The sequence below is a fragment of the Paenibacillus sp. 598K genome (genome assembly GCF_003851045.1).
GTDB lineage: Bacteria > Bacillota > Bacilli > Paenibacillales > Paenibacillaceae > Paenibacillus_D.
In genome coordinates this window covers 12,057-66,885 of sequence record NZ_BFBX01000108.1, presented here as the reverse complement: position 1 = coordinate 66,885, position 54,829 = coordinate 12,057, and the positions used below count along the sequence as shown (strand labels likewise).

The 54,829-nt window shown below is 55.5% G+C and carries 69 protein-coding genes and 1 other annotated feature (1 of these 70 running past the window's edge); of the genes, 2 read left to right on the top strand and 67 right to left on the bottom strand.

Annotated elements, in window-relative coordinates:
* Window positions 1-1,158, bottom strand: the 5' portion of a protein-coding gene (sat, locus tag PA598K_RS27195) for a sulfate adenylyltransferase (RefSeq protein ID WP_128659950.1). Its footprint begins 9 nt before the window's first position; 1,158 of the gene's 1,167 nt are visible here — the first part of the coding sequence; its start codon is at window positions 1,156-1,158; its stop codon lies beyond the left edge, outside the window.
* Between the two features lie 35 nt (window positions 1,159-1,193).
* A complete protein-coding gene (locus PA598K_RS27190; protein ID WP_128659949.1) occupies window positions 1,194-1,886 on the bottom strand; it encodes a phosphoadenylyl-sulfate reductase in 693 nt (230 codons plus the stop codon).
* 190 nt (window positions 1,887-2,076) lie between these two features.
* On the opposite strand from PA598K_RS27190, the gene PA598K_RS27185 reads away from it, so the two are divergent.
* On the top strand, window positions 2,077-3,474 hold the full coding sequence (locus PA598K_RS27185; protein WP_128659948.1) for an aldehyde dehydrogenase: 1,398 nt from the start codon (window positions 2,077-2,079) through the stop codon (window positions 3,472-3,474).
* Window positions 3,475-3,633: 159 nt separating this feature from the next.
* Here the strand turns inward: PA598K_RS27185 and rpsI are convergent, their stop codons facing one another.
* The 59 genes from rpsI to PA598K_RS26890 form a co-directional block, all read right to left on the bottom strand.
* On the bottom strand, window positions 3,634-4,026 hold the full coding sequence (gene rpsI / locus PA598K_RS27180; protein WP_020620167.1) for a 30S ribosomal protein S9: 393 nt from the start codon (window positions 4,024-4,026) through the stop codon (window positions 3,634-3,636).
* Between the two features lie 19 nt (window positions 4,027-4,045).
* Window positions 4,046-4,483, bottom strand: a complete 438-nt coding sequence (rplM, locus tag PA598K_RS27175; protein WP_128659947.1) for a 50S ribosomal protein L13 — start codon at window positions 4,481-4,483, stop codon at window positions 4,046-4,048.
* A 219-nt stretch (window positions 4,484-4,702) separates the two neighbouring features.
* Window positions 4,703-5,458 carry a tRNA pseudouridine(38-40) synthase TruA gene (truA, locus tag PA598K_RS27170; protein ID WP_128659946.1) on the bottom strand — a complete coding sequence of 252 codons (756 nt, stop codon included), beginning with the start codon at window positions 5,456-5,458 and terminating at the stop codon, window positions 4,703-4,705.
* Window positions 5,459-5,579: 121 nt separating this feature from the next.
* A complete protein-coding gene (rplQ, locus tag PA598K_RS27165) occupies window positions 5,580-5,945 on the bottom strand; it encodes a 50S ribosomal protein L17 (RefSeq protein WP_128659945.1) in 366 nt (121 codons plus the stop codon).
* A gap of 39 nt (window positions 5,946-5,984) precedes the next feature.
* A complete protein-coding gene (locus tag PA598K_RS27160; RefSeq protein WP_128659944.1) occupies window positions 5,985-6,929 on the bottom strand; it encodes a DNA-directed RNA polymerase subunit alpha in 945 nt (314 codons plus the stop codon).
* Window positions 6,930-7,054: 125 nt separating this feature from the next.
* Window positions 7,055-7,450, bottom strand: coding sequence for a 30S ribosomal protein S11 (gene rpsK, locus PA598K_RS27155; protein ID WP_128659943.1), 396 nt, complete (start codon window positions 7,448-7,450; stop codon window positions 7,055-7,057).
* Window positions 7,451-7,465: 15 nt separating this feature from the next.
* Window positions 7,466-7,834, bottom strand: coding sequence for a 30S ribosomal protein S13 (rpsM, locus tag PA598K_RS27150; RefSeq protein ID WP_020620161.1), 369 nt, complete (start codon window positions 7,832-7,834; stop codon window positions 7,466-7,468).
* Between the two features lie 18 nt (window positions 7,835-7,852).
* Window positions 7,853-7,966, bottom strand: a complete 114-nt coding sequence (gene rpmJ / locus PA598K_RS27145) for a 50S ribosomal protein L36 (RefSeq protein WP_003333770.1) — start codon at window positions 7,964-7,966, stop codon at window positions 7,853-7,855.
* 45 nt (window positions 7,967-8,011) lie between these two features.
* Entirely contained in the window at window positions 8,012-8,227 is a 216-nt protein-coding gene (infA, locus tag PA598K_RS27140) for a translation initiation factor IF-1 (protein ID WP_020620160.1), read from the bottom strand.
* Between the two features lie 2 nt (window positions 8,228-8,229).
* Window positions 8,230-8,517, bottom strand: coding sequence for a KOW domain-containing RNA-binding protein (locus PA598K_RS27135; RefSeq protein ID WP_128659942.1), 288 nt, complete (start codon window positions 8,515-8,517; stop codon window positions 8,230-8,232).
* 7 nt (window positions 8,518-8,524) lie between these two features.
* On the bottom strand, window positions 8,525-9,277 hold the full coding sequence (gene map, locus PA598K_RS27130; protein WP_128659941.1) for a type I methionyl aminopeptidase: 753 nt from the start codon (window positions 9,275-9,277) through the stop codon (window positions 8,525-8,527).
* Window positions 9,274-9,924 carry an adenylate kinase gene (locus PA598K_RS27125; RefSeq protein WP_128659940.1) on the bottom strand — a complete coding sequence of 217 codons (651 nt, stop codon included), beginning with the start codon at window positions 9,922-9,924 and terminating at the stop codon, window positions 9,274-9,276. The genes map and PA598K_RS27125 overlap by 4 nt, the downstream gene beginning before the upstream one ends.
* 89 nt (window positions 9,925-10,013) lie before the next feature.
* Window positions 10,014-11,315 carry a preprotein translocase subunit SecY gene (gene secY / locus PA598K_RS27120; RefSeq protein WP_128659939.1) on the bottom strand — a complete coding sequence of 434 codons (1,302 nt, stop codon included), beginning with the start codon at window positions 11,313-11,315 and terminating at the stop codon, window positions 10,014-10,016.
* A 1-nt stretch (window position 11,316) separates the two neighbouring features.
* Window positions 11,317-11,757 carry a 50S ribosomal protein L15 gene (rplO, locus tag PA598K_RS27115; protein WP_128659938.1) on the bottom strand — a complete coding sequence of 147 codons (441 nt, stop codon included), beginning with the start codon at window positions 11,755-11,757 and terminating at the stop codon, window positions 11,317-11,319.
* Window positions 11,758-11,806: 49 nt separating this feature from the next.
* Window positions 11,807-11,992 (bottom strand): 50S ribosomal protein L30, encoded by a 186-nt coding sequence (gene rpmD / locus PA598K_RS27110; protein ID WP_128659937.1) that lies wholly within the window; start codon window positions 11,990-11,992, stop codon window positions 11,807-11,809.
* 13 nt (window positions 11,993-12,005) lie between these two features.
* On the bottom strand, window positions 12,006-12,503 hold the full coding sequence (gene rpsE / locus PA598K_RS27105; RefSeq protein WP_020620153.1) for a 30S ribosomal protein S5: 498 nt from the start codon (window positions 12,501-12,503) through the stop codon (window positions 12,006-12,008).
* Between the two features lie 31 nt (window positions 12,504-12,534).
* Window positions 12,535-12,900, bottom strand: coding sequence for a 50S ribosomal protein L18 (rplR, locus tag PA598K_RS27100; RefSeq protein ID WP_128659936.1), 366 nt, complete (start codon window positions 12,898-12,900; stop codon window positions 12,535-12,537).
* A gap of 64 nt (window positions 12,901-12,964) precedes the next feature.
* Window positions 12,965-13,507 carry a 50S ribosomal protein L6 gene (gene rplF / locus PA598K_RS27095; protein ID WP_128659935.1) on the bottom strand — a complete coding sequence of 181 codons (543 nt, stop codon included), beginning with the start codon at window positions 13,505-13,507 and terminating at the stop codon, window positions 12,965-12,967.
* Window positions 13,508-13,536: 29 nt separating this feature from the next.
* Window positions 13,537-13,935 carry a 30S ribosomal protein S8 gene (gene rpsH, locus PA598K_RS27090; protein ID WP_020620150.1) on the bottom strand — a complete coding sequence of 133 codons (399 nt, stop codon included), beginning with the start codon at window positions 13,933-13,935 and terminating at the stop codon, window positions 13,537-13,539.
* Window positions 13,936-13,967: 32 nt separating this feature from the next.
* Window positions 13,968-14,153: a type Z 30S ribosomal protein S14 gene (locus tag PA598K_RS27085; protein WP_084136923.1), complete on the bottom strand. Its 186-nt coding sequence runs from the start codon at window positions 14,151-14,153 to the stop codon at window positions 13,968-13,970.
* A 26-nt stretch (window positions 14,154-14,179) separates the two neighbouring features.
* Entirely contained in the window at window positions 14,180-14,722 is a 543-nt protein-coding gene (gene rplE / locus PA598K_RS27080; RefSeq protein ID WP_128659934.1) for a 50S ribosomal protein L5, read from the bottom strand.
* Between the two features lie 30 nt (window positions 14,723-14,752).
* Entirely contained in the window at window positions 14,753-15,103 is a 351-nt protein-coding gene (gene rplX / locus PA598K_RS27075) for a 50S ribosomal protein L24 (RefSeq protein ID WP_221414183.1), read from the bottom strand.
* 59 nt (window positions 15,104-15,162) lie between these two features.
* Window positions 15,163-15,531 (bottom strand): 50S ribosomal protein L14, encoded by a 369-nt coding sequence (gene rplN, locus PA598K_RS27070; protein ID WP_128659933.1) that lies wholly within the window; start codon window positions 15,529-15,531, stop codon window positions 15,163-15,165.
* A 56-nt stretch (window positions 15,532-15,587) separates the two neighbouring features.
* Window positions 15,588-15,851, bottom strand: coding sequence for a 30S ribosomal protein S17 (rpsQ, locus tag PA598K_RS27065; RefSeq protein ID WP_128659932.1), 264 nt, complete (start codon window positions 15,849-15,851; stop codon window positions 15,588-15,590).
* Between the two features lie 60 nt (window positions 15,852-15,911).
* Entirely contained in the window at window positions 15,912-16,112 is a 201-nt protein-coding gene (gene rpmC, locus PA598K_RS27060; protein ID WP_020620145.1) for a 50S ribosomal protein L29, read from the bottom strand.
* Window positions 16,102-16,536: a 50S ribosomal protein L16 gene (gene rplP / locus PA598K_RS27055; RefSeq protein WP_128659931.1), complete on the bottom strand. Its 435-nt coding sequence runs from the start codon at window positions 16,534-16,536 to the stop codon at window positions 16,102-16,104. The genes rpmC and rplP overlap by 11 nt, the downstream gene beginning before the upstream one ends.
* Before the next feature lie 3 nt (window positions 16,537-16,539).
* The gene (rpsC, locus tag PA598K_RS27050; protein ID WP_128659930.1) at window positions 16,540-17,211 is read right to left on the bottom strand and encodes a 30S ribosomal protein S3; all 672 of its coding nucleotides are present in this window, start codon (window positions 17,209-17,211) and stop codon (window positions 16,540-16,542) included.
* Window positions 17,212-17,225: 14 nt separating this feature from the next.
* Window positions 17,226-17,564 carry a 50S ribosomal protein L22 gene (rplV, locus tag PA598K_RS27045; protein ID WP_020620142.1) on the bottom strand — a complete coding sequence of 113 codons (339 nt, stop codon included), beginning with the start codon at window positions 17,562-17,564 and terminating at the stop codon, window positions 17,226-17,228.
* A 41-nt stretch (window positions 17,565-17,605) separates the two neighbouring features.
* Entirely contained in the window at window positions 17,606-17,887 is a 282-nt protein-coding gene (gene rpsS, locus PA598K_RS27040) for a 30S ribosomal protein S19 (protein ID WP_128659929.1), read from the bottom strand.
* Between the two features lie 66 nt (window positions 17,888-17,953).
* Window positions 17,954-18,784 carry a 50S ribosomal protein L2 gene (gene rplB, locus PA598K_RS27035; RefSeq protein ID WP_128659928.1) on the bottom strand — a complete coding sequence of 277 codons (831 nt, stop codon included), beginning with the start codon at window positions 18,782-18,784 and terminating at the stop codon, window positions 17,954-17,956.
* Between the two features lie 32 nt (window positions 18,785-18,816).
* Window positions 18,817-19,110 carry a 50S ribosomal protein L23 gene (rplW, locus tag PA598K_RS27030; RefSeq protein ID WP_128659927.1) on the bottom strand — a complete coding sequence of 98 codons (294 nt, stop codon included), beginning with the start codon at window positions 19,108-19,110 and terminating at the stop codon, window positions 18,817-18,819.
* Window positions 19,110-19,733, bottom strand: a complete 624-nt coding sequence (gene rplD / locus PA598K_RS27025; protein WP_128659926.1) for a 50S ribosomal protein L4 — start codon at window positions 19,731-19,733, stop codon at window positions 19,110-19,112. The genes rplW and rplD overlap by 1 nt, the downstream gene beginning before the upstream one ends.
* 27 nt (window positions 19,734-19,760) lie before the next feature.
* Window positions 19,761-20,384 (bottom strand): 50S ribosomal protein L3, encoded by a 624-nt coding sequence (gene rplC, locus PA598K_RS27020; RefSeq protein ID WP_128659925.1) that lies wholly within the window; start codon window positions 20,382-20,384, stop codon window positions 19,761-19,763.
* A 39-nt stretch (window positions 20,385-20,423) separates the two neighbouring features.
* Window positions 20,424-20,732 (bottom strand): 30S ribosomal protein S10, encoded by a 309-nt coding sequence (gene rpsJ, locus PA598K_RS27015; protein ID WP_005544556.1) that lies wholly within the window; start codon window positions 20,730-20,732, stop codon window positions 20,424-20,426.
* A 345-nt stretch (window positions 20,733-21,077) separates the two neighbouring features.
* Window positions 21,078-22,268 (bottom strand): elongation factor Tu, encoded by a 1,191-nt coding sequence (tuf, locus tag PA598K_RS27010; RefSeq protein ID WP_128659924.1) that lies wholly within the window; start codon window positions 22,266-22,268, stop codon window positions 21,078-21,080.
* A 96-nt stretch (window positions 22,269-22,364) separates the two neighbouring features.
* Entirely contained in the window at window positions 22,365-24,440 is a 2,076-nt protein-coding gene (gene fusA, locus PA598K_RS27005; protein ID WP_128659923.1) for an elongation factor G, read from the bottom strand.
* 27 nt (window positions 24,441-24,467) lie between these two features.
* Window positions 24,468-24,938 (bottom strand): 30S ribosomal protein S7, encoded by a 471-nt coding sequence (rpsG, locus tag PA598K_RS27000; protein ID WP_128659922.1) that lies wholly within the window; start codon window positions 24,936-24,938, stop codon window positions 24,468-24,470.
* A gap of 245 nt (window positions 24,939-25,183) precedes the next feature.
* Window positions 25,184-25,603 carry a 30S ribosomal protein S12 gene (rpsL, locus tag PA598K_RS26995; protein WP_020620133.1) on the bottom strand — a complete coding sequence of 140 codons (420 nt, stop codon included), beginning with the start codon at window positions 25,601-25,603 and terminating at the stop codon, window positions 25,184-25,186.
* Window positions 25,604-25,738: 135 nt separating this feature from the next.
* Complete coding sequence (locus tag PA598K_RS26990) at window positions 25,739-25,969, bottom strand: ribosomal L7Ae/L30e/S12e/Gadd45 family protein (protein WP_128659921.1); 231 nt, start codon at window positions 25,967-25,969, stop codon at window positions 25,739-25,741.
* Between the two features lie 182 nt (window positions 25,970-26,151).
* Window positions 26,152-29,772, bottom strand: coding sequence for a DNA-directed RNA polymerase subunit beta' (rpoC, locus tag PA598K_RS26985; protein ID WP_128659920.1), 3,621 nt, complete (start codon window positions 29,770-29,772; stop codon window positions 26,152-26,154).
* Between the two features lie 202 nt (window positions 29,773-29,974).
* Complete coding sequence (rpoB, locus tag PA598K_RS26980) at window positions 29,975-33,538, bottom strand: DNA-directed RNA polymerase subunit beta (RefSeq protein ID WP_185602249.1); 3,564 nt, start codon at window positions 33,536-33,538, stop codon at window positions 29,975-29,977.
* 333 nt (window positions 33,539-33,871) lie between these two features.
* The gene (locus PA598K_RS26975) at window positions 33,872-34,471 is read right to left on the bottom strand and encodes a class I SAM-dependent methyltransferase (protein ID WP_128659958.1); all 600 of its coding nucleotides are present in this window, start codon (window positions 34,469-34,471) and stop codon (window positions 33,872-33,874) included.
* An 82-nt stretch (window positions 34,472-34,553) separates the two neighbouring features.
* Window positions 34,554-34,919 (bottom strand): 50S ribosomal protein L7/L12, encoded by a 366-nt coding sequence (rplL, locus tag PA598K_RS26970; protein WP_128659918.1) that lies wholly within the window; start codon window positions 34,917-34,919, stop codon window positions 34,554-34,556.
* A 97-nt stretch (window positions 34,920-35,016) separates the two neighbouring features.
* Window positions 35,017-35,529: a 50S ribosomal protein L10 gene (rplJ, locus tag PA598K_RS26965; RefSeq protein WP_128659917.1), complete on the bottom strand. Its 513-nt coding sequence runs from the start codon at window positions 35,527-35,529 to the stop codon at window positions 35,017-35,019.
* Window positions 35,530-35,581: 52 nt separating this feature from the next.
* Window positions 35,582-35,753 (bottom strand) — a sequence feature (ribosomal protein L10 leader region).
* Window positions 35,754-35,771: 18 nt separating this feature from the next.
* A complete protein-coding gene (gene rplA, locus PA598K_RS26960) occupies window positions 35,772-36,464 on the bottom strand; it encodes a 50S ribosomal protein L1 (RefSeq protein WP_128659916.1) in 693 nt (230 codons plus the stop codon).
* A 100-nt stretch (window positions 36,465-36,564) separates the two neighbouring features.
* Window positions 36,565-36,990 (bottom strand): 50S ribosomal protein L11, encoded by a 426-nt coding sequence (rplK, locus tag PA598K_RS26955; RefSeq protein WP_128659915.1) that lies wholly within the window; start codon window positions 36,988-36,990, stop codon window positions 36,565-36,567.
* A 99-nt stretch (window positions 36,991-37,089) separates the two neighbouring features.
* Window positions 37,090-37,623 carry a transcription termination/antitermination protein NusG gene (gene nusG, locus PA598K_RS26950; RefSeq protein WP_128659914.1) on the bottom strand — a complete coding sequence of 178 codons (534 nt, stop codon included), beginning with the start codon at window positions 37,621-37,623 and terminating at the stop codon, window positions 37,090-37,092.
* 24 nt (window positions 37,624-37,647) lie between these two features.
* Window positions 37,648-37,857: a preprotein translocase subunit SecE gene (gene secE, locus PA598K_RS26945; protein WP_020620123.1), complete on the bottom strand. Its 210-nt coding sequence runs from the start codon at window positions 37,855-37,857 to the stop codon at window positions 37,648-37,650.
* Window positions 37,858-37,874: 17 nt separating this feature from the next.
* Window positions 37,875-38,024 carry a 50S ribosomal protein L33 gene (gene rpmG, locus PA598K_RS26940; RefSeq protein ID WP_081666981.1) on the bottom strand — a complete coding sequence of 50 codons (150 nt, stop codon included), beginning with the start codon at window positions 38,022-38,024 and terminating at the stop codon, window positions 37,875-37,877.
* Window positions 38,025-38,434: 410 nt separating this feature from the next.
* Complete coding sequence (sigH, locus tag PA598K_RS26935; protein WP_128659913.1) at window positions 38,435-39,085, bottom strand: RNA polymerase sporulation sigma factor SigH; 651 nt, start codon at window positions 39,083-39,085, stop codon at window positions 38,435-38,437.
* A gap of 203 nt (window positions 39,086-39,288) precedes the next feature.
* Window positions 39,289-39,825, bottom strand: coding sequence for an NYN domain-containing protein (locus PA598K_RS26930; protein ID WP_128659912.1), 537 nt, complete (start codon window positions 39,823-39,825; stop codon window positions 39,289-39,291).
* 2 nt (window positions 39,826-39,827) lie between these two features.
* Window positions 39,828-40,595 (bottom strand): 23S rRNA (guanosine(2251)-2'-O)-methyltransferase RlmB, encoded by a 768-nt coding sequence (rlmB, locus tag PA598K_RS26925; protein ID WP_128659911.1) that lies wholly within the window; start codon window positions 40,593-40,595, stop codon window positions 39,828-39,830.
* Complete coding sequence (locus tag PA598K_RS26920; RefSeq protein WP_128659910.1) at window positions 40,585-41,067, bottom strand: Mini-ribonuclease 3; 483 nt, start codon at window positions 41,065-41,067, stop codon at window positions 40,585-40,587. The genes rlmB and PA598K_RS26920 overlap by 11 nt, the downstream gene beginning before the upstream one ends.
* A complete protein-coding gene (gene cysS, locus PA598K_RS26915; protein ID WP_128659909.1) occupies window positions 41,064-42,485 on the bottom strand; it encodes a cysteine--tRNA ligase in 1,422 nt (473 codons plus the stop codon). Before cysS ends, PA598K_RS26920 begins: the two co-directional genes overlap by 4 nt.
* Complete coding sequence (cysE, locus tag PA598K_RS26910) at window positions 42,482-43,204, bottom strand: serine O-acetyltransferase (RefSeq protein WP_260405639.1); 723 nt, start codon at window positions 43,202-43,204, stop codon at window positions 42,482-42,484. Before cysE ends, cysS begins: the two co-directional genes overlap by 4 nt.
* Window positions 43,205-43,684: 480 nt before the next feature.
* Window positions 43,685-45,145 carry a glutamate--tRNA ligase gene (gene gltX / locus PA598K_RS26905; protein WP_128659908.1) on the bottom strand — a complete coding sequence of 487 codons (1,461 nt, stop codon included), beginning with the start codon at window positions 45,143-45,145 and terminating at the stop codon, window positions 43,685-43,687.
* A gap of 71 nt (window positions 45,146-45,216) precedes the next feature.
* Window positions 45,217-45,699, bottom strand: a complete 483-nt coding sequence (gene ispF, locus PA598K_RS26900) for a 2-C-methyl-D-erythritol 2,4-cyclodiphosphate synthase (protein ID WP_128659907.1) — start codon at window positions 45,697-45,699, stop codon at window positions 45,217-45,219.
* A gap of 4 nt (window positions 45,700-45,703) precedes the next feature.
* Window positions 45,704-46,417, bottom strand: coding sequence for a 2-C-methyl-D-erythritol 4-phosphate cytidylyltransferase (ispD, locus tag PA598K_RS26895; RefSeq protein ID WP_128659906.1), 714 nt, complete (start codon window positions 46,415-46,417; stop codon window positions 45,704-45,706).
* A gap of 131 nt (window positions 46,418-46,548) precedes the next feature.
* The gene (locus tag PA598K_RS26890) at window positions 46,549-47,646 is read right to left on the bottom strand and encodes a PIN/TRAM domain-containing protein (protein ID WP_128659905.1); all 1,098 of its coding nucleotides are present in this window, start codon (window positions 47,644-47,646) and stop codon (window positions 46,549-46,551) included.
* A gap of 175 nt (window positions 47,647-47,821) precedes the next feature.
* On the opposite strand from PA598K_RS26890, the gene PA598K_RS26885 reads away from it, so the two are divergent.
* Window positions 47,822-48,217: a DUF1573 domain-containing protein gene (locus PA598K_RS26885; protein WP_128659904.1), complete on the top strand. Its 396-nt coding sequence runs from the start codon at window positions 47,822-47,824 to the stop codon at window positions 48,215-48,217.
* A 346-nt stretch (window positions 48,218-48,563) separates the two neighbouring features.
* Here the strand turns inward: PA598K_RS26885 and PA598K_RS26880 are convergent, their stop codons facing one another.
* The 6 genes from PA598K_RS26880 to PA598K_RS36570 all read right to left on the bottom strand — a co-directional run.
* The gene (locus PA598K_RS26880; RefSeq protein WP_185602248.1) at window positions 48,564-50,099 is read right to left on the bottom strand and encodes a hypothetical protein; all 1,536 of its coding nucleotides are present in this window, start codon (window positions 50,097-50,099) and stop codon (window positions 48,564-48,566) included.
* Window positions 50,100-50,175: 76 nt separating this feature from the next.
* Complete coding sequence (locus tag PA598K_RS26875) at window positions 50,176-50,958, bottom strand: ABC transporter ATP-binding protein (RefSeq protein ID WP_128659902.1); 783 nt, start codon at window positions 50,956-50,958, stop codon at window positions 50,176-50,178.
* A gap of 206 nt (window positions 50,959-51,164) precedes the next feature.
* Entirely contained in the window at window positions 51,165-51,914 is a 750-nt protein-coding gene (gene pssA / locus PA598K_RS26870; protein ID WP_128659901.1) for a CDP-diacylglycerol--serine O-phosphatidyltransferase, read from the bottom strand.
* Between the two features lie 92 nt (window positions 51,915-52,006).
* Window positions 52,007-53,083: a DNA integrity scanning diadenylate cyclase DisA gene (gene disA, locus PA598K_RS26865; RefSeq protein ID WP_128659900.1), complete on the bottom strand. Its 1,077-nt coding sequence runs from the start codon at window positions 53,081-53,083 to the stop codon at window positions 52,007-52,009.
* A gap of 10 nt (window positions 53,084-53,093) precedes the next feature.
* On the bottom strand, window positions 53,094-54,461 hold the full coding sequence (gene radA / locus PA598K_RS26860) for a DNA repair protein RadA (protein ID WP_128659899.1): 1,368 nt from the start codon (window positions 54,459-54,461) through the stop codon (window positions 53,094-53,096).
* A gap of 98 nt (window positions 54,462-54,559) precedes the next feature.
* The coding region (locus PA598K_RS36570; RefSeq protein ID WP_260405638.1) for an ATP-binding protein at window positions 54,560-54,829 on the bottom strand (270 nt) is incomplete at its 5' end.

Sequence of the window (54,829 nt, the reverse complement as noted above, 5' to 3'; positions counted from 1 at the left end):
GTAACTCTCGGTCATGCCTTCGATCAGAATCTTGGCCACTTCCGGACGGGAGAACTCCGGCGGCGGGCAGACCCCATCCCGCAGCAGCGCCCGTACTTTGGTGCCGGAGAGCGTCAGATGCTGCTCCTTGTCATGCGGGCAGGTTTTGCTCGACGCCATATTGCCGCAAGCCTTGCAGAAGAAGCTATGCTCAAAGTACAATGGCGTGATGCCAAGATCCTCAGCCGGGAACGAACGCAGCAAATCCTGCGCTTCATACGTGCCGTAGTAGTCGCCTACCCCGGCGTGATCGCGACCGACGATGAAGTGGGTGCAGCCGTAGTTTTTGCGAACCATTGCATGGAAGATCGCCTCCCGCGGGCCGGCATAGCGCATCGCAGCCGGGAATACCCCGAGGAACACGCGATCCTGTGGATAATAGTTTTCGAGCAGCGCCACATAACTCTTCATGCGGACGCCTGCCGGCACATCATCCGATTTGGTCTCGCCGACGAGCGGATTGAGGAACAGCGCATCGACGATTTCCATCGCGCATTTCTGGATATACTCATGGGCCCGGTGCACCGGATTGCGCGTCTGGAAGCCGACAACGGTGCGCCAGCCCTTCTCTTCAAAGAGGCGGCGCGTCTCGGCTGGGTCAAAATAATACTCGCCAAAGCGGTCGGGCTTCGGACGGTTCAGCACGGTAATGTCGCCGCCCACATAAGTAGCGGAACGCGACAGCAGCTTCTGTACGCCTGGGTGCGCGTCGTCGGTCGTCTTGAATACCTGCTGCGCCTCATGAAGTTGATCGATCTTGTAGATGCTTCCGACCTCGATGACGCCGTACGTGACGCCGTCTTCTCCGATCAGTGCGGCCCGTTCGCCGACAGCCAGCTCCGCTGCCTTGCCCTCGCTCACAGATAATGTAATCGGGATGCTCCATACTGTTCCATCGGCCAGCCGCATCCGCTCGATGACCGAGTTGTAGTCGTCCTCATTCAAAAAACCAGTCAGTGGCGAGAAGGCGCCGACCCCGATCAGATCGAGATCCGAGATTGTCCACGGGTTGATCGTAATCGACGTCAGCCCGACCGCCTCTGCCAACAGTTGGTCGCGTGCCTCGCCTTTGGCTACCCGGTTGACCAGCAAGCCGCCGTGCGGTTGAATCGTGCTCATATGCTCCAAAAACCTCCTGTATGTTGGTTCACAGCTTATTTATGAAGTCCGCATTCTGTCTTCTCATTACCCGACCAGCGGCCAGCGCGCGGGTCCTCGCCTGGCATCACCTGACGGGTGCAATGCTCGCAGCCGATGCTTGGGTAGTGATTGTCATGGAGAGGGTTATAATAGACGTTATTCGCGCGGATATAATTCCAGACGTCTTCGCTGGTCCAATCGGCGATCGGATTGAACTTCACAAGTCCGAACTTGGTGTCATATTCGATTTTTTTCGCATTGGCGCGAGTAGGCGCCTGATCGCGACGGATGCCGGTGATCCAGGCGTCGTATTTGGACAGAATCTCGGTCAGTGGCTCGACCTTGCGGATGTTGCAGCACAGGTTCGGCTCCGATTTCCACAGCTCCTCGCCATGCTTGGCCGCTTGCTCTTCTGGAGTCAGCACCGGTCTGGCTTCGATGAAGTTGATCCCATAGATCTCAGCCAGCTTGTCGCGCGTCTCATACGTTTCCTTGAAGTGAAAATCCGTATCCAGGTAGAAAATATCCGTCCCCGGTTTCACCTTTTGCAGCATATCGACAAGCACGACATCCTCCGCCCCAAAGCTGCAGGCAAACGTAATGTTCGGGAATGTCTCAATCGCATACTTCAGAATAGCCTCTGCCGATGCGCTCTCCAGTTCAACTTCCTTCTGCTGAATCAGCGCTTCCTTCTCAAACAGATTCATTGGAATGACCTCCGTCGTTTGAATTCCTAGTAACTTTATCTGCTTTTAATTATACGTCTTCCAACACGATTGTTCAATATGTTTATTATCTTATGCCCAAGGCTGATCGCACGCGCCTCGATTGCATAGCGAGCAATCAAACTGCTACACTAGGAACAAATCCCAGCTCTTGGGTAAAGGAGGCTCTCTGATGATAGCGGAACCTGTGACGGCTGCGAAGGTCGAAGCGATTCTGAAGCAGCAGCAAGCGTTTTGGGCATCGGGTCGCACACGCGACGTTGACTACCGTCTCGAGCAGCTGAGGCGGCTCAAGGCGGCCATCCAGCGGATGGAGCCGCAGATAATGGAGTCGATGCATCAGGATCTGCGCAAAAGCGAAACCGAAACCTACCTGACCGAAATTCTGATCGTCCTGCGCAGCATCGACTATACGCTCAAGCATCTGCGCAAATGGGCCAAGCCCAAGCGCGTGCGGACCCCGCTGCCCCTGCTGCCCGGCTCCAGCGAAATCCGCAGCGAGCCTTATGGCACCGTGCTGATCATCGGCCCCTTCAACTATCCGTTCCAACTGGTCATCGAGCCGCTCATCGGCGCCTTGTCCGCCGGCAATTGCGCCATCCTCAAGCCAAGCGAGAGCACGCCTCATGTGGCTGCCCTCATCGAACAATTGGTCACCGAGACGTTCGAGCCCGCCTACGTAAGCGTCGTCCAAGGGGAGAAAGAGACGACCTCGGCGCTGATCCACTCGCCGGTCGATTACATCTTCTTCACCGGGAGCACGGCGGTCGGCAAGGTCGTCATGGAGGCTGCAGCGCAGCGACTCGTGCCGGTCACCCTGGAGCTCGGCGGCAAAAGCCCGGTCATTGTCGACGAGACAGCCAAGCTCGACATCGCCGCCAAACGCATCGTCTGGGGCAAGCTGATCAACACGGGCCAGACCTGCATCGCGCCGGACTACGTCCTGGCACATTGCTCCATCCGTGAAGAGCTGGTGAAGCGGATGAGGCAAGCGATGGTCGACTTTTACGGTGAACAGCCGCAGACCTCGCCGGATTACGGACGTATCGTCAATACGAGGCAATTTGACCGTCTGGCCGCTATCCTGGAGCTGGATGCCAGCCGGATCGTCCACGGCGGCGCTCGGGATCGCGAGGAGCTATACATCGCGCCGACCCTGCTGGATGGCGTCTCAATCGACGACGCAGTGATGCAAGAAGAGCTGTTCGGCCCGCTGCTGCCGGTCCTGACGTACGACGCGCTGGAGGATGCGATCGCGATCATCGAGCGTCACCCCAAGCCGCTGGCGCTCTATCTATTCACCGAGCGCGAGAGCCGCATCGCCGAGATCGTCGATCGCGTACGCTTTGGTGGCGGCTGTGTCAACGATACGATCATGCATGTCGCCAGCCATCACCTGCCGTTCGGCGGCGTCGGCACTTCCGGGATCGGCGCTTATCACGGCCGCCACAGCTTCGAGCTGTTCTCGCATCGCAAGAGCGTCCTGCGCAAGAGCAGCCGCTTCGAGCCCGGCTTCGCCTTCCCGCCTTACGGCGACAAGCTGGACAAGCTCAAGAAGTTTCTGCGGTAGCCTGTGAGACATACCCGGCTCCGCCTGATCCTAACGCACTCCCGCTGTAGCGAGTGACGAAGTCAGGACGACTTGACGACGCTCCCGCACACATCGGATCAAACAAAAGCCCTTGGCCAGAAGGCCAAGGGCTTGAAGCACGTTGCACGTGCAAAGATATTAACGTTTGGAGAACTGAGGCGCGCGACGAGCGGCTTTCAGGCCGTACTTCTTACGCTCTTTCATCCGTGGGTCACGCGTCAGGAAGCCTGCGCGCTTCAGAGCCGGACGGAACTCAGGGTCGGCTTTGAGCAGCGCACGGGAGATACCGTGACGGATCGCGCCTGCTTGACCAGTTGTTCCACCACCATGAGCGAGTACGAGGATATCGTACTTCGACAGGGTTTCAGTCAAAGCCAGCGGCTGTTTTACGATCAATTTCAGTGTTTCGTGACCGAAGTATTCGTTCAGATCACGTTTATTGATAATGATTCGTCCTTCACCCGGTACGAGACGCACGCGTGCTACCGAATGTTTACGACGACCTGTTCCATAGTATTGCACTTGAGCCATGAAACTGTCCTCCTTCTAATTAACCGCGAAGCTCGTACACTTCAGGGTTTTGGGCTTGGTGTGGGTGGTTTGCGCCAGCATAGACTTTCAGCTTCAGTCTGATTTTGTTACCCAGACGGTTGTGCGGAATCATGCCGTGGATTGCTTTTTCGATGACGCGCTCAGGGAACTTCGCGAGCATTTCTTCAGCAGAAGTAACTTTCAGTCCGCCTGGATGCATCGAGTGACGGTAGTACTTCTTGTCTTTCAGCTTGTTGCCGGACAATACGATCTTCTCGGCATTGATGACGATGACGAAATCGCCAGTGTCTACATGCGGAGTAAACTGTGGCTTGTGCTTGCCGCGGAGCAGCGCAGCTGCTTCACTTGCCAAGCGACCAAGCGTTTTTCCTTCCGCGTCGATAATGTACCATTTGCGTTCAACTTCATTCGGCTTGGCCATATACGTGGTGCGCATGGATGATCCTCCTTCATTCGTTCAAACAAACCTGTATTCATTCAAACAAAACGTTATCGTGTTTAAGAGGTTGAGCTCTAGTTTTAATGTGGTTTATAACCTGTCAAACCTAGTTGTTAAGGTAATGAGTTGTTGCGTGTTGCGCTGTTCTTAGCTGGGGGCCGTGGGATAGCCACTAAGAAAGCACAAGTTATATTTTACTACAATGAAGCGCGAAGATCAAGTAGAACTTGTGATATCGCCATACTCCACGCTCCAGAGCGTCAGACCATGCGCCATCGCCCGCGGACCCGCCTTGGCACGATCGCATGCCGCAAGGATCGAAGGCATCTCCTGTGCCGACATCCGGCCTTCGCCGATCCGCATCAACGTCCCCATGATGACGCGCACCATGTTGTACAGAAAGCCGTTGCCCGTGATGTACGTATAGACGACGCCATCTCGCTCCTCCATATACGCCTCATAGATCGTGCGCACATGAGAGCTCTTGGTTGAGTGAATCGAGGTGAATGAGGTGAAGTCATGCTCGCCGATCAGGCAGGAGAGCGCATCTTGCATCGGCTCGAGCTGCAACGGGCTATAGTGGTGAAACTCATAGCGACGAGCGAACACATCGGGATGCTTGCCGAGCCGGATCGCGTAGCGATACGTTTTGCGCTTGGCTGACTTGCGAGCATGGAAGGCTAGCGGTACCTCCTGCGCATCGCGAATGACGATGTCGTCGGGCAACCACGTATTCATCGCCACCGCCCAGCGGCCCACCGGGATCTGCGAGGACGTCTGAAAGTTGAACACCTGGCCAAAGGCATGGACCCCCGCATCGGTGCGACCCGACCCGTGAATCTTGATCTCCTCGCCAGTCAGCTTTCCGAGCGCCTTCTCGATCTCATCCTGCACCGTATTCCCGATTGGCTGGCTCTGAAAGCCGTGGTAGTCCGTCCCGTCATAACTCACCGTCATGCATAGGTTCCGCATGTCTTCACTCCCATGTCTTGCAGGCCGTAGCCGGCCTGATCTGAGTGAGATTCACCTCGCTTGGTGAATCTCACAAAAAAAAGGTGGCCCCAAGTGGTCCACCCCTTCTCGTTCCGGTCAATTACGCACGATCGACAAGCTCCAGGAATACCATAGGCGCAGCATCGCCGCGACGTGGACCGAGCTTCAGGATCCGTGTGTACCCGCCCGCACGCTCAGAGTAACGGGTGGCCAATTCGGAGAACAACTTCTGGATGGCATCCTGCTCTCCATCAATGGTTTCACGACGAACAAATGCTGCTACTTGACGGCGCGCATGCAGATCGCCGCGTTTTGCTTTAGTGATGAGCTTCTCGGCAATGGAGCGAACTTCTTTAGCTTTCGCTTCCGTTGTCTGGATGCGCTCATACAAGAACAGGTCAGTGACGAGGTCGCGGAACAATGCTTTACGCGCGCTCGAATCACGGCCTAATTTTTGATAAGCCATTTGCGTAGAACCTCCTTCTATAGTGTACCGTGTGCGATCTTAATCTTCCGTACGCAAGCCCAGGCCCAGCTCTTCGAGCTTCTCCTGCACCTCTTCGAGAGACTTGCGGCCCAAGTTGCGGACCTTCATCATGTCTTCTTCGGTTTTGGTGATCAACTCCTGGACGGTGTTGATGCCAGCGCGCTTCAGACAGTTGTACGAACGAACAGAGAGATCCAGCTCCTCGATGGTCATCTCGAGAACCTTCTCTTTCTTGTCCTCTTCCTTCTCGACCATAATCTCGGCGTCCTTCGCTTCGTCAGTCAGACCGACGAACAGATCCAGATGCTCCGTGAGAATTTTGGCGCCGAGGCTGACTGCTTCCTCCGGCCGAATGCTGCCATCCGTCCAGACTTCCAACGTCAGCTTGTCATAGTTGGTCACCTGGCCGACACGCGTGTTCTCGATGGCGTAGTTCACGCGAGTGATCGGCGTGTAGATGGAATCCACAGGGATGACGCCGATCGGCTGGTCTTCCCGCTTGTTGCGGTCAGCCTGCACGTATCCGCGTCCGCGGTTGGCGAACACCCGCATGTGGAGTCTTGCGCCGGAGGCCAAGGTGGCGATATGAAGATCAGGATTGAGAATCTCGACATCGCTGTCTGCGCGAATGTCGCCGGCCGTGATGCTGCCTTCGCCTTCCGCATCGATTTCCAACACTTTCTCTTCGTCGGAATGAATCTTCAGGGACAAGCCCTTCAGATTCAGAATGATCTCGGTCACATCCTCAATCACGCCCGGAATCGTTGAGAACTCATGCAGCACTCCATCGATCTGGACAGATATCACTGCCGCGCCTGGCAGCGACGAAAGCAGAATCCGGCGCAGCGAGTTGCCCAGCGTCGTGCCATAGCCTCTCTCGAGCGGCTCGACGACGAATCGTCCGTACGTGCCATCCTCATTCAGTTCTACCGTTTCGATCTTCGGCTTTTCGATCTCAATCACTAATTGAACCCTCCTTCAAAAACGTCGCTCCGTACCTAGCGTTATGCGGTCAAATCATGTAGTATGCCTAACCTTCACAACCATTATTCACAAGTTGCAGATATTTGATACCACAATCAAATGAACTATACGCGGCGACGTTTCGGTGGACGGCATCCGTTGTGCGGAACCGGTGTGACGTCTTTGATCATGTTCACTTCAAGACCTGCGGCTTGCAGCGAACGGATCGCAGCTTCACGGCCAGCGCCCGGGCCTTTAACCATGACTTCTACAGCTTTCATTCCGTGCTCCATTGCGGCTTTCGCGGCGGACTCGGCTGCCATTTGCGCTGCAAACGGCGTGCTTTTGCGGGAACCTTTGAAGCCCAGGTTACCAGCACTTGCCCAAGAAATCGCGTTGCCGTGCGGATCCGTAATCGTCACGATAGTGTTGTTGAATGTCGAGCGGATGTGCGCTACGCCAGATTCAATATTTTTACGGTCACGACGTTTGGTACGGACCACTTTTTTCGGTTTAGCCATTTCAGTTATCCCCCCTTATTTCTTCTTGTTCGCAACGGTCCGACGAGGACCTTTCCGTGTACGGGCGTTAGTTTTGGTCCGTTGACCACGAACAGGCAGACCACGACGGTGACGGATACCGCGGTAGCAGCCGATCTCAATCAACCTTTTAATATTCAACGAAATTTCACGACGCAGGTCGCCTTCTACCTTGACCGATTTATCAATCGTCTCGCGCAGTTTGCTAACCTCGTCTTCCGTTAAATCGCGAACACGTGTCTGTGCGTCGATGCCTGTTTCACCCAGGATTTTCTTGGCCGTGGTTTGACCAATTCCGAAGATATACTGCAGAGCGATCTCTACGCGCTTGTCACGCGGCAAGTCTACACCAGCTATACGAGCCATATTCCGTTTCCCTCCTTCTTAACCTTGTTTTTGTTTATGCTTAGGATTTTCACAAATCACCATTACATTGCCTTTGCGACGAATGACTTTGCATTTTTCGCAGATCGGCTTGACCGAAGGTCTGACCTTCATTGTGATTCCCTCCCGAATACTTCGCAACCAGACTACATGAGCAGCCTACTTCCGATAGGTGATACGACCTTTTGTTAAATCATAAGGCGACAACTGGATTACCACTTTGTCTCCGGTCAGGATGCGGATAAAGTGCATTCTGAGCTTGCCGGACACATGGGCGAGGATTTGATGGCCGTTCTCCAGTTCCACCCTGAAATGCGCATTGGGCAGCGGCTCGATGACCGTACCTTCGACTTCAATCACATCTTCCTTGGTCACAGTTATTCTCCTTTCCGTTGTATATACTTCTGAATCGCAAATCGCAGTTTCCCGTTCGTCACGCTGCCGCTCTCGCGCAGGCTGTCTGCCACTTCCTCGCTGACCTGCGGATGGAGCGCCAGATGAAGCAGATTCTTTTTCTTCGGCTCCTGGGCTTTGCGCTTGTGGCCGTCGGCGATCATCACAAAGCGCTCATCGACGAGGGCGACGATCACGGCATGCGTGCCTTCGTCCTTGCCGCGCAGCACGGTGACGAGCTGACCGATCCGAGGCTGTAGCTGCTCTGGCATAACGTTGCTACTCCGGAAGTCGGGTGAGGATCTCATACCCGTCCTCGGTGACGGCTACCGTATGCTCGAAGTGAGCGCACCACGAATCGTCCTCGGTGACGACCGTCCAGTTGTCTTGCAGGGTACGCACATAACGTTCGCCGATGTTGACCATCGGTTCGATCGCCAGCACCATCCCCGGCTTCAGACGCGGTCCGCGTCCCGGGATACCGTAGTTGGGAATCTGTGGTTCTTCATGCAGTTTGGCCCCGATGCCGTGTCCGACATACTCGCGAACGATCGAAAATCCTGCCTCTTCCACCACTTGCTGAATCGCATGCGAGACCGTGTACAGTCGAACGTCCGGTTCGATGAGCGCAAGTCCGGCGTATAGCGATTTCTCCGTTACGTCGAGCAGGCGGGCAGACTCCTCGGAGATCTCCCCGACCCCGTAGGTCCAGGCCGAATCTCCATGGTAGCCATTGAATTGTGCGCCGATGTCGATACTGATGATATCCCCTTCGTTCAGCTTGCGCGAACCAGGAATACCGTGCACCAACTCGTTGTTTACAGAAGCACATATACTGGCAGGGAAATCATTGTAACCTTTGAAAGACGGTACGGCGCCCTGGCTCCGTATATACGTTTCGGCAATCCGGTCAAGCTCCTTGGTAGTAATACCCGGTTTGACGGATTGCGCCATCAGTCGATGCGTCTCCGCAACGATGCGTCCTGCTTCCCTCATGAAACCCAGTTCCACTTCGGATTTGCAGATGATCATTCCGTACCCCGCAAGCAATCGGCAATCTCGGTTGTCACCGTATCGATTTCTTTCTCTCCGTCAACCTCGCGGAGCAGCTCCTGCTTCTCGTAGTAAGCGAGCAGCGGCGCAGTCTTCGAGATATACTCGTCGAGACGTGTACCGACCTTCTCCTCGGTGTCATCCGAACGCTGGTACAGCTCGCCGCCGCACTTCGCGCACACACCCTCCTGTGCAGGAGGATTAAACAACACATGGTAGGTCGATCCACACGATTTGCAGATCCGGCGTCCCGTCAGACGAGCCAGCAAGAGGCTGCGGTCAACCTTCAGGTTGATCACATGATCCAGCTTGCGGTTCATGCCGGCGAGCATCTCATCGAGCGCTTCGGCTTGCGCGGTTGTCCGCGGGAAGCCGTCGAGCAGGAAGCCTGCCTCGCAATCGTCCTGCTGCAGACGTTCGCGTACGATACCGTTCGTCACATCGTCCGGGACGAGCAGTCCTTGGTCGACATATTCTTTGGCCTTCTGGCCGAGCGGCGTGCCTTGCTTCATCGCAAGACGGAACGCATCGCCAGTCGAGATGTGGGGAATGTTGAATTCCTCAACGATCCGCTCCGCTTGCGTACCTTTGCCGGCGCCGGGAGGGCCCATGAACAGGATATTCATTGTCGAGTTCCTCACTTTAAGCACAATAGGCTCGGCCGGGCCGACGAAGCATCCGAAGGATGCTCGCATAGCCCGCTCTGAACCTAGTGTTATTTATTGATAAACCCTTTGTAGTGGCGTTTGATCAACTGGCTCTCGATCTGCTTCATCGTATCCAGCGCAACGCCGACGACGATGAGAAGCGAGGTTCCGCCCAGCTGTACCGTATCCGGAAGACCGGCCAACTGACCGAAGAAGATCGGGATGATGGAGATCAGCGCCAGGAACAGCGCTCCGGAGAGCGTGATCCGCGACATGACGCGCGTGATGTAGCTACTGGTCGGCTTGCCTGGGCGCACGCCCGGGATATAACCACCATTTTTCTTCATCTGATCCGCCATCTGAGTCGGGTTGATCTGAACAAAAGTATAGAAGAACGTGAATCCGATGATCAGCAGCACGTAAAGGACCATGCCCAGCGGCTTGGTGTACATGAGGTGATTTTGAATCCAGTTCGACCATGCTTGCCCAGACCAGAATTGAGCGATCGTAACCGGGAACATCAGGAGCGATACGGCGAAGATAACCGGGATAACGCCGGCGCCATTTACCTTGAGAGGAATATGCGTCGACTGTCCGCCGTACATCTTGCGTCCGACCACACGCTTCGCGTATTGGACCGGGATCTTCCGGATGCCCTGCTGGACGTAGATAACGCCCACGATCATCAGGATGACCGCGATAACGATGAGCACGACCAGAAGGATGTTCAGGAAGAGCTGATCGCCTGCATCCATCAGTTTCTCAGTGTAGATAGTACGCATATGCTGCGGGATGCCTGCTACGATACCAGCAAAGATAATGATCGAGATGCCGTTGCCGATACCCTTCTCAGTGATCTGCTCACCGAGCCACATCAGGAACGCCGTACCTGCCGTCAGGACGATAGCGATCATCGTATAGGTGGCAAAGCTCGGATCAAGAACGAACTGAGCATTGTACTGACGGTTAAAGCCGATGGCAGTAGCGTAAGCTTGGATCAGACCGAGTACGATCGTACCATACCGCGTAATCTGAGCCAGCTTGCGTTTGCCGTTTTCGCCTTCCTTCGCCCACTCTGCAAACTTAGGAATAACATCCATAGAGAGCAACTGGACGATGATGGAAGCTGTAATGTAAGGCATGATCCCGAGCGCGAAGATCGAGAACTGGAACAACGCGCCACCGGAGAAGGTGTTGAGCAGACCAAAGATGTTCGTGCTTTGTTCATTCATCGCTTCAAATACCGACTTGTCAATGTTAGGAACCGGGATGAAAGAACCGATGCGGAAGATCAGCAGGACGAACAACGTGAACAGCACGCGCTTACGCAGATCCTCCACTTTCCATATGTTGGACAAAGTCTTGAACACGTTAGATCACCTCGGTTTTACCGCCGGCAGCTTGAATTTTCTCTACCGCAGATTGAGAGAATTTGTTGGCTTTAACAGTCAGTTGAACCTTGATTTCACCGTTTCCGAGAATCTTGATGCCATCCTGCGGATTTTTGACAACCCCTTGCTCCATCAGAAGCTCAGGCGTAACTTCGGTTCCTGCTGCAAAGCTGTTCAAATCTTCAATGTTAACAACGGCATATTCTTTACGGAACGGGTTGTTGAAACCACGTTTCGGCAAGCGACGATACAATGGGTTTTGTCCGCCTTCGAAGCCTGGACGGACACCGCCGCCGGAGCGAGCGTTTTGGCCTTTGTGACCGCGACCTGCAGTTTTGCCGTTGCCGGTACCGATCCCGCGGCCTTTACGCTTGCCGACTTGCTTGGATCCGGCTGCTGGCTGAAGCTCATGCAATTTCATCGTTCGTTGCACCTCCTTATTGGTTCACTGTAATGGCTCGTGCAGACAATTAAGCCTGCACTTCTTCAACTTTGACCAAATGGCTAACATGGTTCACCATGCCGCGAATGGCTTCGTTGTCTGCTTTAATAACCGAGTGATTCACTTTACGAAGTCCAAGGGCTTGAACTGTCGCACGTTGCTTCTCGTTACGGCCGATCAAACTGCGCACGAGGGTGATTTGCAATTTTGCCATCGTATACCCCTCCTTAGCCCAAGATCTCTTGGACGGTTTTTCCGCGCAATTTGGCTACATCTTCCGCACGCTTCAGACGGGACAGGCCCTCAAGCGTCGCGTTAACCATGTTGATGGCGTTGGAAGAACCGAGAGATTTGGTCAAGATATCGCCCACACCTGCCAGCTCGAGAACCGCACGTACCGGTCCGCCAGCGATAACGCCCGTACCTTCGGATGCCGGCTTCAGCAGTACTTCGCCTGCGCCGAAATGTCCGAGCACCAGGTGAGGAATCGTTGTTTTTACGAGTGGAACTTGGATCAGGTTTTTCTTGGCGTCGTCGATTCCTTTGCGGATCGCATCCGGAACCTCGCCAGCTTTACCGATCCCTGCGCCAACCCAGCCTTTGCCGTCGCCCACAACCACGAGAGCACTAAAGCTGAAGCGGCGTCCGCCCTTGACAACTTTAGATACGCGGTTGATTTGGACCACTTTCTCAGTCAATTCTAACGAATTAGGATCTACACGCAAGTCGTTTTACCTCCTCTTAAGTGAATTCTGATTAGAATTCCAATCCAGCTTCGCGAGCTGCGTCCGCCAGCGCTTGGATTCTGCCGTGGTACAAGTAACCGCCGCGATCGAAGACCACTCTGGTTACGCCTTTCGCTTTTGCACGATCAGCTACCAGTTGACCAACTTGCTTGGCTGCCTCGACGTTGCCGCCGCTTGTGATCGACTTCAGCTCTTTGTCCTGTGTCGAAGCTGTTGCCAGGGTTACACCTTGAACGTCATCGATCAGTTGGACGTAGATATGTTTAGCGGAACGGAATACGGACAATCTTGGACGTTCAGTTGTGCCCTTGATTTTCTTACGCACACGCAGATGCCGTTTCAGACGCGCTTTGTTCTTATCGCCTTTAGTAATCATTAGAGGTTCACTCCCTTCTTTTGCCTTGGGACCGGTCTGAAGCTAAGCGCTCGCGAGGGAGAGCTTACTTCTTCTTACCGGCTTTACCTTCTTTGCGAAGGATACGTTCGCCTTCGTACTTGATGCCCTTGCCTTTGTACGGCTCAGGCTCGCGCACGGAGCGGATTTTTGCTGCAAATGCGCCGACCAATTCCTTGTCGATCCCTTTGACGATGATCTTCGTGTTCGTAGGAACCTCGAATTCCACGCCGCCTTCAGGGTTGATCTCGACCGGATGGGAATAGCCGACGTTCAGGACGACCTTGTCGCCAGCTTTGTTGGCACGGTAACCGACGCCGACCAGTTCCAGCGATTTCGAGAAACCTTCAGTCACGCCGTTCACCATGTTTGCCACGACGCTGCGCGTCGTGCCGTGCAGGGAACGGTGCATTTTGTTATCGGAAGGACGCTCAACCGTGATCTCGTTCTCCGCGATGACGATCTTCATGTCCTTGTGCAGCTCGCGAGTGAGCGTGCCTTTAGGACCTTTTACAGTAAGTTGTGTGTTATCCAGCTTGATGTCTACGCCAGCTGGCACCTGGATAGGTTTACGGCCAATACGGGACATTGTTACACCTCCAATCGTTTAACGAGTGATTACCAAACGTAGCAAAGCACTTCGCCGCCGGCTTTGCCTTGGCGTGCTTCTTTATCGGTCACGATGCCTTTGGATGTGGAAATAATCGCGATTCCCAATCCGCCCAGCACGCGTGGCACTTCTGTACTTTTCGTGTATACGCGCAGACCTGGTTTACTGATGCGTTTCAACCCGGTGATGACACGCTCGTTGTTAGGGCCGTATTTCAGGAAAATACGGATCATCCCTTGCTTGTTGTCCTCGATATACTCTGCGTCACGGATGAAGCCCTCGCGTTTCAGAATTTCAGCGATTTGCTTCTTCGATTTCGAAGCGGGCATTTCCACGGTCTCATGACGGACCACATTCGCGTTGCGGATGCGCGTCAGCATATCTGCAATCGGATCAGACATAACCATTTGTTGTAAACCTCCTTCCCGAACTCGGCTGATTACCAGCTTGCTTTTTTGACGCCAGGGATCTGGCCTTTATATGCCAATTCACGGAAACAAATCCGGCAAATTTTGAACTTTTGGAGCACGGAATGCGGACGGCCACAACGCTCGCAGCGTGTGTAGGCGCGCACTTTGAACTTCGGCGTACGTTGTTGCTTAATTTTCATCGAAGTTTTTGCCACTGGGTTTTACACCTCCTAGAAGTGGATTACTTCGCAAACGGCATACCCAGTTGGGTCAGCAATTCACGAGATTCTTCATCCGTTTTTGCCGTTGTTACGATAACAATGTCCATACCGCGGACTTTGTCGACTTTATCGTACTCAATCTCCGGGAAGATCAGCTGTTCTTTCAGACCAAGCGTATAGTTGCCACGGCCGTCGAACGCTTTGGTGGAGATCCCGCGGAAGTCACGTACGCGCGGAAGAGCGACATTAAACAGTTTGTCGAGGAAGTAGTACATACGCTCGCCGCGCAGTGTTACTTTAACCCCGATCGGCATATTTTCACGAAGCTTGAAACCGGCGATCGATTTCTTAGCCCGTGTGATAACCGGCTTCTGACCCGAGATGATTCTCAGCTCTTCTACAGCAACGTCCAGCACCTTGGAGTTTTGAACAGCTTCGCCAACACCCATGTTGATGACGACCTTCTCGATCTTCGGCACCTGCATCACAGTAGAATAGTTGAACTTCTGCATCAGATTCGGTGTAATTTCATTCAAAAAACGATCTTTCATTCTGATAGCCACGATTTATGGACCTCCTTTCTGTCAAAGGGATTAGTCGATTACAGCGCCGGATTTCGCTACCCGGACTTTCTTGCCGTTTTCTTGCACTTTATAGCCGACGCGGGTCGGTTTGCCTGTTTTCGGATCAATCAGCATCACGTTCGATACGTGAATCGCTGCTTCCTGCTCCAGGATACCGCCTTGCGGGTTTTGTTGCGAAGGACGAGCATGCTTTTTCACCATGTTCACACCTTCGACCAGGACACGATTCTCACGCGGATAAGCAGCGATGACGCGACCTTTTTTGCCTTTATCTTTGCCGGTGATGACGATGACATTGTCATCCTTCTTCACATGCAGCTTGTTGTTATGGGATTCCAGGATCTTTTTCAGCCTTGGCATTTCTCACACCTCACTTCGTGAGCAAAAGTATTGGTTCGTACTACAAGACCTCTGAGGTCTTAGATAACTTCCGGAGCCAGCGATACGATCTTCATGAAGTCACGGTCGCGCAGTTCGCGAGCAACAGGTCCGAAGATACGTGTGCCGCGCGGGCTTTTGTCGTCCTTCACGATGACAGCTGCGTTCTCGTCAAATGCGATGTAAGAACCGTCTTTACGGCGAACCGAGTTTCTTGTACGCACGACAACCGCTTTGATAACATCGCCTTTCTTGACAACGCCACCGGGTGTTGCTTGTTTGACGGAGCATACGATCAGATCGCCGATGTGAGCTACGCGACGTCCAGTGCCGCCCAGTACGCGGATACACATCAGTTCCTTGGCGCCCGAGTTGTCAGCCACTTTCAAGCGTGTAAATGGTTGAATCATTGTAACGTCCTCCTTCCGGTCAGAAATACAGAGTTGAAAGCTTGCATCCGTTCAGCTTACAGGATAATCGCTGCTTCTACGACTTCTACGAGTCTCCAGCGTTTGTCCTTGGAAAGCGGACGAGTTTCCATGATCCGTACCACGTCGCCGATTTTGGCTTGGTTGTTCTCATCATGGGCTTTGAACTTTTTCGTATATTTAATACGCTTGTTGTACAGCGTGTGCTTTTTGTAGGTTTCTACAGCCACCACTACCGTTTTGTCCATTTTGTCGCTGACAACTTTGCCGGTTTGAACTTTGCGGGCATTACGTTCGCTCATGTTCTTCCTCCTTCCTTCAGCCTGTCGGAGAGGCCAAAGCAGTTAATCGTAATCTATGAATTAGCTGCTGATTCCGAGCTCTCTTTGGCGCAAAACTGTTTTGGCGCGAGCAATCTCTTTCCGTACGTCGCGGATGCGAGTCGGATTGTCGAGTTGACCGGTAGCCAATTGAAAACGTAGGTTGAACAACTCTTCCTTGAAGCCGGCGACCTTTTGCTCGATCTCGGCGGAGGTCAGGTTGCGAAATTCACTAGCTTTCATTTGTTTCACCACCCACTTCTTCGCGTTTCACAAACTTCGTTTTAACCGGAAGCTTGTGTGCAGCAAGACGCATTGCTTCACGCGCGATATCTTCAGGGACACCAGCAAGTTCAAACATGATTTTACCTGGTTTGACTACGGCTACCCATTTCTCAACGTTACCTTTACCGCTACCCATCCGAACCTCGAGAGGCTTTTGAGTAATCGGTTTGGCCGGGAAAATTTTGATCCAGACTTTACCGCCCCGTTTGATGTAACGGGTCATGGCGATACGAGCGGCCTCGATCTGACGGTTCGTGATCCATGCCGGCTCAGTAGCCTGCAGGCCGTATTCGCCGAAGAGCACCTCGGTGCCGCCTTTGGCGCGACCTCTCATATGGCCGCGTTGTTGCTTGCGGTGCTTGACGCGTTTAGGTACCAACATGATTTAGTTGCCTCCTTCCTGGGGAGCTGCTGCTGTTCTTTTTTTAGCAGGAAGGACTTCGCCACGGTAGATCCATACTTTGACGCCGATCAGACCATAAGTCGTGAACGCCTCAGCAGTTCCGTAATCGATATCGGCACGCAGCGTATGCAGCGGCACGGTTCCTTCACTGTAGCCTTCGGTACGAGCGATCTCGGCGCCGCCCAGACGTCCGCTAACCGAAGTTTTGATTCCTTTTGCGCCTGCGCGCATCGTGCGTTGGATCGCTTGCTTCAGCGCACGACGGAACGAAGTCCGGCGCTCGAGTTGCAACGCGATGCTTTCAGCTACGAGGACAGCGTCCAGGTCAGCTTGTTTGATTTCGGCGATGTTGATGTGAACCTTCTTGCCACCAGAGATCTTGGCAAGCTCCGTACGCAGGTTCTCAACCTCAGATCCGCCTTTACCGATAACCATGCCTGGCTTCGCGGTATGAATCGTCACGTTGACGCGGTTAGCGGCACGCTCGATTTCGAATTTCGATACAGCAGCGTCTTTCAGCTTCTTTTTCAGGTAGTCACGGATTCTTACGTCCTCCATCAAGAGATCGCCGAAATCTTTGCCCGCGTACCATTTCGATTCCCAGTCACGGATAATACCGATCCGTAGACCGACGGGGTTTACTTTTTGACCCACACGTTATCCCTCCCTTATTTTTCGGATACCACCAGAGTAATGTGGCTGGTTCGTTTGTTGATCCGGCTCGCACGACCCATCGCGCGTGGACGGAAACGTTTCATAGTTGGCCCCTGATTGACATACACCTCGGATACGACCAGCTTGTTGACGTCCAGCTGATAGTTATGATCCGCATTGGCGATGGCAGAGTTCAGCAGCTTCTCCACGATCGGCGACGCCGATTTCGGGGTGTGACGCAGGATCGCGATCGCTTCACCGACTTGCTTGCCGCGGATCAGGTCGACGACCAGTTGAGCCTTGCGGGGTGCGATACGGATGAAGTTCGCAACAGCTTTTGCTTGTTGTGCCATGGTAGAACCTCCTCTCAGAACAATTAGCTAGTCAAGGCAGATTATCTTCTGCCGGTTTTTTTGTCGTCGGCGGTATGGCCTTTGTACGTACGCGTAGGCGCGAATTCGCCCAGCTTATGTCCGACCATGTCCTCGGTTACGTATACAGGCACGTGCTTACGGCCGTCATATACAGCAAACGTATGTCCGATGAACTGTGGGAAAATTGTGGAACGACGGGACCAAGTTTTGACGACGACTTTTTTGTCCGCCTCATTCAGTTCCTCGACCTTTTTCAGCAGGTAACCGTCGATAAACGGCCCCTTCTTCAAACTGCGACCCATAGGTGATCCTCCCTTCAGCTAACCTGGCGTAGAATAGTGTCCGAGTCGCTCGAAGTCAAGCTAAGCTTACTTCGTGCGACCGCGAACGATATATTGGCTGGAAGCTTTTTTCTTCTTACGGGTTTTGTAGCCCAGTGTCGGTTTGCCCCATGGGGACATAGGCGATTTGCGTCCGATTGGCGCACGGCCTTCACCACCACCGTGTGGGTGATCGTTCGGGTTCATGACGACGCCGCGTACTTCAGGACGCTTGCCCAGCCAGCGGGAACGGCCGGCTTTACCGATTTTGACGAGTTCGTGATCCCCGTTGCCTACGGAACCGATGGTCGCGCGGCAAACTTTCAGGATGCGACGAACTTCGCCGGAGGACAGGCGGATAACTGCGTAGTTGTCCTCTTTACCGAGCAATTGAGCTTCTGTACCGGCTGCGCGGACCAGTTGGCCGCCTTTGCCAGGCTTCATCTCAATGTTGTGGATAACTGTACCGACCGGGATGTTCTCGAGCGGCAGCGCGTTACCTACTTTGATGTCGGCATCCGGTCCGGACGTGATAACGTCTCCGACTTTCAGACCTTTAGGGGCGATGATGTAACGCTTCTCGCCGTCCGCGTAATGGATCAGCGCGATGTTCGAGGTGCGGTTCGGATCGTATTCGACGGTAGCTACATTACCAGGAATGCCGTCCTTGTTGCGTTTGAAATCGATAATCCGGTATTTACGCTTGTGCCCGCCACCGTGGTGACGTACGGTAATTTTACCTTGGTTGTTGCGGCCCGCTTTTTTGAAGAGCGGCGCCAGCAGCGATTTCTCCGGTGTGCTTGTCGTGATCTCTTCGAACGTCGAGACGGACATCGCACGGCGTGCAGGAGAAGTCGGCTTATACTTCTTGATTGGCACTTCGATTCCCTCCTTACTTGTCTAGTCTCTTATTATACCGACGCTTCGAAGAATTCGAGCTCGTTGCTTTCTTCAGTCAGCTGCACGATCGCTTTTTTCCACTCGGATGTGTATCCGGCGTGGCGACCTTGGCGTTTTGGCTTGCCAGGTACGCGCATCGTGTTGACGCTCGCGACCTTTACGCCGAAGATCGACTCGATCGCTTGCTTGATTGCGGTTTTGTTGGCGCGCATGTCGACTTCGAACACATAGCGTTTGGCTACCATGAGTTCGCTAGTACGCTCAGTAATGATCGGGCGCTTGATAATATCGTGTGCGTTCTTCATTACGCAAGCACCTCCTGTACTTTCTCGACTGCTTCCTTCGTGATGATCAGTTGGTCATGAGCCAATACATCCAGAACATTAATGCCTTCGACGGTCAGGAATTTGACGCCTGGAATATTGCGAGCGCTCAGTGCAACGTTGTCCTCGTAGTTGGCTGTTACGACCAGCGCTTTGCGAGCAACCTTCAGACTGCCCAGAATTCCTTTGAATTCCTTCGTCTTTGGTTGGCTCAGAGCCAGTTGATCCAATACGATGATTTCGTTACCGATCACTTTGGAAGACAGTGCGGATTTGATGGCGAGACGACGCACTTTCTTAGGAAGCTTGAATCCGTAAGAACGCGGAGTCGGGCCGAATACGGTACCGCCGCCTACCCATTGCGGGGAGCGGATGCTGCCCTGACGAGCGCGACCGGTGCCTTTTTGTTTCCATGGTTTGCGGCCACCGCCGCGAACCTCCGAACGACCTTTGGTCTTATGCGTGCCTTGGCGCTCTGCAGCTTGCTGCAGGACCACGGCGCTGTGCATAACATGGGTGTTCGGCTGGATGCCGAAGATCGCTTCAGCCAGCTCGATGTCGCCGACTTGCGAACCACTCACGTTGTATACTGCTACCTTTGGCATTACGTGTTCCTCCTTTCTTCAGGGGTGTTATTTCTTCACCGTAGATTTAATTTTGACGAAGCTGTTTTTCGCTCCGGGAATCGATCCTTTGACGAGCAGCACGTTGCGCTCGACATCAACGCGGATAACTTCCAGACGTTGAATGGTAATCGTGTCTTGACCCATGTGTCCTGGCAGACGCTTGCCTTTCGGTACGCGGTTCGCCTGGATGGAGCCCATGGAGCCTGGTCCGCGATGGTAGCGGGAGCCGTGAGACATTGGACCTGTGCTTTGTCCCCAACGTTTGATTACGCCTTGGAATCCTTTACCTTTGGAGATCCCTGTTACGTCAACAAATTCGCCTTCGGAGAACAGATCCGCTTTTACTTCTGCGCCAACTTCGTATTCACCCAGGTTAACCCCGCGGAATTCACGAATGTAGCGCTTAGGAGCCGTGTTGGCTTTTTGAGCATGAGCTGTTTCGGGCTTGTTCGCTCTTTGCTTCTTCTTGTCGGAGAAGCCAAGCTGGATCGCCTCGTAGCCGTCAGTCTCCTGATCTTTCTTCTGGAGAACCACGCAAGGTCCTGCCTCGATGACCGTAACCGGAATTACGTTGCCCTCAGGCGTAAAGACTTGCGTCATGCCGAGTTTTTTCCCTAAGATACCTTTCATGTTGACACCTCGTTTCTTTTACGTATGAGTAGTTATGTCTTACAGTTTGATTTCGATATCTACACCGGATGGCAGATCCAAACGCATCAATGCATCAACCGTTTGCGGCGTTGGGTTAACAATGTCGATCAGACGCTTATGTGTGCGCATCTCGAATTGCTCCCGCGAATCCTTGTACTTATGAACCGCACGCAGAATGGTGATGATTTGCTTTTCCGTTGGCAACGGAATCGGACCGGACACGCCTGCTCCGGAACGCTTTGCAGTTTCAACAATTTTCTCTGCTGATTGGTCAAGAATTCTGTGATCGTAAGCTTTCAAACGAATACGAATCTTTTGCTTTGCCATATAATTCCCTCCTTCTATCGCCCAATTTTATATCGGACATACTCCGCGAGAAAACCCGACTTATGCCCCATGGCAAAGGGGCCGGGTGTGTCGGCAACCTCTCGCATCATCGCACAGCCACAGACCAACGTTCACTATTATATACAAAACGCTGGGCAATTGCAAGATTTTTCTCTTGCAATGCATAAATACTTCGCGGTTTTAATTCCGTCTGCGGCTTCGGTATGTGGGGGCGATCTTATTTCTTCTATTATATATAGCAAAAGAGGCTGCCCTCCCGACCATCTGCATGACCGGTTGGACAACCTCTTGTGTACATCCTGCGCAGCTTGCGCTGCGACGGGATTATTTTTGGATCGAAGCTACAGCGCCAGCGCCTACTGTACGGCCGCCTTCACGGATCGAGAAGCGAGTGCCCTCTTCAACCGCGATTGGAGCGATCAGTTCAACAGTAACCGTGATGTTGTCGCCAGGCATAACCATCTCAGTGCCTTCTGGCAGCGTGATGATACCAGTTACGTCTGTTGTACGGAAGTAGAACTGTGGACGGTAGCCTGTGAAGAAAGGCTTGTGACGTCCGCCCTCTTCTTTAGTCAGGACGTAGATTTGAGCTGTGAAGTTCGTGTGTGGTTTAACGGAACCTGGCTTAGCCAGAACTTGACCACGCTCGATGTCTTTACGCTCAACACCACGCAGCAATGCGCCAATGTTGTCGCCGGCTTGAGCGGAGTCCAGCAATTTGCGGAACATCTCAACGCCAGTACATACAGTTTTGCGAGTCTCTTCTTGCAGACCGATAACTTCGATCTCGTCGCCGACTTTAACCACGCCACGCTCAACACGGCCAGTAGCAACTGTACCGCGTCCAGTGATCGTGAATACGTCCTCGACAGGCATCAGGAATGGCTTGGAAACGTCGCGCTCAGGAGTTGGGATGTAAGTATCCACTTGCTCGAACAGCTCAACGATTTTATCAGCCCACTCGCCGTCCGGGTTAGCCAGCGCTTCACGAGCTGCACCACGGATGATTGGCGTGTCGTCGCCTGGGAACTCATACTCGTTCAGCAGGTCGCGTACTTCCATCTCAACCAGCTCGAGGAGCTCTTCGTCTTCAACCATGTCGCATTTGTTCAGGAATACGACGATGTAAGGTACGCCTACTTGGCGGGAGAGCAGGATGTGCTCGCGCGTTTGCGGCATAGGGCCGTCAGCAGCGGATACAACCAGGATCGCGCCGTCCATTTGAGCAGCACCAGTGATCATGTTTTTAACGTAGTCAGCGTGACCTGGGCAGTCAACGTGAGCGTAGTGACGAGCAGGCGTCTCATACTCAACGTGCGAAGTGGAGATTGTGATACCGCGCTCGCGCTCTTCTGGCGCTTTGTCGATTTGGTCAAAAGCGATTGCAGAACCGCCGTATCTTTTGGAAAGTACGGTTGTGATGGCAGCAGTCAGAGTCGTTTTGCCATGGTCAACGTGACCGATTGTACCGATGTTAACGTGCGGTTTGTTACGTTCGAACTTTTGCTTAGCCATTGAACTTATTCCTCCTTAATAAATGGAAAGTTATAGGTATCGGCCGTTCGTCTTCAGCTGCAAAGCGAACAAACTAACGGCCGTGTCAAACTGGGATTACTCGCCTTTGTGCTTGGAGATAATCTCTTCCGCAATCGACTTCGGCACTTCTTCGTAATGGGAGATCTCCATCGAGAATACGCCGCGTCCCTGTGTACCGGAGCGAAGAGTTGTGGAGTAGCCGAACATCTCAGCCAAAGGTACTTTGGCACGGATGATCTGGGCGCCCGAACGGGAGTCTGTACCTTCGATGCGACCGCGACGGGAGCTGAGCATACCCATAACGTCACCGAAGTACTCTTCCGGTACGGTTACTTCAACCTTCATGATCGGCTCAAGCAAGGCCGGGGAACATTTGTCCTTGGCAGCTTTGAGCGCCATCGAACCTGCAATCTTAAACGCCATCTCCGAGGAGTCGACGTCATGGTACGATCCGTCTACGATGCGGGCTTTGATATCGACGAGCGGGAATCCGGCGATAACGCCGTTTTTCATCGACTCTTCAATACCGGCCTGTACAGCAGGGATGTACTCACGAGGTACGACACCGCCGACGATCTTGTTCTCGAACTCGAAGCCGGCACCGGCTTCTTGCGGTTCGAACTCGATCCAGACGTGACCGTATTGGCCGCGTCCGCCGGACTGACGTACGAACTTGCCTTCGACCTTCGCAGCTTGTTTGAAAGTCTCGCGGTAAGCAACCTGTGGTTTACCTACGCTGGTCTCGACTTTGAACTCGCGCACCATACGGTCGACGATGATCTCCAGATGGAGTTCGCCCATACCCGCGATAATGGTTTGTCCTGTCTCTTCATCCGTGTACGCGCGGAACGTCGGATCCTCTTCAGACAGCTTGGACAGGGCGACGCCCATTTTGTCCTGGTCTGCTTTGGTCTTCGGCTCGATCGCGATCTGGATAACCGGCTCAGGGAAGATCATCGACTCCAGGATAACCGGAGCCTTCTCGTCACACAGGGTGTCGCCAGTAACGGTATCCTTCAGGCCTACAGCAGCTGCGATATCGCCCGAGTAAACCTCGGTGATCTCTTGACGGCTGTTCGCATGCATCTGCAGGATCCGGCCGACGCGCTCGCGTTTGCCCTTGGTCGCATTCAGCACGTAGGAACCTGCTGCAAGTACGCCAGAGTAGACGCGGAAGAACGTCAGTTTACCGACATAAGGGTCAGTCATGATTTTAAAGGCAAGCGCTGCGAACGGTTGATCGTCGCCCGATTTGCGGGTAACTTCAGTGCCGTCCTCAAGCAGGCCTCTGATGTCCGGAACATCGGTTGGAGCCGGCAGATAGTCGACTACCGCGTCCAGCATAGGCTGTACGCCTTTGTTCCGATACGAGGAACCACAGATGACAGGGAAGATTTTAACGTCGCAGACGCCTTTACGGAGCACTGCTTTCAGTTCAGCTACGCTGATTTCTTCGCCTTCGAGATACTTCATGGTGAGCTCCTCGTCCAGTTCGGCCACTTTCTCGACCAGATCCGCACGCAACTCCTCCACTTGATCTGCGAACTCGGCAGGAATCTCAACTTTCTCAGGGTCCCGACCAAGGTCATCTTTGTAGACATAAGCAACGCGCTCGACGATGTCGATCATGCCTTTGAAGTCATTCTCGGCACCGATCGGCAATTGAATCGCGACGGCATTGGCTTGCAGACGCTCGCGCATATCTTTAATAACGTTCAGGTAGTCAGCACCGATGATGTCCATCTTGTTCACGTAAGCGATCCGAGGAACACCATATTTGTCGGCTTGACGCCATACCGTTTCAGACTGCGGCTCTACGCCTTCTTTTGCACTGAATACACCTACCGCCCCGTCCAATACGCGCAGGGAGCGTTCAACTTCTACCGTGAAGTCAACGTGCCCCGGGGTGTCGATAATATTGATGCGGTGTCCCGCCCACTGAGCTGTAGTCGCAGCAGATGTAATCGTAATGCCGCGCTCCTGCTCTTGCTCCATCCAGTCCATCGTCGCCGCACCTTCGTGCACCTCGCCGATTTTGTGGGTACGGCCTGTATAGAACAGGATCCGTTCGGTAGTGGTAGTCTTGCCGGCATCAATATGCGCCATAATCCCGATGTTGCGCGTATTTTTCAAGGAGAACTCTCTAGCCATGAATATGTCTCCTTTCGAGTTTAGATCCTACCAGCGATAGTGAGCAAACGCTTTGTTCGCTTCAGCCATCTTGTGTGTATCTTCACGTTTTTTGACGGATGCGCCAGTGTTGTTGGATGCGTCGATGATCTCGGCAGCCAAACGCTCTTCCATCGTTTTCTCGCCGCGGTTGCGGGAGTAGTTCACCAGCCAACGAAGACCGAGTGCCGTACGGCGCTCTGGCTTCACCTCGATCGGTACTTGGTAGTTCGCACCACCTACACGACGGGCTTTAACTTCGAGTACGGGCATGATGTTCTTGATGGCGACTTCAAACACTTCCATCGGCTCTTTACCTGTGCGCTCCTGGATCAGAGTGAAGGCATCATACAGGATCGTCTGCGCTACACCGCGCTTGCCGTCGATCATGATGCGGTTGATCAGACGCGTAACAAGCTTGCTGTTGTACAACGGATCCGGCAATACGTCTCTTTTTGGAACAGGACCTTTACGTGGCATGAGGTAATCCCCCTTTCTTTGGGTATCAGTTTTGATCACGATGTAAATTCAAAGATGCAGATTCGGCGTCGAATCTTGAATGCAGTCGGAACTAAGCTTATGCTTACGAAGCTAGTTTCCTGCGGAAACTCTTAGGTGCTCACGTAGCTTTGGCTACGCTCCGCTCCTCATTTCACCTGCCTCCAACCTTCTCGGTGCTGAAAACTGACCTTTTGATCACGAGGTGATTTACAAAGTATTAAAGCTTACTTTTTAACTTTAGGACGTTTCGTGCCGTATTTGGAACGAGCTTGCATACGGTTGTTCACGCCTGCAGTATCAAGCGCACCGCGAACGATATGGTAACGAACACCCGGAAGGTCTTTTACCCGACCGCCGCGTACGAGTACCACGCTGTGCTCTTGCAGGTTGTGACCGATGCCTCCGATGTAAGCAGTAACCTCTACACGGTTCGTCAAGCGAACACGAGCGTATTTACGCAAAGCGGAGTTCGGTTTCTTCGGCGTCATCGTACCTACACGAGTGCAGACACCGCGTTTTTGCGGGGCGCTCAGGTTGGTTTCCTCACGCTTCAGCGCGTTGAACCCTTTTTGAAGTGCAGGCGATTTCGACTTGACCACTTTAGCCTCACGGCCCTTACGGACCAGCTGGTTGATTGTTGGCATTGTTGCCACCCCCTTCCTCAGTTTTCGACTGTCCAAACAGGTCTTGCTTAAGCCCACAGATCCAGGTGGTTCATAAAAGAACAAACGAAAGTTTTTGCCTGGCGTCTCTTGCCCGCAGACAAAAACGAATGTCTCTTATTCTTCATCAGGGACGCTAGCTGCCATCGCGGCACCGACGTCAATGCCGCAGGTTGCCCCGAGGCGCTCCATCGTATCTACCCAGATGACTTCAATCCCTGCCCGTTCGCAGAGCTCTACAATCTTGCCCGTTATTCGTTGATCTGCATCCTCCGCTACATAGACGGCGGTAGCCTTGCCTTGCTCTACCATCTTCGTCGTCTGCTTGCTGCCGATCTTGAATGGCATGGAATGCACCCTCCATTCGCCGATTGATCCTTCGACCATCGGATGGCCGAGTCCAAACCACCATGTTGGCACACTTCGATATAGTAGCACTTCCGCACATGGCGTGTCAAGGGCCTATTTTTCAAAAAACAGGGATTGCAGCGCCCCAAGGCTCCGCAATCCCCGTCTGCTATCGATCAGCCTTACAGCTCAACCGGTACGCTCTCGAGTTGCTCCTCGCCTGTCTCCAATTGCTCCTCGTCGCCGGCAAATTTGATGCTGCGGTAACGGTTCATCCCCGTACCGGCAGGGATCAGCTTGCCGATGATGACATTCTCCTTGAGGCCGAGCAATTGGTCGACCTTGCCCTTGATCGCAGCGTCGGTAAGGACGCGCGTCGTCTCCTGGAAGGAAGCCGCGGAGAGGAACGAATCGGTCTCCAGGGATGCCTTCGTAATGCCGAGCAGGACTGGCTTGGCGACAGCCGGCTCGCGGTCGGAGAAGATGGCATTGCGGTTCGCCGACTCGTACTCGTGGATATCCACGAATGCGCCCGGCAGCAGCGTTGTGCCGCCCGCATCAACGATGCGGATCTTGCGCAGCATCTGCTTGATCATAACTTCGATATGCTTGTCGTTGATCTCAACGCCCTGGTTCCGGTAGACGCGCTGAACTTCCTGGAGGATATAGTTCTGCACGCCGCGGATGCCCTTGATGCGCAGCATATCCTTCGGATCGATCGAGCCGTCGGTCAGCTCGTCGCCAGCCTCGATCTGCTGTCCGACCGATACGCGGATACGCGAACCGTACGTGACAGAGTAGACCTTGGATTCGGCTTCGCCCTGAACCTCGATCTCGCGGCGATCCTTCGCTTCGCGGATCTCCTTGATCGTACCGTCGAGCTCGGAGATGATCGCCTGGCCCTTCGGATTACGAGCCTCGAAGAGCTCCTGAATCCGCGGCAGACCTTGCGTGATATCATCCCCGGCGACACCGCCGGTATGGAATGTACGCATCGTCAACTGCGTGCCCGGCTCGCCGATCGACTGAGCCGCGATGATGCCGACCGCTTCGCCGATCTCGACATGCTTGCCGGTCGCCAGATTGCGTCCGTAACAGATCTTGCAGACGCCATGACGGGCACGGCAGCTCAGGACCGAACGGATCTGCAGGCGCTCGACGCCGGCAGCGATGATCTCGTCAGCTTTGGCCGAATCGATCAGCTCGTTGCGCTGGACGATAACCTCGCCTGTTTTCGGATGACGGATCGTCTCAAAGGAGTAGCGACCTTCGATCCGGTCGTACAGATCCTCGATAACTTCCTTGCCGTCCTGAATCTTGCTGACCGCGAAGCCTTTGTCCGTGCCGCAGTCGTCCTCGCGAACGATCACATCCTGGGCTACGTCGACGAGACGACGGGTCAGGTAACCCGAGTCAGCCGTCCGCAGCGCCGTATCCGCCAGACCTTTACGCGCGCCATGCGTCGAGATGAAGTACTCGAGGACGGTCAGGCCTTCGCGGAAGTTGGATTTGATCGGGAGCTCGATGATCCGACCCGACGGGTTGGCCATCAGCCCCCGCATACCGCCCAACTGGGTGATCTGCGATTTGTTGCCCCGCGCCTTGGAATCGACCATGAGCATGATGGAGTTGTAGCGTTCCATCGACTTCATGAGGATATCGGTAATCTGGTCTTTTGTGCTGCCCCAGATGTTGATAACACGATCGTACCGTTCTTCGTTGGTAATCAGGCCGCGACGATACTGATTGGTAACGACGGCAACCTTCTCCTCGGACTCCTTCATCAGCAGTTGCTTCTCCTGCGGTACGACAACGTCGTCCACAGCGATTGTGATGCCGGCGCGTGTCGAGTAGGTGAAGCCAAGCTGCTTGATTTTGTCGAGGATCATCGACGTCTGCGTCGTCTGGTACTGACGGAAGCACTCGGCGATGATAAGCCCGAGGTATTCCTTGCCGACAGCGCCGGCGATCGGCAGCTCGTTGAGGATTTTGGTCAGGTCGGCGCCCTTTTCGAAGACGAAGTATTTCTCCGGTGTTCCGTTCAACAAATTGCCTTTAGTTGCTTCGTTGATATACGGGAAGTCATCCGGGAAAATCTCGTTAAAGATCAGTTTGCCTACGGTTGTAACAATCAGCGCTTTTTGCTGCGCTTCGTTGAAGGTTGCCTTGTTCAGCACCTTGACCGGCACAACGATCCGCGCATGCAGCGAAACGATACCTCGCTGATAAGCAGAGACGGCTTCGTTGACGGTAGCGAAGATCGAACCAGCACCAGCAGCTTCGTTGTTGTCCATCGTCAGATAGAAGCTGCCGAGGACCATATCCTGCGAAGGCGTAACGACTGGCTTGCCGTCCTTCGGGTTAAGGATATTGCCGGATGCCAGCATGAGCAGGCGAGCTTCCGCCTGCGCTTCTGCGGAGAGTGGCACGTGCACCGCCATCTGGTCGCCGTCGAAGTCGGCGTTGTACGCCGTACAGACGAGCGGATGCAGCTTGATCGCGCGGCCCTCCACGAGGATCGGCTCAAACGCCTGGATGCCGAGACGGTGAAGCGTGGGGGCACGGTTCAGCAGGACCGGATGCTCCTTGATCACTTCCTCCAGCACGTCCCATACTTCCGGACTGACGCGCTCAACCTTGCGCTTGGCGCTCTTGATGTTGTGCGCGAGCCCTTTGTTGACGAGCTCCTTCATGACGAACGGCTTGAACAGCTCAAGCGCCATTTCCTTCGGCAGACCGCACTGGTACATCTTCAGACTTGGTCCGACGACGATAACCGAACGGCCCGAGTAGTCGACGCGTTTGCCGAGCAGGTTTTGCCGGAAGCGGCCTTGCTTGCCTTTGAGCATATGGCTGAGCGATTTGAGCGGACGGTTGCCTGGTCCGGTGACCGGACGGCCACGGCGGCCGTTGTCGATCAGGGCGTCGACAGCTTCCTGCAGCATCCGCTTCTCGTTCTGCACGATGATGTCCGGGGCGCCCAGGTCGAGCAGACGCTTCAGACGATTGTTACGGTTGATGACGCGGCGATACAGGTCGTTGAGGTCGGAGGTCGCGAAGCGGCCGCCGTCGAGCTGAACCATCGGACGCAGCTCAGGCGGGATGACAGGCAGCACATCGAGGATCATCCATTCCGGATCATTGCCGGAGTTGCGGAACGCCTCGATGACCTCCAGACGTTTGATCGCCCGGTTGCGCCGTTGTCCCTGCGCGGTACGCAACTCTTCCTTGAGCGTCTCGAGCTCGCGGTCGACATCGATATCCTGGAGCAGCTTTTTGACCGCTTCGGCGCCCATGCCGGCCTGGAAGCCGTAGCCGTACTTCTCGCGGTAGCTGCGGTACTCCTTCTCGGAGAGCAGTTGTTTTTTCTCCAGCGGCGTCTCGCCCGGATCCGTCACGACGTACGAGGCAAAGTAAATAATCTCCTCGAGCGAACGAGGCGACATATCCAGAGCCAGACCCATACGGCTCGGGATACCTTTGAAATACCAGATATGCGATACAGGCGCAGCCAGCTCGATGTGGCCCATGCGCTCGCGGCGCACCTTGGCGCGAGTTACTTCGACGCCACAGCGATCGCAGACGACGCCTTTGTAACGGACACGCTTATACTTGCCGCAGTGACATTCCCAGTCCTTGGTCGGTCCGAAGATCTTTTCGCAGAACAGACCTTCTTTTTCGGGCTTCAAGGTACGGTAGTTGATCGTCTCCGGCTTTTTCACTTCGCCGCGCGACCAGGAACGGATCTTGTCGGGCGAGGCCAAACCTATTTTCATGTACTCGAAGTTGTTAACATCCAACAAGGAGCAACCCTCCTTAAGTCTGTGTCAGTGGAATGTGCACGGACAGCCGCCCCGCCGGCGAGGCGGGACAGCTGCTGCTCGTGCTGCAGTGAAACGGAAGCGTGCGGAGGTGCGTCTGCCGACGCTCTGGTCTGAGCTTGGCTAGACCGAGAGTCCAGCTCCAACGCCCGGGCTTGAGTAGGGTTCGACTGAGGGTCGAACCCTACTCTACGCCTACTTCCGCGCCTTCGAGATTCAGATTCAGCTTATCGGACTGACCTTCATCGTCGTCGTCGATTTCACGCATTTCGATTTCTTCTTCATCCTCGCTGAGGATTTTGACATCCATGCCAAGGCTCTGGAGCTCCTTGATCAGAACTTTGAACGACTCCGGTACGCCCGGCTCCGGCACATTCTCACCCTTGACGATCGATTCGTACGTCTTCACCCGGCCGACCACGTCATCGGACTTGACGGTCAGGATCTCTTGCAGCGTATACGCCGCGCCATAAGCCTCGAGCGCCCAGACCTCCATCTCCCCGAAACGCTGGCCGCCGAACTGCGCCTTACCGCCGAGCGGCTGCTGCGTGACGAGCGAGTACGGACCTGTAGAACGAGCATGGATCTTGTCGTCGACCATGTGCGCCAGCTTGATCATGTACATGACGCCAACCGTAACCTCGCGCTCGAACGTCTCGCCTGTACGGCCGTCGAACAGCTTGGTCTTGCCGTTGCGCTGCATGCCTGCCTCTTCCATAGCGTCGAATACGTCGTACTCCCGCGCGCCGTCGAATACCGGCGTCGCCGCGTGGATACCGAGATGCTTACAAGCCATGCCAAGGTGAACCTCGAGCACCTGACCAATGTTCATCCGGGAAGGTACGCCCAGCGGGTTGAGGACAACCTCGACCGGCGTTCCGTCCGGCATGAACGGCATATCCTCTTCCGGCAGGATGCGCGCGATAACACCCTTGTTACCATGGCGTCCGGCCATCTTGTCGCCTTCGGAGATTTTACGCTTCTGAGCGATATACGCACGCACCAGCTGGTTAACGCCCGGCGGCAGCTCATCGCCATTCTCGCGTGTGAATACTTTGACGTCGACGACGATGCCGTCGGTGCCGTGAGGCACGCGCAGCGACGTATCGCGCACTTCGCGCGCCTTCTCGCCGAAGATCGCATGCAGCAGGCGTTCTTCCGCCGTCAGCTCGGTGACGCCCTTCGGCGTAACCTTGCCGACCAGGATATCGCCTGCGCCGATCTCCGCGCCGACGCGGATGATACCGCGCTCGTCGAGGTTTTTCAGCGCTTCTTCGCCGACGTTAGGGATGTCGCGCGTGATCTCCTCCGGTCCGAGCTTCGTATCGCGCGCTTCGGATTCGTACTCCTCGATATGGATCGAGGTGTAGACATCCTCTTTGACCAGCTTCTCGCTCAGCAGGATCGCATCCTCGTAGTTGTAGCCTTCCCAGGTCATGAAGGCAACGACGACGTTGCGACCAAGCGCCAGCTCGCCGGACTCTGTCGACGGACCGTCGGCGAGGATGGTGCCTTTGCGGACGAATTCGCCCTTGCGGACGATCGGACGCTGGTTGATGCACGTTCCCTGGTTAGAACGCATAAACTTATGAAGCTTATGCTTAATCAGGTCGCCTGTGACTTGCTTGCCGTCGATTTCCTCGACGCGGCGCACCCAGATTTCATTGGCGGAGACGCGCTCGACGATGCCGTCGTATTTGGTGACGACGCAGACGCCCGAGTCCTTCGCCGACTTGTGCTCCATGCCTGTGCCGACGAGCGGCGCTTTCGGGATCAGGAGCGGCACCGCTTGCCGCTGCATGTTAGAGCCCATGAGCGCGCGGTTGGAGTCATCGTTCTCGAGGAACGGGATGAGCGCTGTCGCCACCGAGACGACTTGCTTCGGCGAGACGTCCATATAGTCGACGCGATCGCTCGGCATCGTCAGGATGTTGTCGGCCTGCTTGTTGTAACGGACGATAACACTCTCGTCAGCGAACTTGCTATCATCGGTCAACTGCGCATTCGCCTGAGCGATGACATAGTTATCCTCTTCGTCAGCCGTCAGATACGCGATCTGCTCGGTGACGACACCCGTCTTCGGATCGACCCACCGATACGGCGCTTCGATGAAGCCGTACTCGTTGATGCGGGCGAAGCTGGACAAGGAGTTGATCAGACCGATGTTCGGTCCCTCCGGCGTCTCGATTGGACACATCCGACCATAGTGCGAGTTATGCACGTCCCGCACCTCGAAGCCTGCGCGCTCGCGCGTCAGACCGCCGGGTCCGAGCGCGGACAAGCGCCGCTTGTGCGTCAGCTCGGCGAGCGGGTTCGTCTGGTCCATAAACTGCGACAGCTGCGAGCTCCCGAAAAACTCCTTGATCGAAGCAATGACCGGACGAATATTAATCAGCGCCTGCGGCGTAATCGCGTTGGCATCCTGGATCGACATCCGCTCGCGCACGACGCGCTCCATCCGGGAGAGACCGATGCGGAACTGGTTCTGCAGCAGCTCGCCGACCGAACGCAGACGACGGTTGCCGAGATGGTCGATGTCATCCGTGCTGCCTACGCCGTGCAGCAGGTTCAAGAAATAGTTGATCGAGGCAATAATATCGGCTGGCGTAATGTTCTTGACCGCCTTGTCGATAATGCCGTTGGAAATAATCTTGATGATCTTGCCGTCTTCCTCCGGCGAGAATACGCTGATGGTCTGCAGTGGAATACTACTGGCATCCATCACGCCGCCCGCAACATGGTATGTCTTGAAGGCGACGTTTTTCTCGAGGAGCGGCAAAATCTCGTCCAGCAGCCTGCGGTCGATCATCTGACCAGCCTCCGCCAGAATCTCGCCCGTGCTCGGATCGATCAGCGTCTCGGCGAGACGTTGATTGAACAGACGGTTTTTGATGTGAAGCTTTTTATTGATCTTGTAACGGCCGACATTGGCCAGATCATAACGTTTCGGATCAAAGAAGCGCGCCACGAGCAAGCTCTTGGCGTTGTCCAGCGTCGGCGGCTCGCCTGGACGCAGGCGCTCATAGATCTCGATCAAGGCTTTCTCCGTCGAATCGGTGTTGTCCTTGTCCAGCGTATTGCGAATATATTCATCATGTCCCAGCAAGTCAAGAATTTCGGCATCCGTGCCGAAACCAAGCGAACGCAACAGCACCGTCACCGGAATTTTACGGGTGCGGTCAATCCGTACATAGACGATGTCCTTCGCGTCGGTCTCCAGCTCAAGCCAGGCGCCGCGGTTCGGGATCACCGTTGCGGTGTACGTCTTCTTGCCGTTTTTGTCCACTTTGGTGCTGAAGTATACACTGGGTGAGCGAACCAATTGACTGACGATGACCCGTTCGGCACCATTGATGATGAACGTACCTGTCTCTGTCATCAGAGGGAAGTCGCCCATAAACACTTCTTGTTCCTTAACTTCGCCGGTTTCCTTGTTGATGAGACGCACCTTTACCCGCAGCGGTGCGGCATACGTCACATCACGCTCCTTGGACTCGTCAACCGAATATTTGGGCTCGCCCAAATTGTAATCGATAAATTCGAGCGACAAATTACCCGTGAAATCCGAAATCGGCGAAATATCCTGGAACAATTCAAGCAAATCCTTCTCCAGGAACTTATCGTAAGACTTCTGTTGGATCTCAATCAGGTTAGGAACATCGAGCACCTCGCGGATGCGAGCGTAGCTTCTACGCGTGCGTCGGCCATACTGAACAAGTTGTCCTGCCAACTTAACCTCACCCCTCATGTCTGCTTCAACGCTTGCGGAACAAGCACATTGCTATAGTCAAGCGCCCGGACCTTCAAAACTTTCCCAATAAAGAAAAGCCCTTATCGAATGAAGTTTCGAAAAAAGAGCGTTGTCCCAAGTGCCGTGGCGTTTGCTGCCAAAACTACATATCCACTAATTTTGCCCAAAATCTAAACATTATACGTCAAGCAGACAGCTTTTATGCATGGTAGCCTTAAAAATTTCGCTTGACATTTTAGTCAACTAAAGACATTGAGCCCATATTAATGCTGACATTTTATAATAATACCACAGACGAAATCCGAAGTCAACAACGAAATTGCGATTCGATTACGCCTTAACCGCCTTGAAAATTCGATACCCTTTGTCTTTGGTCATCTCTTGTACGGTGTCGAACAGCTGCTCTAGCTTGGCTAAGGTTGAGGGCGCGCCCTGCTTTTTCTGGATGACGACCCACATCGCTCCGCCCGACTCGAGCAATGCAGCGCCTTCTTCATAGATCCGATGCACCGTCTCCTTGCCCGCCCGGATCGGCGGGTTGGTGAGGATGACCTGGTAAAGCTCGGCGCGCACCGCTTCGTAGAGATCGCTCTGCAGGATGCGCACATTGGCAATCCCGTTGAGCCGCGCATTCTCCGTAGCCAGCTCGATGGCGCGCTCGTTGATATCGATCATCGTCACGGTCCCTTCGCTCGCGAGCACAGCCGCGCTCAGCCCGATCGGCCCATAGCCGCAGCCGACATCGAGCACTCGCGCCTCTGCGGGGAAGTCCATCGTCTCGATCAGCAGTCGGCTGCCGAAGTCGACGCCGCTCTTGGAGAATACGCCACTATCGGTTACGAACCGGTAACGCCTGCCTCTCAGTTCGGATTCATGAAGACGGCGGTCATGCGCTCCGCCCGGCGTTTGCGTGTAATAATGCTCGGACATCCCATCACCCTCGCTTTCCTTCTCCCACATACAGCAAACCCCTTGAAGCCAAGGCTCCAAGGGGTTATGCCCCGTACGGTTATTACTTCACTTCTACAGAAGCGCCAGCAGCTTCGAGTTTTTCTTTTACGCCGTCTGCTTCTTCTTTGGATACTTTTTCTTTGACTGGTTTTGGAGCGTTGTCGACCAGGTCTTTTGCTTCTTTCAGACCCAGGCCAGTAATTTCGCGAACTGCTTTGATGACGTTGATTTTCGAAGCGCCAGCGTTGTTCAGGATGACGTCGAATTCAGTTTGCTCAGCAGCTGCTTCAACAGCGCCGCCGCCGCCAACTACAGCTACAGGAGCAGCAGCAGTTACGCCGAATTCTTCTTCGATTGCTTTTACCAGATCATTCAGTTCAAGAACGTTCATGCCTTTAATTGCTTCCAGGATTTGCTCTTTGCTCATGAGATGAACCTCCATAGGTATATTATTTGGGTTGTTCCATAAGACCGCCTAAGCGGTGCGTGTCGAACTTTGTATGGCGAAGCATGCAATGCAATGCTTATGCGCCTTGTTGTTCTTGCTCTTGCTTTTCACCGACGGCTTTAACCGCAAGCGCGAAGTTGCGCATTGGCGCTTGAAGCACGCTGAGGAGCATCGACAGCAAGCCTTCGCGGGATGGCAGATCTGCCAGTGCCTTGATCTCGTCCACGCTAACGACTTGACCTTCGACGATACCGCCTTTCAGTTTCAAGGCATCGTTTTTCTTCGCGAATGTGTTGAGGATTTTTGCCGGAGCGACTGCATCTTCACCGCTGAATGCGATAGCAGTCGGGCCTGTCAGCACCTCATCCAATCCGTTCAGTTCGGCCTTTTCTGTCGCGCGGCGGAGCAGCGAGTTTTTCAGGACTTGGAACTCGATGCCGGCTTCGCGGAGCTCTTTGCGCAGTTGCGTTACTTGAGCTACGTTCAGACCGCGGTAATCCGCAATAACAGTGCTGGAGCTCTCGCGCAGCTTCACTACGATTTCATCAACCGCTTGCTGTTTGCTAGCGATAATTTTTGCGTTTGCCAAACTTTACACCTCCTATAGATAATCTGCATTCCGAGTGAGCCTGGCGTCTTTCTCCGAACATGAGAAAGGCCTTCGCCGCATAACCGCAAGCGAAGGCCATGATGGTTCATCATCCGCCCGTCCGTCATCGACGGCCAGCGGAGAATAAACATTCTATCATAACACCTCGGTAGGAAATTAAGCCCGAAGGCACCTACTGTCTACGGCATGCATATTCAACTTTGGTATGCGAAACTCCTAGATTAGCGGAAAATCGCTGTGTTGACGCGAGCGCTAGGGCCCATCGTCGAGGAGACCGCAATGTTTTTCAGGTATACACCCTTGGCCGCTGCAGGCTTGGCACGAACCAATGCTTCGACAAGCGAACGAAGGTTTTCGTTCAATTTGTCGGCATCGAAGGATACCTTGCCGATTGGCGCATGGATTTGACCTGCTTTGTCGAGACGGTATTCGATTTTACCGGCTTTGATCTCTTGTACCGCTTTGGAAACGTCAAACGTTACCGTACCGGCTTTCGGGTTAGGCATGAGGCCTTTACCGCCGAGAATACGACCGAGCTTACCGACTTCCGCCATCATGTCCGGTGTTGCCACGCAGACGTCGAATTCAAACCAGCCTTGCTGAATTTTGTTGATCATGTCGGCATCGCCAACATAATCCGCGCCAGCAGCTTCGGCTTCTTTCGCCTTGTCGCCTTTAGCGAAGACAAGGACGCGTTTGGTTTTGCCTGTACCATGCGGGAGTACAACGACGCCGCGCACAGCTTGGTCTTGTTTCCGCGGGTCTACGCCCAGACGGACCGCAACTTCGACAGACTCGTCGAACTTCGCGGATGCTGCCTTCTTCACCAATTCAATGGCTTCCAAAGGCTCGTAGCTTGCTTCGTTGTCGAACAGCTTAGCAGCTTCGACGTATTTCTTGCCATGTTTTGCCATTTGAAATTCTCCTCCTTGTGTGGTGGTAGCGGAATATCCTCCTAACGGATGATCCTCCCACGAATCGCAGTCCTGTGTGGCCTGCGACGGCCGCCGACGATTAGTCGACGATGTTGATGCCCATGCTGCGTGCTGTGCCTTCGACCATCAGCATTGCTGCTTCGACCGAACCGGCGTTCAGATCCGGCATTTTTTGCTCAGCGATCTCGCGTACTTTGTCGCGTTTTACTGTAGCGACCTTCTTTTTGTTCGGCTCGCCCGAACCTTTCTCAACCCCTGCTGCGATGCGGAGCAATACAGCCGCCGGCGGCGTTTTGGTTTCGAAGGTAAAGGAACGGTCCTCGAATACGGAGATAACAACCGGAATAATCAATCCCGCTTGGTCAGCCGTACGCGCGTTGAACTCTTTACAGAAGGCCATGATGTTCACACCCGCTTGTCCGAGTGCAGGACCGATCGGCGGCGCCGGATTCGCTTTCCCTGCAGGAACTTGCAGTTTCACCATCTTGATGACTTTCTTTGCCATGATAGTACACCTCCCTGCCCTAAGTTGTGGTCGAACGGGAACGAATTCCCTCCCACCATCGCCTATCCTTAGCGGATACGCGACTCCGGAAACCGGATATTATATCTTTTCCACCTGAGTGTAATCCAGCTCAAGCGGGGTTTCCCTACCAAACATGTTGACATGGACCTTCAGCTTGCTCTTGTCGATCAGGATCTCCTCGACCGTGCCGACAAAATTAGCAAAAGGACCCACTTTGACCCGAACCGTTTCTTTGAGATCAAACTCAATCTTCGGCTTCGGCTCCTCCATACCCATGTGCTTCAGGATCTGTTCCACTTCTTCAGGCAGCAAAGCCGTTGGCTTCGAGCCGGAACCGGTAGAGCCGACGAAGCCCGTCACACCGGGGGTATTACGAACAACGTACCACGAATCATCCGTCTGGATCATCTCGACAAGCACGTAGCCGGGGTAAACCTTGCGTTGGACGGTTTTTTTCTTGCCGTCCTTGTTTACCACTTCTTCTTCCATCGGCACCAGCACGCGGAAGATTTTGTCCTCCATGCCCATCGATTCCACACGTTTCTCGAGATTCGCCTTCACCTTGTTCTCATAACCGGAGTAAGTATGAACGACGTACCATCTCTTTTCCATGAACAAACCACCTTTGGATCCTTCTTAAACAATCAGTTCGACCAGTTCGGAGATCCCGATGTCAAGAAGCCAAAAGTAAATCGTCACCGCTATAATCGTTACCATAACAACGATCGTGTAGCTCGTCAACTCTTTACGGTTTGGCCAGCGGACTTTCTTAAGCTCCGCCCAGCTATCGGCAAAGAAGGCAAATGTTGATCCGAAGCCTTGCTTCAATCTACCCAGAAAAGACACGTCCACACCTCCAGTTACTATCTAGTTTCGCGATGAGGAGTATGCTCGTTGCAAAACTTGCAAAACTTCTTCATCTCGATACGATCGGGGTGATTACGTTTGTTTTTGTTGGTCGTGTAGTTTCTTTGTTTGCAATTCGTACAAGCCAACGTGATAATAACACGCATTGCAGTACACCTCCCGGTCTGACCTAATAAAAAGCTTGGGTAACACATAAACGTTTATCTTGAATCTTAAAGCCATTTGTTACAATACGCGCATTTAGGCCTACCTGAAATACTTTAGCACATGGCCTGTTGCCATGTCAACGATAACCTTCGGCAAATGTCAAGCCCCCAGGCTGGATTATTTCGCCGATTCCGGGAGTAGCGCTGGCTACGCTCGCTTCATCTCCATACCAAATAGCAGACTGGTCGTCCGTCTCCCCCATTATTGCCAACAATTAACGTTCATAATCCTCGACATGTCTGGCAAGCGGGACTTGGCTTCCACCCGTCAAATAAAAAAAGACTCGCCTGCGAGCCTCGTGTGTACTGCATGTATGATGGGAGCCGCTCCTCCATCGCGGGCTTGCGGCTCAGCTCGGGACGTCCCGAACTTCCAGATAACGTTCGAGCTTGCGCTTGACGCGTTGCAATGCGTTGTCGATCGACTTGACGTGGCGATCCAGATCGACTGCGATCTCCTGATACGATCTGCCGTCGAGGTAGAGCATCAGCACCTTGCGCTCCAGGTCGCTCAGAATCTCGGCCATCTTGTCCTCGAGACCGACGAACTCCTCCTGGTTGATGATCAGCTCCTCCGGGTCGGAGACGCGCGAGCCGCAGATCACGTCCAGCAGCGTACGGTCGGAGTCTTCGTCGTAGATCGGCTTGTCCAGCGAGACATACGAGTTAAGCGGAATATGCTTCTGCCGGGTCGCCGTCTTGATGGCGGTGATGATCTGCCTGGTGATGCACAGCTCGGCGAACGCCTTGAAGGAGGCCAGCTTGTCCCCTTTGAAGTCGCGAATCGCCTTATATAGACCGATCATACCCTCCTGGACGATATCCTCGCGATCGGCGCCGATCAGGAAGTAGGAGCGAGCTTTGGCGCGGACGAAATTCTTGTACTTGTTGATCAAGTATTCCAAGGCTTCGCTGTCGCCTTCGCGCACGGCGTCGACGTTGTCCTCGTCCGTATTGCAGTCATAATCGTGCATACTCAATTCTTTGAGGTCGATGCTCACGAACTATCCCCCCGGCCTGCACGGCGTGCACTGCTTGAATTTCGTAGAAAACGATGTTCGGCGCTTGAAGAACAGCCTCTCAAAATACCGATCTTATCCATAAAACATAGGATCAGTATACATTATGTAACCTTGAGGCGTCAACAGAACAACTGCTCCTCTTCGTACGGAAGTGCGAGGAACATCCTGCTTAACCATCCTTCTCAAGCATCTGGCTTGCCGCCCCTCCGCAGCCGCTCCAGCCGCGTCCTCACGTCCAGACTGAGCTTGTCGTCGAGCGGGTTGCGCCGGGGCGGGACAGCCTCGTCGGACTTCAGCCGCTGCTCCAGCTCCTTGCGATTCTGCCCCAGCTCGATCAGCAGCTCGCGCGCCGACAGCCGGAGCGCGCCCTTGCCAAAGGCAATATGCTGCTCGGCCATATCCGAGGTGGCGACGTAGATGTTGCGTCCGCGCTGCTTGAGCTCGCCGACGAGCCGCTCGACGACCTCGTCCGCCGTCTCCTTCTCCCGCGTATAGATGACCGTCAGGTTGAACTGCTTGTACGTAGCGCCGTGCCCCGGGACCCGATGCGCGTCAAAAATGACGATCACCTGCATGCCAGTGAAGCCCTGATAATCGGCCAGCAGCTCCAGCAGCCGGTCCCGCGCCTCCTCCAGCCCGAGCTCCTTGAGCCGCTCCAGCTCCGGCCAGGCGCCGATCATGTTGTAGCCGTCGACCAACAGCACATCCTGCCGCCGCATCCCTAGCCCTTGGCGGCGGAGCCCGCCGCCCGCTGGCGGACGACTTCGTACATGAGCACGCCCGCCGCCACCGAAGCATTCAGCGAGTTCAGCTTGCCGAGCATCGGCAGCTTGATAAGGAAGTCGCATTTTTCCCGGATCAGCCGGCCGATGCCCTTGCCTTCATTGCCGATGACGATCGCCAGCGGCAGATCGAGATTGGACCGGTACACATCCTGCTCCGCCGCCACATCGGTGCCTGCGATCCAGATCCCTTGCTTCTTGAGCGACTCGATCGTCTGCGCCAGGTTGGTGACTCGTGCTACCGGCACATGCTCCACCGCGCCGGCCGACGTCTTGTACACCGTCGCGCCGAGCGACGCCGAGCGACGCTTGGGGATGATGACGCCGTGCGCGCCCGTGCACTCGGCGGTCCGCAGGATCGAGCCGAGATTATGCGGGTCCTCAATCTCGTCGAGCAGCAGCAGGAACGGCTCCTCGCCCTGCGTGCGCGCCTTCTCCAGTATCTCCTCGATCTCCGCGTATCGATAGGCCGCCGCTTGGGCGACGACGCCCTGATGCTGCACACCACCCGCCATTTGATCCAGCTTGCGCTTGTCCGCGTATTGGATGATGACGCCGTGCTTTTTGGCCTCGGCCACGATCGGCAAGGTCAGATTTTTTTGCGCGCTCTCGGCGATCCACAGCTTGTTGATCTCCCGACCGGAGCGCAGCGCCTCCAGCACTGGATGCTTGCCGACGATCCATTCTTCCTGATGCTCAGTGTCCATCCTGCGTCCCCTCCTCTGGTTGATGTTCATCCCGTCCTGCCGCGTCGACGTTCCAGGCGTAGGCCAACAGCTGCTCCAGACGCTCCGTCCGCCGCTGACAATACAGATAGCCGATCAGGCATTCCAGCGACGTGGCATGCCGATATTCCTGGACATCAGCGTTTTTGGGGGGCGACCCCGACTTGGCATTGCGCCCCCGCCGCACGATATCGGCCTCCTCCTCGGTGAGCAGCGGCCGCAACCGCCGCAGCAGCGCGCTCTGGGCCTTGGCCGAGACATAGGAGACCGCCTTGGCGTGCAGATGATGCAGCTTGTGGTTCGGCTGCGATAGCAGATACTGGCGGACCAGCAGCTCGAACACCGCATCGCCGATATAAGCCAGGACGACGGGATTCATCAGATGCGGCGGCTTCGCCGGCTCATGGAACCACAGACCGTCCGCCGACTCGCCTCCTGCGCGGGGCCCCGTCATTTGCGCCGCCAGCGGATGCCCTGCGGCGTATCCTCGAGGACGATGCCCGCGTCCGCCAGCTGATCGCGCAGCTCGTCGGCGCGCGCCCAGTCCTTGGCCTTGCGCGCCGCGATCCGCTCCTCGATCAGCCGTTCCACCTCTTCGGCCGCCAGACCGTCCGCCTCCTGCTCGATCGGCAGCAGGCCGAGCACGCGATCAAGCGCACTCGTCAGCGCCAGCAATGCCTCCAGATCCTGCGCCGAGACGACGTCGCGCTGCAGATACTGATTCGCCTCGCTCACCAGCTCGAACCAGGCCGTGATCGCATCCGGCGTATTGAAGTCGTCGTTCATCTTGAGCTGGAACGTCTCGCGAATCTGCCGGATGCGCTCGCTCAGCTCCGGCTTGGGCCCCGGGAGCGGACGATCCGACTCGACCCGCATCGCCTGCAGCCGGTGCTGCAGATTATCCCGGCAATTGCGGATCCGCTCGACGCTGTTCTCGGCCTGCTTGATCGTCTCGCTGCTGAAGTTGAGCGGGCTGCGGTAGTGCGTCGACAGCATGAAGTAACGGATCGCCTCCGGCTTCGTCTGCTTGAGCAGCTCATGCACCGTGATGCCGTTGCCGAGCGACTTGGACATCTTCTCGTTGTTGATATGGATATAACCGTTATGCATCCAGTACTTCGCCAGCGGCCTGCCGGTCAGCGCCTCTGACTGCGCCGCCTCGCACTCGTGATGCGGGAATTGCAGGTCATGTCCGCCGCCGTGGATGTCGAGCGTATCGCCGAGGTACTTGCGCGCCATCGCCGAGCACTCGATATGCCAGCCCGGACGTCCAGGCCCCCAGGGGCTCTCCCAGAAGATCTCGCCCGGCTTGGCGCCCTTCCACAGCACGAAGTCGCGGGCATCCTCCTTGCGCTCGTCGATCCCGATGCGGATGCCGAGCTGCAGCTCCTCGAGATTCTGATGCGACAGCTGGCCGTAATCGGCGAAACGGGCGGTGCGGAAGTACACATCGCCCTCGCTGGCATACGCGAAGTCCTTGTCGACCAGACCGGCGATAAAGGCAACGATGTCGTCGACATGCTCCGTCACGCGCGGATTAAGCGTCGCCTTGCGCACGCCGAGCGCTTCGATGTCGCGATTGAAGGCGTCGATGAACCGCTCGGCGACCTCGGGCACTGTTGTGCCGAGCTGCTCGGCCTTGCGGATCAGCTTGTCGTCGACATCGGTGAAGTTGACGATATAGTTCACCTCGTTGCCGATCGACTCCAGATAGCGGCGCACGACATCGAAGAAGATAACCGGCCTTGCATTGCCGATATGGATATAGTCATAGACGGTCGGACCGCAGACGTACATTTTCACTTTGCCTGGCTCCTGCGGCACGAACGCCTCCCGTTGCCGGGACAGCGTATTATAGATCATTACATTCATGGTCTTGTATTCCTCCCACTGCTTATCGGCTGCTTGCCCTCTTCCGTCTCCGCTTGACCGTCCTCGCTCGCAGACTGCGGCTCCGGCTGCCCGCCGACCCGCGCCAGCTCCGAGCGCAGTTGCTGGATCTCGGCCTGCATCTGCCGGAACATCTCGACGACCGGGTCGGGCATCTGCGTATGATCGAGCCGGTCCTTCACCCGCACGCCGTTGCGCTTGACGATTCGGCCAGGGATGCCGACGACGGTGCTGTTGTCCGGCACCTCGCTGAGCACGACCGAGTTGGCGCCGATATTCACATTGTCCCCTACGGTGAAGGAGCCCAGTACTTTGGCGCCCGACGAGATGACGACATTGTTGCCGATCGTCGGATGGCGCTTGCCGCGCTCCTTGCCGGTCCCGCCCAGTGTGACACCCTGATAGATGACGACATTCTCGCCGATCTCGCATGTCTCGCCGATGACGACGCCCATCCCGTGGTCGATGAACAGGCCACGGCCGATCTGGGCCCCGGGGTGGATCTCGATGCCAGTGAAGAATCGGCTGACCTGGGAGATCCAGCGCGCCAGCGTCGGCATGCCTCGTCGATGGAAGGCGTGCGCGAGACGATGCGCCCAGATCGCGTGGAGCCCCGAGTAGGTGAAGATGACCTCCCATGTATTGCGGGCTGCCGGATCATTGTCCAGCACCGCTTGTATATCCGATCGGATGTGACCCATCCTGCCCACCTCTTTACCTAAATTAAAAGACGCCCCTGCAGCCTACGCTGCAGAGACGTCTCGACGCGGTCCCACTCTGCTTGGACAGACGCCTGACGGCCATCGCGGCCGCGTCTATCCCCCTTGTGTCGCCTGTAACGCAGGCCTGCGGCGCAGCCTACCCCTGTCTTCCGAGAGAGACAGGCTCGGTGCGCGGCTCCCAGGTGCATGTTCGTCCGACGGAGATGAGCGACTCCCAGCCCGCGCCGGTACGGGATGCCCGCCCCTGCGCTGGTCGCTCTCTCTGGAATCTCGCGATCGGCTTACTTTTCCTGTTCATAGCTGCTCTTGTATCGTTGACGCCGTGTATCTTTCACAGCATTAATAGCCGTTGCCATCAAATTCGTACCCCTAGTATACTCTGAACCCCCGGGGATGACAAGGCGCCAGCATGGTCGCTGCGAGGAAGGAGGCCTGCGCGCCCCCTGCTGGCTCGCTCGACTAGGCCAATCGGACCGCGAGCCGCGCCCGCACCTTCTCCTGACCGAGCAGCTGCAGCGTCATATTAAGATCCGGTCCATGCGTCTGTCCGGTCACGGCGGCACGGATCGGCATGAACAATTGCTTGCCCTTGGCGCCGGTCTCCTTTTGCACCGCCTTGATCATCGGCTTGACGCTGTCAGCCGTGAGCGGCCCCTCGGCGCTGTCCAATTGGGCAGCGAACGCCGCCAGCACAGCGGGCACCTGCTCCTCCGCCAGCACGGCTGCCGCCTCCGCCTCATCCTCGATCTCGTCCTTGAAGAATAGCGTTGTCTGCGGGACGATCTCCGACACACAAGTCAACTTCTCCTGATAGAGGGCGACCAGTTCGTCCGTCCAGGCGCGTTGCGCCTCGGTCAGCACCTCTGGCAGCCGGCCGGCTCGCTGCAGATACGGCAAGGCCAGCTCGGCGATCCGGGCAGGCTCCGCCTTCTTGATATATTCATTATTCATCCAGCTCAGCTTTTGTGTATCGAACACCGCCGTGCTCTTGGAGAGACGGGCAGCGTTGAAGATGTCCACCAGCTCGCCACGCGTGAAGATCTCCTGCTCGCCCTCCGGCGACCAGCCCAGCAGCGCGATGAAGTTGAAGAGCGCCTCCGGCAGATAGCCGAGCTCGTCGTACTGCTCGATGAACTGGATGATCGACTCGTCGCGCTTGCTCAGCTTTTTGCGCTGCTCATTGACGATCAGCGTCATATGGGCGAAGACCGGCGGCTCCCAGCCGAACGCCTCGTAGATCATCAGCTGGCGCGGCGTGTTGGAGATATGATCCTCGCCGCGCAGCACATGGCTGATACGCATCAGATAGTCGTCGATGACGACGGCGAAGTTGTACGTCGGGATGCCGTCCTTCTTGACGATGACGAAGTCGCCCATCTCCGCCGTGTCGAAGCGGATATCCCCCTTGACCATATCGTGGAAGGCATAGGTCCGGCCCTCCGGCACACGGAAGCGGATGCTCGGCACCCGCCCCTCCGCCTCGAAAGCCTGCTGCTGCTCCGCCGTCAGCTCGCGATGCTTGCCCGAGTAGCGTGGCGTCTCGCCGCGCGCCGTCTGCTCTTCGCGCTCCTGCTCGAGCTCCTCCTCGGTGCAGTAGCAGCGATAGGCCAGCCCTTGCTCCAGCAGCTCCTCGTAGTGGTTGCGATAGATGTCCAGCCGCTCCGTCTGGCGGTACGGCCCGTAGCCGCCGCCGATATCGATGCTCTCGTCCCAGTCGACGCCGAGCCATTTCAGATAGTTCAATTGGTTTTCTTCGCCGCCTGCGACATTGCGCTTCAGGTCGGTATCCTCGATGCGGATGATGAACTTGCCGCCCTGACTGCGGGCGAACAGATAATTAAATAAGGCCGTTCTGGCGTTGCCGATATGCAGATGCCCGGTCGGTGACGGCGCGTAGCGCACGCGGACTTCTTGTGCCATAGTCATATTCCTCTCCTTCATGCCACGCGCCCCGTCGATGCTGGCGCGAGCTGCCCTTTATCATTGCAAAATCATAGCACATCCCGAATCAGACAGACAACCGCCTGGGAGGCGATCCCCTCGCCGCGACCGGCAAAGCCAAGCCACTCGGTTGTCGTCGCCTTGACGTTCACCTGCGACGGCTCAGCTTCCAGCGCGCGTGCGATGACCTCGACCATCTGCGGGATGTAAGGCGCCATCTTCGGAGCCTGAGCGATAATCGTCGCATCCAGATTGCCCAGCTTATACCCTCTCTCGCGGATTAACGCCCAGACGTCGATCAACAGCTTGAGGCTGTCCGCGTCCTTGTAGGCTTCGTCGGTATCGGGGAAATGCTTGCCGATATCGCCGAGCGCCAGCGCCCCCAGCACCGCATCGCTAATCGCATGCAGCAGCACATCGGCATCCGAATGGCCCAGCAGCCCCCGCTCATAAGGAATCGTGACGCCGCCGATGATGCAAGGACGCCCCTCCGCCAGCTGATGCACATCGAACCCTTGTCCTACCCGAATCATAAGTCTAGTCTCCTCTCCCGCAGGGCTCGCCGATGCCTTGCGTCAGCAAGAACTCCGCATACGGCAGATCCTCCGGTGTCGTTATTTTGATGTTGGTATACTCGCCCTCCGCTACCGCAACCGGCTCGCCAGCGCGCTCGACGACCATCGCGTCGTCCGTTCCGCTGAACCCGGCGGCTCGCGCCGCTTCATGAGCCGACAGCAGCAGCTCATAGCGAAAAGCCTGCGGCGTCTGAATCGCCCACAAGCTATTCCGATCCGGAGTGGCTGTGATCAGCCCGTCTCCATCCACCTGTTTGATCGTATCCTTGACCGGTACGGCCAGCACCGCCGCGCCCAGCCGCTCGGCCTGATCGCAACAGCGGCGCACCGCCGCAGCGCTGACGAGCGGGCGGACGCCGTCATGCACCAGCACCCACGGCTGCGTCACCGCCTGGAGCCCGAGATAGACCGACTCCTGACGGTCGGCGCCGCCGGGTACGATGCGGACCAGCTTGTCCAGCCCGTACGACCGGGTGAATTCGCCGCAGCGCTCGACGTCCGCGGTACCTACGACCAGCACGATCTCGGCAACCTCCGGCATCGACTGGAACAGCGCCAGCGAGCGCGCCAGGATCGGCTTGCCGCCGAGCGACAGATATTGCTTGCTCTCGGCCGAGCCCATGCGGGTGCCGCGACCAGCCGCGACGACGACCGCCGCCCATGTATTATTCTGCATTGGATTGTCTGACCTGCCTTGCTCGTGGATTGGCTAGCTGCGCCATGACGCATAAGTCATGGCATCATTTGCTATCTCCATCATACAGGTAAGATTGCGTTTCATAAAGGGGTTTTGTTCAAAAGGGACCATTACTGCGCGCGCTCGAGCAGCTTCGGCTTGGCAAAGATCATCCGGCCGGCGGACGTCTGGAGCACGCTCGTCACCAGCACCTCCATCGTCATGCCGATCGAGTCGCGCCCGCCCTCAACGACGATCATTGTCCCGTCATCCAGATAAGCGACGCCCTGGCCATGCTCCTTGCCGTCCTTAATCACCTGGACGACGATCTCTTCGCCCGGCAGGACGACCGGCTTGACCGAGTTGGCCAGATCGTTAATATTGAGCACCGAGACGCCTTGCAGCTCGCACACCTTGTTCAGGTTGAAGTCGTTGGTGACAACCTTGCCGCCCAGTACCTTGGCCAGCTTCACCAGCTTGCTGTCGACCTCGCCGATTTCCTCGAAGTCCCCTTCGTAGATCAGCACATGCACGTTCAGCTCCTTCTGAATTTTGTTGAGGATATCCAGACCACGACGGCCTCGGTTGCGCTTGAGCAGATCCGACGAGTCGGCGATATGCTGCAGCTCCTCCAGGACGAACTCGGGGATGACCAGCGTTCCTTCGATGAACCCTGTCTTGCAGATGTCCGCGATTCGTCCATCGATGATCACACTCGTATCGAGGATCTTGTGCTCCTCGAAGCGCGGCTGATCCGGCAGCGGCTCCTGCGGCGCCCGCGAAGCCAGGAACGTCTCGTATGCTCCGATGAGCGCCTCGCGCTTCATCCAGCCGATCCTTAGTCCCATATAACCAAGGAACAACGTCAAGGCAGCGGGCAGCAACAGCCAGGCGCCGCTGAGCTGCGACATCGCAGGGAACACCAACGCAGCCACCGCCAGACCCGAGATCAGACCGGCGATGCCAGAGACCAGGTCGCCCATCGGCAGCTCGGCCGCCTGCTCGCTCGCCCGTTTCAGCAGCCCCAGGATCGGTCCCGCCAGCAGGGTCGCGAGCAGCCAACCGCCCAGCGCACCTGCCGCGAGGCTCAAGTAATGCGTACCGGAGTATTCGGACATCGGGAGCAGCCCTTGCGATCGCAGCAGCGCGCCGTGTATTTGTTGGTTCAACTCCGTGCCCAACATGCCTCCTAAGATAAGACCAAGCAACTGAATCATTCGTTTCATCATCTCGATTCACACCTCCACTACCCAGTATGTTCCAGTTTTTCGCACCTTAAACAGGGCCCCTCCTCTAACTTGAGACACCTGCCTCGCCGCTGATAGCCAAAAAGAATTTTTGTGTGCAACCGCTATATCGACTATAATGGAAAAGGAAAGCAAATCATGGAATGAGGTGGAACTGATGAGCGCCCCATCACTGGAGCAATTTCAGCAGCAGGTATCCGAATTGCTGCTTCGTCACCGGAGTTTGCTTGACGTTTTGTCGAAATACGGGCAAGCCGGCGCATCTGTCAACCGAGCTGTCACGAAGGCCGTAACCGAATGCGGCTGCGTCGAGCTGCATGCTCGCAAGCAGGACTTTCCCGAAGAGTTGGCCTGGAAAGATGCCCGCACACAGCTGGAGAGCCATATGCATGGCGGACTGTGCGAGCACTGTAAGGACGTGCTGAAGTCGGAGCTCGGCAAGCAGTTGTTCTACATGTCCGCCCTGTGCAATCTGCTCGAGGTCCAGCTTGAGGAAGTCGTCGACGCCGAGTCGCAGAAGTGCTCTACGCTCGGACTGTTCAATCTCACATGATCCCGCGCCGCCTCCAGGCGACGCATGTTGCTTAGATGCTTAATTCTGAAGGCCGTCGACCAGACGGCTTTTTTTGTTGATCATGTCCAACAAGTTATCCAGATGTGGACAATCATTTTCTGCAACCTCCTGGCTGTTGAAAACGGGCCGAAAAGGCACGGAATCGAATCTGTAGAAGAATCCACAAGGTTATCCCCAATAACCACAGGGTTATCCACATACTTATCCCCTGTTACGCACAATTTGTGCACAACCTGTCCATAACCCATCGATCGAATGCAAATAACCCGCTGGATGCGCGAAGCCGAATTCGCGGTTATCCAAGCGGGCTGCCTGTACCATCTGATTATCTTAGCCGAAAACGACGTTCCGCATATCTCGAGACGAGCGGCACAGCGCTAAGCAAGTACGCCACCGATAACGCCGCGACGATGATCGTGAATAGCCAAGGACTCGGGCCAAGCCACATCGTCACAAGAAAGCTAGCGGAAACTAGACTGTTCAGCAAAATGAAAAATGGATTTTTCGTATTCAGCTCAGTTGTATAAGGCTGAAGCAAGTAATACAGGATCAAATGATGCACCGAGAAAAAAACAGTGAGCGCCAACGTCAGCACCCAAATAGCCGACAGCAGGCTGGCGCCTGTTCCCCCAGACACCATCAGGACGAACACACTTAGAACAACAGCTAGCCACGTACCGATCAGAGCGTTCATCCTCAGCAACCGGCCAAGTCGCAAACGAAAATGCTGACTTGCATCCTTGCGATAAAAAGAATAACGCATCATCGGCATATCGCAATGATAAAAAAATACCTTACATAGCTGGTCGCCCATCGTCAAATAAAACATCGCCAATAGGATGAACGGAACATACCGCTCGATGGTCGCCAAATCCAGCATTTCTCCAAACAGCAGCGCCACACATACCAACACGACGCCGATTACGCCGATCGCCCCCAATCGCTTGCGGAGCGGCGCGCGGATCAGGCTGCGATGTCGCGCAACAAATACCTGTTGAATATAGGCATAACCTTGCTTTGGTGCGCCTCCCCCAGCCATGTCACTTAACGGAAGCTCGCTGACCTGGGTAAGGTCGCTATCTTTTGCCCGGATGCTTTTTTGTTGGGATTCCGCTATCATCTGCTCTATATTGAGCAACGGATCATCGTGCTTCGTCGCCGCTCGCACCGGAGCCGTGAAATCCGTCTTTTTCAGCAGCACATATCCGGCGACTACTCCTGCAAGCAGCAGCGCCAACAGGACAGGCCATCCGAGTAAAGCCGCGCCGAACAACGGCATCGCACGGAGCGATAGCAGCGGGAGATAAGCGACAGCCAGTGTAATAAGCATCACCAGGCTAACGATTCCTGTCTTCTTCACCAGTATCGTCCCGCAACGCCGGAAAAGCGCCAAGTGCAGCCATTCGGATACGACGCGCCATAGGGTCACAGCGCCGACCAGCAGCCATGCTTGCATAGCTGTAATGCCCAGGCCGCCGCCAATGACCGTCATGGCCACCGCTTGATACAAAAAAAATGTCGTATACCGGTGTATGAGAACGGCTCGCATAAATCGTGTCGGCGCGATACGCATCAAGCGAATGGCCGTATATTTCATCTTGCTTGGCTCCAGCACCTTGGCACTCGAAACCGCAGCCATCAACACCGTAATGCAAAAATACATATGCAGAAATAGAGCTCGCCGCTCACCGACAGCCCATTCGTCCGCCCATAAATTCACGGGCAGCGCCAGCATAATTCCAATATATAAGAAGCTCGCTAATAATCCGCCGAGAATGAGTAAAATGACCGCCGCCACGCCAACGATCCGCTTCGTATGGACAGCAGCATACGCCCGATCGCTAACTTTGCCGCCGATCAAGGGCAATCGCTGAGCATAATAGATCAATCGGTTGGCCAGCGTTGTCGTCTGCAGCTGCCACATCAGGGTAATCGTCCTAAGCACGTCCGGCATCGCCTCGCTCCTTCCCGGTTGCGCTCCGCTCCAGCCCGCTTTCAGATATGACGGCTCCGCTTTCGATCTCTTCGCTGAGCAGTTCGATCACTTGCTGTTCGACATCCGGACGATTCAACAGCTCGGTAGAAACCCGCGATAGCTTGCCGCCGCTCAGGACGACCAACTCATCGCACAGATCTGCAGCTAACTGCAAAATATGCGTGGAGAAGATCAATACATGGTCGCCTTTCATCTCCCGCAGCAACTGCTTCATCTCCAGAGCAATAATGACATCAAACGAAGTCAGCGGCTCATCCAACAAGATGACGGGAGGCTTCATCAGCAGAAAGAGCAGCATCTGGAGTTTATTTTTCATGCCATGAGAATAATGCTTAATCAGCTTGTGCCGGTCATCCTCGGCGATGCGCATCATATCGAACAGCGCGCCTATATCGTCGCCCCGGCCGGCAATCGCTGCCTTGTTTACATCAACAAAGAAACGTATGAACTCATACCCTGTCAGAAACTCCGGCAACATCGGGAGCGAATACACATACCCGACATCGGCTGCCTGCAACTCCCGCTCTTGCTTGCCATCCACCAGCTTCATACTACCGCCGTCCACCGGCATCTCTCCGCCCAGGCAATTAAACAAGGTCGTCTTTCCGGCCCCGTTGCGCCCGAGCAATCCATAAATCTTCCCCTGTTCAAAACGAAAATCCGCACCGACCAGGACCTCTTTTTGACCAAAGCTTTTTGTCAGGTTCTGCAAAACAAGCTCCACTATTGCAAATCACACTCCATATCATATTATCCAACAACCTAATCCTACCACATGCCACAGCAGCTTCCAACAACAGCTTCGTTTAATACCCTATCCCATACTCGGAGCCCGCTCATCCATGAAAAAACACCTGCACAATGTGCAGGTGTCCTCCGTCCTTCGCTCGCCGCTTCATGATTCGCAGCCGCCCGGAACGCGAAGCAGCGCTAGGCGCTGTTCTCCGAGTTAGCCGTCTCCTCCGAATGCTCTACGGAAGCAGCGCGCCGCTTGCGCTTGCGTCCGGCAAGCCGACGATCAACGTTTTTTTTTAGGCCGTACAGTGCGTACGCCACGAGCGGAACGAAAATAATCTTGGACAGCTGATCCGGGAAAATCACGCCGAGCACGACCGCCACAGCGACGACCAGCGGGATGATCCAGATCGCGTTTTTCGGAATGCCGACTTTTTTGAAGTTGGGGTACTTGACCTTGCTCACCATCAGATACGACAGCAACATCGTACTAAGCAGCAGCACCGACACCGGAATGTCCTGGTAGAACAACGCCAATGTACAGAGCACGCCTCCGGCAGCCGGAATCGGCAACCCGATAAAATATCCCGGCGTGCCAGCTATCACGTTGAACCGTGCCAGCCGCAGCGCGCCGCAGATCGGGAACAGGGCGGTGATAATCCAGGCCGCCGCAGGATTCAGCTCCTGGAACGCCACCACATACATAATAAATGCCGGCGCCACGCCAAACGAGATAACGTCCGACAAGGAGTCCAGCTCCTTCCCGAACTCGCTCTGCACATTAAGTGCGCGGGCCACCTTGCCGTCTACGCCATCGAGCAGCATCGCAATAATAACCATCATCGCCGCATATTCAGGGCGTTCGTTGAATACGAGGATAATCGCGACCACGCCTAAAAATAAATTGCCTATGGTAAAAAGATTCGGTATCGATTTTGCGATCATCTCTATCCACCTCATCTTTACTATGCCCATTTGCATTTCTTCCTACTTGTCGTCACACAAGCATAGAAGTGCATTCTAATATTGTATGGCAATTAAATCTGCCTGTCAATCAATACCTGCTCTTGAATTCGCTTCAACCCTTCCTTGATGGCGCGCGCACGGACCTCGCCGATGCCGTCCACCTCGTCCAATTGCTCGATGCTGGCGCTCACGACCTCAGGCAAGTATTTGAAGCGATCCACCAGGTTGTGGATAATAATAATCGGCAAACGCGGAATTTTGTGTAGCAGCCGATAGCCGCGCGGCAGTACCGCTTCGTCGGCGATCGTATTCGTATACGGGAAGCCCAGCAAACGTACGATATGATGCACATCAAGCAGTTCCTCGGAGCTCATCTTCTTCAGTCCGGTGCGGATCTCGCGGATGCGATCATCGCTGTTGTCGCGCGCGTAGTCCTTAAGCAGGAACCACGCATCCTCCTCGACCCCGCCCACCAGTTCCTCCATCTGCATACTGATCAGGCGGCCCTCCGTTCCCAGCTCGTTGACGTAGCGCTTGATCTCCGTCTTGATTCGCAGCACCATCTCGACACGCTGGATGACGCCAGCCACCTCCTGCAGCGTCACCAGCTCTTCGAATTCGGACGCCGACAGATTCGTCAGACTTTGGCTGAGCACGGCCTTGTACTTTTCGAGTGTCTGGATCGCTTGATTGGCCTTGGTCAGGATGACGCCCATCTCCTTGAGCGAATAGCGCAGCTGACCTTGGTACAGGGTGATGACGTTGCGGCGTTGGGAGATCGAGACGACCAGCTTGCCGGTCTGCTTGGCCACCCGCTCGGCGGTGCGATGTCGGATGCCCGTCTCCGACGACGGGATCGAGCTGTCCGGGATCAGCTGCGTATTGGCGAACAGAATACGCCGCAGGTCCTCGCTGAGGATGATGGCGCCGTCCATCTTCGCCAACTCGTACAGATAGTTGGGCGAGAAGTCGCAGTTGATGGAAAAGCCGCCATCGACGACCTCCATGACCTCCGGGCTGTAGCCGACGACGATGAGCGCCCCGGTCTTGGCGCGCAGCACGTTCTCCACACCCTCGCGAAACGCGGTGCCGGGCGCCACCAGCTGCAGCAGTTGATTGGTTATGTCCTGTTGGTTTGATTCCTTCATAGGGCCTCCTCTAGCCAAGCGCTGCCGAGAGCGCTTCTGAGACGGTATTGACGCCGATGAGCTCGATCCCTTCGGGCGGCTTCCATCCTTTTAGACTTTTCTCCGGCATGATGACACGCCGGAATCCGAGCTTTTGCGCTTCCTTGACTCGCTGCTCCGCCCGGGATACGGCCCGGACCTCGCCCGTCAGCCCGATCTCGCCGAAGGCGACGTCATATGGCCGGGTCGGTACATCGCGGAAGCTGGAGGCGAGCGAGATCGCTGCCGCCAGATCGACAGCCGGTTCATCGAGCTTGACGCCGCCGGCGACGTTCAGATAGGCGTCCTGATTTTGCAGGAACATCCCCATCCGCTTCTCCAGCACGGCGATGATGAGCGCCATCCGGTTATGATCGAGGCCTGTCGTCGTGCGCCGCGGAGACGGGAAGTTGGTCGCCGTCACCAGCGCCTGCAGCTCGATCAGCATCGGCCGCGTCCCTTCCATGCTGGCTACGACCGTCGAGCCAGCCACCCCGAGCGGACGCTCGGAGAGGAACAGCTCCGAAGGGTTGGTCACCTCGCGGAGGCCTGTCTCCTCCATCTCGAAGATGCCGATTTCATTGGTCGAGCCGAAGCGGTTTTTGACAGCGCGCAGCAGCCGGTACGTATGATGGCGCTCCCCTTCAAAGTAGAGCACGCAGTCCACCATATGCTCGAGCAGCCGCGGTCCGGCGATGGCCCCCTCTTTGGTCACATGACCGACGAGCACTGTAGCGATGCCTTTAATCTTAGCGATCCGCATGAAGTGCGCGGTGCATTCCCTCACCTGGGCGACGCTGCCCGGTGCGGACTGGACGTTCGGCTCATAGACCGTCTGGATCGAGTCGATGACCAGGAAGTCCGGCTTGATCGAGTCGATCGCATCAGCGATATCATTCAGATTGGTCTCGCACAGCACATAGAGCGTCTCCGTGAGTGCGCCCAGCCGATCGGCGCGCAGCCGGGTCTGACGCACCGACTCCTCGCCCGACACATAGAGTACAGTCAACCCCTTGGAAGCGAGCGCATGCGAGGTTTGCAGCAGCAGCGTGGACTTGCCGATGCCGGGGTCGCCGCCGACCAGGATCAGCGAGCCTGGCACGACGCCGCCACCGAGGACGCGATTTAGCTCCTCCAGCCGTGTCTCGATACGCGGCTCCTCCGCTCCTTCTATACGTATGATCGGAAGCGCTTTTTCTTTCGCATGAAGATTCGACAGGCCGATGCCTTGCGTTTTGGTCGTCGTTTCCTTCTCTTCGACCATCGTGTTCCAAGCGCCGCAGCCTGGACATTTGCCGTACCATTTCGGCGATTCGGTGCCGCAATCCGTGCACACAAACTTAATTTTTATTTTAGCCATTACAGGCTCCTTTGATGTGTCCGATTTACAGTATTGCTATATAGGAAGTGTACCATTATCTCCGTCGTCGAGGAAGTCCCTGCCAGATGTGCGATCGCTCATCGTCGTCCGCGCCCTCTGCTCTCGCCGCTCTCGCTGGCTGCGTCGGCCGCCGTCCGGATCGGCAAGCGCAGCGTAAAGGTACTGCCGACGCCGCGCCGGCTGTCCAGCGTCAGCGTGCCGCCGAGCAGATGCGCGAGCTGCAGACTGATCGAGAGCCCCAGTCCGGTGCCGCCATATTTGCGGGTCGTCGCGCCATCGGCCTGCTGGAACGCCTCGAAGATCTGCTGCTGCTTATCCTCCTCGATGCCGATCCCTGTATCCTCTAC

Excerpts from the sequence above, each read along its gene's own strand:
- rpmG (WP_081666981.1), bottom strand. The coding sequence starts at position 38,024 with ATGCGTGTTATTATCACGTTGGCTTGTACGAATTGCAAACAAAGAAAC.
- rpmD (WP_128659937.1), bottom strand. The coding sequence starts at position 11,992 with ATGGCAAAATTGCAAATCACCCTCGTGCGCAGTTTGATCGGCCGTAAC.
- rpsG (WP_128659922.1), bottom strand. The coding sequence starts at position 24,938 with ATGCCACGTAAAGGTCCTGTTCCAAAAAGAGACGTATTGCCGGATCCG.
- rpsM (WP_020620161.1), bottom strand. The coding sequence starts at position 7,834 with ATGGCTCGTATAGCTGGTGTAGACTTGCCGCGTGACAAGCGCGTAGAG.
- nusG (WP_128659914.1), bottom strand. The coding sequence starts at position 37,623 with ATGGAAAAGAGATGGTACGTCGTTCATACTTACTCCGGTTATGAGAAC.
- ispF (WP_128659907.1), bottom strand. The coding sequence starts at position 45,699 with ATGATTCGGGTAGGACAAGGGTTCGATGTGCATCAGCTGGCGGAGGGG.
- rpsQ (WP_128659932.1), bottom strand. The coding sequence starts at position 15,851 with ATGAGCGAACGTAATGCCCGCAAAGTTCAAACCGGCAAAGTTGTCAGC.
- rplX (WP_221414183.1), bottom strand. The coding sequence starts at position 15,103 with ATGCCAAGGCTGAAAAAGATCCTGGAATCCCATAACAACAAGCTGCAT.
- PA598K_RS27185 (WP_128659948.1), top strand. The coding sequence starts at position 2,077 with ATGATAGCGGAACCTGTGACGGCTGCGAAGGTCGAAGCGATTCTGAAG.
- rpsJ (WP_005544556.1), bottom strand. The coding sequence starts at position 20,732 with ATGGCAAAGCAAAAGATTCGTATTCGTTTGAAAGCTTACGATCACAGA.
- radA (WP_128659899.1), bottom strand. The coding sequence starts at position 54,461 with ATGGCTAAAATAAAAATTAAGTTTGTGTGCACGGATTGCGGCACCGAA.
- rplA (WP_128659916.1), bottom strand. The coding sequence starts at position 36,464 with ATGGCAAAACATGGCAAGAAATACGTCGAAGCTGCTAAGCTGTTCGAC.
- map (WP_128659941.1), bottom strand. The coding sequence starts at position 9,277 with ATGATCATCTGCAAATCCGAAGTGGAACTGGGTTTCATGAGGGAAGCA.
- rplO (WP_128659938.1), bottom strand. The coding sequence starts at position 11,757 with ATGAAATTGCATGAGCTTCAGCCAGCAGCCGGATCCAAGCAAGTCGGC.
- PA598K_RS26885 (WP_128659904.1), top strand. The coding sequence starts at position 47,822 with ATGAGCGCCCCATCACTGGAGCAATTTCAGCAGCAGGTATCCGAATTG.
- rplV (WP_020620142.1), bottom strand. The coding sequence starts at position 17,564 with ATGGCACAACAAGCAAAAGCTGTTGCGAACTTCATCCGTATCGCACCC.
- cysE (WP_260405639.1), bottom strand. The coding sequence starts at position 43,204 with ATGGGTCACATCCGATCGGATATACAAGCGGTGCTGGACAATGATCCG.
- rplN (WP_128659933.1), bottom strand. The coding sequence starts at position 15,531 with ATGATTCAACCATTTACACGCTTGAAAGTGGCTGACAACTCGGGCGCC.
- cysS (WP_128659909.1), bottom strand. The coding sequence starts at position 42,485 with ATGAATGTAATGATCTATAATACGCTGTCCCGGCAACGGGAGGCGTTC.
- rpsH (WP_020620150.1), bottom strand. The coding sequence starts at position 13,935 with ATGGTTATGTCTGATCCGATTGCAGATATGCTGACGCGCATCCGCAAC.
- rplL (WP_128659918.1), bottom strand. The coding sequence starts at position 34,919 with ATGAGCAAAGAGCAAATCCTGGAAGCAATTAAAGGCATGAACGTTCTT.
- PA598K_RS26975 (WP_128659958.1), bottom strand. The coding sequence starts at position 34,471 with ATGTCCGAGCATTATTACACGCAAACGCCGGGCGGAGCGCATGACCGC.
- rlmB (WP_128659911.1), bottom strand. The coding sequence starts at position 40,595 with ATGGACACTGAGCATCAGGAAGAATGGATCGTCGGCAAGCATCCAGTG.
- rplP (WP_128659931.1), bottom strand. The coding sequence starts at position 16,536 with ATGTTGGTACCTAAACGCGTCAAGCACCGCAAGCAACAACGCGGCCAT.
- rpmJ (WP_003333770.1), bottom strand. The coding sequence starts at position 7,966 with ATGAAGGTCAGACCTTCGGTCAAGCCGATCTGCGAAAAATGCAAAGTC.
- rplF (WP_128659935.1), bottom strand. The coding sequence starts at position 13,507 with ATGTCCCGTATTGGCCGTAAACCTATCCAGGTGCCAGCTGGCGTAGAC.
- rplK (WP_128659915.1), bottom strand. The coding sequence starts at position 36,990 with ATGGCAAAGAAAGTCATCAAGATGGTGAAACTGCAAGTTCCTGCAGGG.
- PA598K_RS26930 (WP_128659912.1), bottom strand. The coding sequence starts at position 39,825 with ATGCGGCGGCAGGATGTGCTGTTGGTCGACGGCTACAACATGATCGGC.
- rplM (WP_128659947.1), bottom strand. The coding sequence starts at position 4,483 with ATGCGCACCACGTATATGGCCAAGCCGAATGAAGTTGAACGCAAATGG.
- rplR (WP_128659936.1), bottom strand. The coding sequence starts at position 12,900 with ATGATTACTAAAGGCGATAAGAACAAAGCGCGTCTGAAACGGCATCTG.
- rplC (WP_128659925.1), bottom strand. The coding sequence starts at position 20,384 with ATGAAAGGTATCTTAGGGAAAAAACTCGGCATGACGCAAGTCTTTACG.
- rplQ (WP_128659945.1), bottom strand. The coding sequence starts at position 5,945 with ATGGCTTATCAAAAATTAGGCCGTGATTCGAGCGCGCGTAAAGCATTG.
- ispD (WP_128659906.1), bottom strand. The coding sequence starts at position 46,417 with ATGCAGAATAATACATGGGCGGCGGTCGTCGTCGCGGCTGGTCGCGGC.
- rpsK (WP_128659943.1), bottom strand. The coding sequence starts at position 7,450 with ATGGCTAAACCGAAAAAAGTGGTCCGTACCAAACGTCGTGACCGTAAA.
- tuf (WP_128659924.1), bottom strand. The coding sequence starts at position 22,268 with ATGGCTAAGCAAAAGTTCGAACGTAACAAACCGCACGTTAACATCGGT.
- rplW (WP_128659927.1), bottom strand. The coding sequence starts at position 19,110 with ATGAAGAACGCACACGATATTATCAAGCGCCCGATCATTACTGAGCGT.
- truA (WP_128659946.1), bottom strand. The coding sequence starts at position 5,458 with ATGCGGAACCTATGCATGACGGTGAGTTATGACGGGACGGACTACCAC.
- PA598K_RS27125 (WP_128659940.1), bottom strand. The coding sequence starts at position 9,924 with ATGAATATCCTGTTCATGGGCCCTCCCGGCGCCGGCAAAGGTACGCAA.
- PA598K_RS27135 (WP_128659942.1), bottom strand. The coding sequence starts at position 8,517 with ATGCCAGAGCAGCTACAGCCTCGGATCGGTCAGCTCGTCACCGTGCTG.
- PA598K_RS26920 (WP_128659910.1), bottom strand. The coding sequence starts at position 41,067 with ATGACGGGGCCCCGCGCAGGAGGCGAGTCGGCGGACGGTCTGTGGTTC.
- rpsS (WP_128659929.1), bottom strand. The coding sequence starts at position 17,887 with ATGGGTCGCAGTTTGAAGAAGGGGCCGTTTATCGACGGTTACCTGCTG.
- rpsL (WP_020620133.1), bottom strand. The coding sequence starts at position 25,603 with ATGCCAACAATCAACCAGCTGGTCCGTAAGGGCCGTGAGGCTAAAGTG.
- PA598K_RS27190 (WP_128659949.1), bottom strand. The coding sequence starts at position 1,886 with ATGAATCTGTTTGAGAAGGAAGCGCTGATTCAGCAGAAGGAAGTTGAA.
- PA598K_RS26990 (WP_128659921.1), bottom strand. The coding sequence starts at position 25,969 with ATGCCATTCAAGATCGGCAGCAAGCAGACGACGAAGATGGTAGAGCAA.
- fusA (WP_128659923.1), bottom strand. The coding sequence starts at position 24,440 with ATGGCTAGAGAGTTCTCCTTGAAAAATACGCGCAACATCGGGATTATG.
- PA598K_RS26890 (WP_128659905.1), bottom strand. The coding sequence starts at position 47,646 with ATGATGAAACGAATGATTCAGTTGCTTGGTCTTATCTTAGGAGGCATG.
- rpoB (WP_185602249.1), bottom strand. The coding sequence starts at position 33,538 with ATGAGGGGTGAGGTTAAGTTGGCAGGACAACTTGTTCAGTATGGCCGA.
- pssA (WP_128659901.1), bottom strand. The coding sequence starts at position 51,914 with ATGATCGCAAAATCGATACCGAATCTTTTTACCATAGGCAATTTATTT.
- gltX (WP_128659908.1), bottom strand. The coding sequence starts at position 45,145 with ATGGCACAAGAAGTCCGCGTGCGCTACGCGCCGTCACCGACCGGGCAT.
- disA (WP_128659900.1), bottom strand. The coding sequence starts at position 53,083 with ATGAAGGAATCAAACCAACAGGACATAACCAATCAACTGCTGCAGCTG.
- rplD (WP_128659926.1), bottom strand. The coding sequence starts at position 19,733 with ATGCCAAAGGTAGCAGTATACAACGTGAGTGGTTCGCAAGTCGGCGAC.
- rpsI (WP_020620167.1), bottom strand. The coding sequence starts at position 4,026 with ATGGCTCAAGTGCAATACTATGGAACAGGTCGTCGTAAACATTCGGTA.
- rpmC (WP_020620145.1), bottom strand. The coding sequence starts at position 16,112 with ATGAAAGCTAGTGAATTTCGCAACCTGACCTCCGCCGAGATCGAGCAA.